At 55.0% G+C, this 57671-nt stretch carries 52 protein-coding genes, 1 other RNA gene and 3 pseudogenes (2 of these 56 only partly in view); 42 read left to right on the top strand and 14 right to left on the bottom strand.

Annotation, left to right across the window (positions count from 1 at the left end; all coding sequences use genetic code 11):
* The 9 genes from QEP12_RS00760 to QEP12_RS00800 all read left to right on the top strand — a co-directional run.
* A protein-coding gene (locus QEP12_RS00760; protein ID WP_174863465.1) for a GNAT family N-acetyltransferase crosses the window boundary here: on the top strand, positions 1–553 show its 3' portion. Its footprint begins 158 nt before the window's first position; the window shows 553 of its 711 coding nt (coding positions 159–711); the start codon falls outside the window, past its left edge; the stop codon is at positions 551–553.
* 105 nt (positions 554–658) lie between these two features.
* The gene (locus QEP12_RS00765; RefSeq protein WP_174863464.1) at positions 659–1543 is read left to right on the top strand and encodes a CorC family transporter; all 885 of its coding nucleotides are present in this window, start codon (positions 659–661) and stop codon (positions 1541–1543) included.
* Positions 1540–3114, top strand: a complete 1575-nt coding sequence (gene lnt / locus QEP12_RS00770; protein WP_284213058.1) for an apolipoprotein N-acyltransferase — start codon at positions 1540–1542, stop codon at positions 3112–3114. The genes QEP12_RS00765 and lnt overlap by 4 nt, the downstream gene beginning before the upstream one ends.
* Before the next feature lie 170 nt (positions 3115–3284).
* On the top strand, positions 3285–3809 hold the full coding sequence (gene fabA, locus QEP12_RS00775; RefSeq protein ID WP_219162843.1) for a bifunctional 3-hydroxydecanoyl-ACP dehydratase/trans-2-decenoyl-ACP isomerase: 525 nt from the start codon (positions 3285–3287) through the stop codon (positions 3807–3809).
* The gene (gene fabB, locus QEP12_RS00780; RefSeq protein ID WP_284213059.1) at positions 3806–5026 is read left to right on the top strand and encodes a beta-ketoacyl-ACP synthase I; all 1221 of its coding nucleotides are present in this window, start codon (positions 3806–3808) and stop codon (positions 5024–5026) included. The genes fabA and fabB overlap by 4 nt, the downstream gene beginning before the upstream one ends.
* Positions 5027–5131: 105 nt before the next feature.
* Complete coding sequence (locus tag QEP12_RS00785; protein WP_284213060.1) at positions 5132–5695, top strand: D-glycero-alpha-D-manno-heptose-1,7-bisphosphate 7-phosphatase; 564 nt, start codon at positions 5132–5134, stop codon at positions 5693–5695.
* Positions 5696–5746: 51 nt separating this feature from the next.
* Positions 5747–6520 carry a lysophospholipid acyltransferase family protein gene (locus QEP12_RS00790; RefSeq protein WP_174862429.1) on the top strand — a complete coding sequence of 258 codons (774 nt, stop codon included), beginning with the start codon at positions 5747–5749 and terminating at the stop codon, positions 6518–6520.
* A 5-nt stretch (positions 6521–6525) separates the two neighbouring features.
* Positions 6526–7269: a M48 family metallopeptidase gene (locus QEP12_RS00795; RefSeq protein ID WP_284213061.1), complete on the top strand. Its 744-nt coding sequence runs from the start codon at positions 6526–6528 to the stop codon at positions 7267–7269.
* Between the two features lie 169 nt (positions 7270–7438).
* Entirely contained in the window at positions 7439–7858 is a 420-nt protein-coding gene (locus QEP12_RS00800; RefSeq protein WP_284213062.1) for a rhodanese-like domain-containing protein, read from the top strand.
* 56 nt (positions 7859–7914) lie between these two features.
* Here the strand turns inward: QEP12_RS00800 and lysM are convergent, their stop codons facing one another.
* Complete coding sequence (gene lysM, locus QEP12_RS00805; protein ID WP_284213063.1) at positions 7915–8394, bottom strand: peptidoglycan-binding protein LysM; 480 nt, start codon at positions 8392–8394, stop codon at positions 7915–7917.
* Positions 8395–8575: 181 nt separating this feature from the next.
* Here lysM and QEP12_RS00810 point away from each other — a divergent pair, with 181 nt between their 5' ends.
* From QEP12_RS00810 to rfbC (QEP12_RS00830), 5 genes are read left to right on the top strand one after another with little or no spacing between them, the layout of a single operon-like run.
* Positions 8576–9385 (top strand): type III pantothenate kinase, encoded by an 810-nt coding sequence (locus QEP12_RS00810; RefSeq protein WP_284213064.1) that lies wholly within the window; start codon positions 8576–8578, stop codon positions 9383–9385.
* Between the two features lie 34 nt (positions 9386–9419).
* A complete protein-coding gene (gene rfbB, locus QEP12_RS00815) occupies positions 9420–10490 on the top strand; it encodes a dTDP-glucose 4,6-dehydratase (protein ID WP_174862431.1) in 1071 nt (356 codons plus the stop codon).
* The gene (rfbD, locus tag QEP12_RS00820; protein WP_174862432.1) at positions 10487–11377 is read left to right on the top strand and encodes a dTDP-4-dehydrorhamnose reductase; all 891 of its coding nucleotides are present in this window, start codon (positions 10487–10489) and stop codon (positions 11375–11377) included. Before rfbB ends, rfbD begins: the two co-directional genes overlap by 4 nt.
* 60 nt (positions 11378–11437) lie before the next feature.
* Positions 11438–12328, top strand: coding sequence for a glucose-1-phosphate thymidylyltransferase RfbA (rfbA, locus tag QEP12_RS00825; protein ID WP_284213065.1), 891 nt, complete (start codon positions 11438–11440; stop codon positions 12326–12328).
* Positions 12325–12879: a dTDP-4-dehydrorhamnose 3,5-epimerase gene (rfbC, locus tag QEP12_RS00830; RefSeq protein WP_174862433.1), complete on the top strand. Its 555-nt coding sequence runs from the start codon at positions 12325–12327 to the stop codon at positions 12877–12879. Before rfbA ends, rfbC (QEP12_RS00830) begins: the two co-directional genes overlap by 4 nt.
* Before the next feature lie 204 nt (positions 12880–13083).
* On the opposite strand, the gene QEP12_RS00835 is transcribed toward rfbC (QEP12_RS00830), so the two are convergent.
* Entirely contained in the window at positions 13084–14175 is a 1092-nt protein-coding gene (locus QEP12_RS00835; protein ID WP_174862448.1) for a zinc ribbon domain-containing protein, read from the bottom strand.
* A 155-nt stretch (positions 14176–14330) separates the two neighbouring features.
* Entirely contained in the window at positions 14331–15458 is a 1128-nt protein-coding gene (locus QEP12_RS00840) for an SPFH and helix-turn-helix domain-containing protein (RefSeq protein WP_284213066.1), read from the bottom strand.
* 359 nt (positions 15459–15817) lie between these two features.
* Between QEP12_RS00840 and glyQ the strand changes: the two genes are divergently transcribed.
* The 11 genes from glyQ to QEP12_RS00895 all read left to right on the top strand — a co-directional run bounded on the left by glyQ (position 15818) and on the right by QEP12_RS00895 (position 28793).
* A complete protein-coding gene (gene glyQ, locus QEP12_RS00845; RefSeq protein WP_284213067.1) occupies positions 15818–16756 on the top strand; it encodes a glycine--tRNA ligase subunit alpha in 939 nt (312 codons plus the stop codon).
* Between the two features lie 77 nt (positions 16757–16833).
* A complete protein-coding gene (gene glyS, locus QEP12_RS00850) occupies positions 16834–18948 on the top strand; it encodes a glycine--tRNA ligase subunit beta (protein WP_284213068.1) in 2115 nt (704 codons plus the stop codon).
* A gap of 119 nt (positions 18949–19067) precedes the next feature.
* Positions 19068–20282 carry a nucleotide sugar dehydrogenase gene (locus tag QEP12_RS00855; protein ID WP_284213148.1) on the top strand — a complete coding sequence of 405 codons (1215 nt, stop codon included), beginning with the start codon at positions 19068–19070 and terminating at the stop codon, positions 20280–20282.
* A gap of 229 nt (positions 20283–20511) precedes the next feature.
* Positions 20512–21498, top strand: a complete 987-nt coding sequence (locus QEP12_RS00860; RefSeq protein WP_174862434.1) for an FAD-binding oxidoreductase — start codon at positions 20512–20514, stop codon at positions 21496–21498.
* 18 nt (positions 21499–21516) lie between these two features.
* Complete coding sequence (rfbF, locus tag QEP12_RS00865; protein ID WP_174862435.1) at positions 21517–22290, top strand: glucose-1-phosphate cytidylyltransferase; 774 nt, start codon at positions 21517–21519, stop codon at positions 22288–22290.
* Between the two features lie 7 nt (positions 22291–22297).
* Positions 22298–23365, top strand: a complete 1068-nt coding sequence (gene rfbG, locus QEP12_RS00870) for a CDP-glucose 4,6-dehydratase (RefSeq protein WP_284213069.1) — start codon at positions 22298–22300, stop codon at positions 23363–23365.
* A 35-nt stretch (positions 23366–23400) separates the two neighbouring features.
* A complete protein-coding gene (rfbH, locus tag QEP12_RS00875) occupies positions 23401–24714 on the top strand; it encodes a lipopolysaccharide biosynthesis protein RfbH (protein ID WP_284213070.1) in 1314 nt (437 codons plus the stop codon).
* A gap of 121 nt (positions 24715–24835) precedes the next feature.
* A complete protein-coding gene (gene rfbC, locus QEP12_RS00880; protein WP_284213071.1) occupies positions 24836–25372 on the top strand; it encodes a dTDP-4-dehydrorhamnose 3,5-epimerase in 537 nt (178 codons plus the stop codon).
* The gene (locus QEP12_RS00885; protein ID WP_284213072.1) at positions 25373–26329 is read left to right on the top strand and encodes an NAD-dependent epimerase/dehydratase family protein; all 957 of its coding nucleotides are present in this window, start codon (positions 25373–25375) and stop codon (positions 26327–26329) included. It begins immediately after the preceding gene.
* A gap of 8 nt (positions 26330–26337) precedes the next feature.
* Positions 26338–27459 carry a glycosyltransferase gene (locus QEP12_RS00890; protein ID WP_284213073.1) on the top strand — a complete coding sequence of 374 codons (1122 nt, stop codon included), beginning with the start codon at positions 26338–26340 and terminating at the stop codon, positions 27457–27459.
* Positions 27460–27467: 8 nt separating this feature from the next.
* Entirely contained in the window at positions 27468–28793 is a 1326-nt protein-coding gene (locus QEP12_RS00895; protein ID WP_174862438.1) for a lipopolysaccharide biosynthesis protein, read from the top strand.
* 450 nt (positions 28794–29243) lie between these two features.
* On the opposite strand, the pseudogene QEP12_RS00900 reads toward QEP12_RS00895, so the two are convergent.
* The 8 genes and pseudogenes from QEP12_RS00900 to QEP12_RS00935 all read right to left on the bottom strand — a co-directional run bounded on the left by QEP12_RS00900 (position 29244) and on the right by QEP12_RS00935 (position 36251).
* A pseudogene (locus QEP12_RS00900) lies at positions 29244–30429 on the bottom strand (helix-turn-helix domain-containing protein).
* Between the two features lie 71 nt (positions 30430–30500).
* Positions 30501–30695 (bottom strand): annotated as a pseudogene (locus tag QEP12_RS00905) (transposase); the annotation flags it as partial.
* A 68-nt stretch (positions 30696–30763) separates the two neighbouring features.
* Positions 30764–31621 carry a glycosyltransferase family 2 protein gene (locus QEP12_RS00910; RefSeq protein WP_284213074.1) on the bottom strand — a complete coding sequence of 286 codons (858 nt, stop codon included), beginning with the start codon at positions 31619–31621 and terminating at the stop codon, positions 30764–30766.
* Positions 31622–31673: 52 nt separating this feature from the next.
* Positions 31674–32176 (bottom strand): annotated as a pseudogene (locus QEP12_RS00915) (IS3-like element ISAzo10 family transposase); the annotation flags it as partial.
* 92 nt (positions 32177–32268) lie between these two features.
* Entirely contained in the window at positions 32269–33579 is a 1311-nt protein-coding gene (locus QEP12_RS00920; RefSeq protein ID WP_284213075.1) for a hypothetical protein, read from the bottom strand.
* The gene (locus QEP12_RS00925) at positions 33570–34379 is read right to left on the bottom strand and encodes a glycosyltransferase family 2 protein (protein ID WP_284213076.1); all 810 of its coding nucleotides are present in this window, start codon (positions 34377–34379) and stop codon (positions 33570–33572) included. Before QEP12_RS00925 ends, QEP12_RS00920 begins: the two co-directional genes overlap by 10 nt.
* On the bottom strand, positions 34372–35265 hold the full coding sequence (locus tag QEP12_RS00930) for a glycosyltransferase (RefSeq protein ID WP_284213077.1): 894 nt from the start codon (positions 35263–35265) through the stop codon (positions 34372–34374). The genes QEP12_RS00925 and QEP12_RS00930 overlap by 8 nt, the downstream gene beginning before the upstream one ends.
* Complete coding sequence (locus tag QEP12_RS00935; protein ID WP_284213078.1) at positions 35262–36251, bottom strand: MraY family glycosyltransferase; 990 nt, start codon at positions 36249–36251, stop codon at positions 35262–35264. Before QEP12_RS00935 ends, QEP12_RS00930 begins: the two co-directional genes overlap by 4 nt.
* A gap of 217 nt (positions 36252–36468) precedes the next feature.
* On the opposite strand from QEP12_RS00935, the gene argB reads away from it, so the two are divergent.
* The 15 genes from argB (at position 36469) to QEP12_RS01010 (ending at position 51865) form a co-directional block, all read left to right on the top strand.
* On the top strand, positions 36469–37359 hold the full coding sequence (argB, locus tag QEP12_RS00940; protein WP_284213079.1) for an acetylglutamate kinase: 891 nt from the start codon (positions 36469–36471) through the stop codon (positions 37357–37359).
* Positions 37360–37691: 332 nt separating this feature from the next.
* Entirely contained in the window at positions 37692–38414 is a 723-nt protein-coding gene (locus tag QEP12_RS00945) for a response regulator transcription factor (protein WP_284213080.1), read from the top strand.
* 117 nt (positions 38415–38531) lie between these two features.
* Positions 38532–39605, top strand: a complete 1074-nt coding sequence (locus tag QEP12_RS00950; protein WP_246253972.1) for an ATP-binding protein — start codon at positions 38532–38534, stop codon at positions 39603–39605.
* Positions 39606–39695: 90 nt separating this feature from the next.
* Positions 39696–40385, top strand: a complete 690-nt coding sequence (gene slmA, locus QEP12_RS00955) for a nucleoid occlusion factor SlmA (RefSeq protein ID WP_219162808.1) — start codon at positions 39696–39698, stop codon at positions 40383–40385.
* A gap of 201 nt (positions 40386–40586) precedes the next feature.
* The gene (locus QEP12_RS00960; protein WP_284213081.1) at positions 40587–41288 is read left to right on the top strand and encodes a TetR/AcrR family transcriptional regulator; all 702 of its coding nucleotides are present in this window, start codon (positions 40587–40589) and stop codon (positions 41286–41288) included.
* 42 nt (positions 41289–41330) lie between these two features.
* A complete protein-coding gene (locus QEP12_RS00965; protein ID WP_284213082.1) occupies positions 41331–43127 on the top strand; it encodes an acyl-CoA dehydrogenase C-terminal domain-containing protein in 1797 nt (598 codons plus the stop codon).
* A 57-nt stretch (positions 43128–43184) separates the two neighbouring features.
* Entirely contained in the window at positions 43185–43619 is a 435-nt protein-coding gene (locus QEP12_RS00970; protein ID WP_174862441.1) for a DUF2147 domain-containing protein, read from the top strand.
* A gap of 211 nt (positions 43620–43830) precedes the next feature.
* Positions 43831–46233 (top strand): 3-hydroxyacyl-CoA dehydrogenase/enoyl-CoA hydratase family protein, encoded by a 2403-nt coding sequence (locus QEP12_RS00975; protein ID WP_284213083.1) that lies wholly within the window; start codon positions 43831–43833, stop codon positions 46231–46233.
* 51 nt (positions 46234–46284) lie between these two features.
* A non-coding RNA gene (locus QEP12_RS00980) (sX9 sRNA) lies at positions 46285–46359 on the top strand.
* Between the two features lie 43 nt (positions 46360–46402).
* Entirely contained in the window at positions 46403–47596 is a 1194-nt protein-coding gene (locus QEP12_RS00985) for an acetyl-CoA C-acyltransferase (protein ID WP_174862442.1), read from the top strand.
* A 3-nt stretch (positions 47597–47599) separates the two neighbouring features.
* Positions 47600–48628 carry an alpha/beta hydrolase family protein gene (locus QEP12_RS00990; protein WP_284213084.1) on the top strand — a complete coding sequence of 343 codons (1029 nt, stop codon included), beginning with the start codon at positions 47600–47602 and terminating at the stop codon, positions 48626–48628.
* A gap of 1 nt (position 48629) precedes the next feature.
* Positions 48630–49487, top strand: coding sequence for an acyl-CoA thioesterase (locus QEP12_RS00995; protein WP_174862444.1), 858 nt, complete (start codon positions 48630–48632; stop codon positions 49485–49487).
* A gap of 83 nt (positions 49488–49570) precedes the next feature.
* Positions 49571–50362 (top strand): enoyl-CoA hydratase, encoded by a 792-nt coding sequence (locus tag QEP12_RS01000; RefSeq protein ID WP_284213085.1) that lies wholly within the window; start codon positions 49571–49573, stop codon positions 50360–50362.
* Between the two features lie 270 nt (positions 50363–50632).
* Positions 50633–51124 (top strand): thioesterase family protein, encoded by a 492-nt coding sequence (locus QEP12_RS01005; protein WP_219162800.1) that lies wholly within the window; start codon positions 50633–50635, stop codon positions 51122–51124.
* A 177-nt stretch (positions 51125–51301) separates the two neighbouring features.
* Entirely contained in the window at positions 51302–51865 is a 564-nt protein-coding gene (locus tag QEP12_RS01010) for a bactofilin family protein (RefSeq protein WP_284213086.1), read from the top strand.
* 122 nt (positions 51866–51987) lie between these two features.
* Here QEP12_RS01010 and QEP12_RS01015 read toward each other — a convergent pair whose 3' ends face one another.
* On the bottom strand, positions 51988–52446 hold the full coding sequence (locus QEP12_RS01015; protein WP_219162798.1) for an acyl-CoA thioesterase: 459 nt from the start codon (positions 52444–52446) through the stop codon (positions 51988–51990).
* 46 nt (positions 52447–52492) lie between these two features.
* Between QEP12_RS01015 and QEP12_RS01020 the strand changes: the two genes are divergently transcribed.
* Together QEP12_RS01020 and QEP12_RS01025 are read left to right on the top strand one after the other, a co-directional pair.
* Positions 52493–54313, top strand: a complete 1821-nt coding sequence (locus QEP12_RS01020; RefSeq protein WP_284213087.1) for an ABCB family ABC transporter ATP-binding protein/permease — start codon at positions 52493–52495, stop codon at positions 54311–54313.
* Positions 54314–54785: 472 nt separating this feature from the next.
* The gene (locus QEP12_RS01025) at positions 54786–56615 is read left to right on the top strand and encodes a Na/Pi cotransporter family protein (protein ID WP_284213088.1); all 1830 of its coding nucleotides are present in this window, start codon (positions 54786–54788) and stop codon (positions 56613–56615) included.
* 159 nt (positions 56616–56774) lie between these two features.
* Here QEP12_RS01025 and QEP12_RS01030 read toward each other — a convergent pair whose 3' ends face one another.
* Both QEP12_RS01030 and QEP12_RS01035 read right to left on the bottom strand, forming a co-directional pair.
* Complete coding sequence (locus tag QEP12_RS01030) at positions 56775–57167, bottom strand: hypothetical protein (RefSeq protein WP_284213090.1); 393 nt, start codon at positions 57165–57167, stop codon at positions 56775–56777.
* Between the two features lie 419 nt (positions 57168–57586).
* Positions 57587–57671: the final stretch of a DctP family TRAP transporter solute-binding subunit gene (locus QEP12_RS01035; protein ID WP_284213091.1), read on the bottom strand. The gene runs 953 nt beyond the window's last position; only the last 85 of its 1038 coding nucleotides appear in the window; its start codon lies off the right edge, out of view; its stop codon occupies positions 57587–57589.

Consider the following 57671-nt stretch of genomic DNA (forward strand, 5'->3'; position numbering starts at 1 on the left):
CGAAGGCGATCGCTACCTGCGCTTTGGTTATGCCGCCAATGATGAGCAGGTGGTGCGCTATGCCGACAACCTGAACTTTGCGCGTGACGATATTTTTGGCATCTTCAATCGCCGCCTGGAGCTGATTGCCATGGCGCACCTTGCTTATGTGGACTTGGCCGAACACAGCAATTGCGCGGAATTTGGCGTGTCCGTGCTGAAAACTGCACGGGGGCTGGGCCTGGGCACCCGCTTGTTTGCACGGGCGATGCTGCACTCGCGCAACAAGGGTGTGGAGATGATGTTCATTCACGCGCTGAGTGAGAACACGCCCATGCTCAAGATTGCGCGCAATGCGGGCGCCCGCGTCAAGCGCGATGGCACCGAGTCCGAAGCCTATTTGCAGTTGCCCGCAGCAGGGCTGGACAGCCAAGTCTCAGAGCTGTGGGACAACCAAGTCGCCGAGGTGGACTACCAGTTCAAAAAACAGGCCAAGCAGTTTTGGAGCATCTTGGCGGATGTCCAAGAAATTCGCCAAGGGGTGCGCGAGGGGCGCCATAAGTCAGCGCCTTAAATGTGTGTGCCAGGCGCGGTTACCCGCAGGGGGGAATTGCTGGGGCACGGGAATCCGCTATCCTTGGGCCCCTATTCACTACCGCACGTCCTGCACTGAAAGACTGTGTCTGACCCGCATCCTGCGCGCCATGCTGAGCGCGAAGACAAGCGCACTTTCCTGCAAAAAATTGTCGAATTCATCCATCCGGGGCTCGACTCCAAGGATGAGTTGATCGAAACCCTGGCCGAAGCCGAAGACAACGAAGTCATTGGCACCGAAGCACGCGTCATGCTGGAAGGCGTGATTCGCATGGCAGACCGCACCGCCAGCGACATTATGGTGGCCGCTCCACGCATGGATCTGCTGGACATCGAAGCCCCCTACGCCGAGATGCTGGTGCAGGTGATCCGCACGGCCCACTCCCGTTTCCCGGTCTACGAAGGCGAGCGTGACAACATCATTGGCATTTTGATGGCCAAAGACTTGCTCAAGCTGCAGCGTTCTCCCTCCATGAATGTGCGGGCCTTGCTGCGGCCCGTAACGTTTGTGCCCGAGACCAAAGGCTTGTACGACCTGCTGCGCGAGTTTCGATCCAATCGCAACCACATGAGCATTTTGGTGGACGAGTTTGGCAGCGTCGCGGGCCTGGTCACGATGGAAGATGTGCTCGAAGAAATCGTGGGTGAAATCGAAGACGAGTTCGATGTGCCTGAAGAAGATGGCGACATCTTTGCCCTGGCTGACAACACCTACCGCGTGGCAGGACACACGCCACTCGAGCGGGTGGAAGAGGCGTTCAACGTCACTTTCCCCAGCGAAGACGGCGTTGATACATTCGAAACGATTGGTGGCTGGGTCAGCCATGAAATGGGGCGCTTGCCCAAGCGTGGTGAGTCGCTGCAGGCTGCGGGGTTGAAGTTGAAGGTGTTGCATGCCAAAGGCGGTGCGGTGCGGTGGTTCCAGGTCACCCGTGCTTCCGATGACTGGCCACAGGAGCGCACTGCATGAACGCAGTGGCCCCGGTGCCCGCGCAGCGCGCCCAGCTCTGGGGCTGGATGGTGGCCATGGTGGGGGCGGGTGCGCTGCAAGCGGCCTCACTGGCATGGCCTTCGAATGGGCAGCCGCTGTGGTGGCTGCAACTGCTGTCACTCAGTGTGCTGTGTGTCGGTGTGCAACGCGCGCGCAGCGCCAAGCAAGTGTCGTGGCTGGTGGGGCTGTTTGCCACCACCTGGTTGACCGCCACTTTCTGGTGGCTGTTTATTTCCATGCATACCTATGGTGGCTTGCCCGCGCCTTTGGCCGTGGTTGCTGTGCTGGCACTGGCGGCTTTTTTGGGTAGCTATTACGCAGTTGCGCTTTGGCTGTGGAAGCGCTGGGCACGACCGGGTTGGCACGCCGTCATGCTGTTTGCCGCGTGCTGGACGTTGGCGGAGTTGGCGCGCGGCACGCTGTGGACAGGCTTCCCTTGGGGCGCAGTGGGCTACGCCCATGTGGAGGGGCCTCTGTCGGTCTGGCCACGCTGGTTCGGTGTGTATGGCACTGGGTTGGTGGCTGCAGCCTTGGCTATGGGCGTGGCGCAGTTGCGGATTTTGTGGTCCCAAAAACTGCTGTTGGTGGGCGTCGGCTTGGTTGGCGGCTCGGTATGGTTAGGTGCAGGCTGGAGTCAGCAGCAGGCCCAAATGTCTGATTCCACCCAATCACCCGTACGCCCCGCTGTGACGGTGGCCTTGCTGCAGGGCAATATTGCACAGGATGAAAAATTCATACCCGGCAGCGGGGTCGAGCAGGCATTGCAGTGGTATGGCGAGCGTTTGCTGCATCCGCAGGCGGAACTGGTGGTAGCGCCGGAAACCGCGATTCCCTTGCTGCCGCAGCAGTTGCCTGCAGGGTATTGGGAAGCAATTTCTGCGCCGTATCGGCAGCCCCAAAGCGCATCGGCTGCATTGGTCGGCATCCCTTTGGGCAATGAAGTGCGGGGCTATAGCAATGCCGTCGTGGGCTGGATGCCCGGGGAAATGCCAGAATATAGGTACCACAAGCATCATTTGGTGCCCTTTGGCGAATTCATCCCCCCGATGTTTCAGTGGTTTGTTCGCATGATGAACATACCCTTGGGTGACTTTTCGCGCGGCAGCGTGGGGCAGGCACCTTTTGTCTGGCGGGGTGAGCGCTGGGCGCCCAATATTTGTTACGAAGACTTGTTCGGAGAAGAGTTAGGAGCACGCTTTGCTGATGTTTCTAAGGCTCCGACAGTATTTGTAAATGTCAGCAATATTGGATGGTTTGGCGACAGTATTGCGGTAGATCAGCACTTGCAGATCAGCCGCATGCGCGCTTTAGAGTTTGAACGCCCCATGCTGCGTGCTACCAATACAGGAGCTACGGCTGTGATTGACCACCGCGGCGCGGTGCAAGCGGCTTTGCAGCCCTACACCCGCGACGTGCTCTTGGCGCAGGTGAATGGGCGAGACGGCGTCACACCTTTTGCGCGCTGGGTATCGCACTGGGGGTTATGGCCGTTGTGGCTGTTTTGCGTGGTTGTCGTAGCTTGGTGCGCCAAGCAACGCAAGAAAATTTGAGCAAACAGGGTGTGATTGATACGTTGTGTGAAGATTGCGTGGGCTTTCGCCCGCCAAGCTGGCTGTGAACTTCCATAATGTGCGGCTGTGCGCAGCACGCGTTTAAACTGTCGCGATCACATACACGAGAAACCAAGTAGCGGCTCAGCCGCTGCGGAGCAAGTTAGAAAATGGCTGAATCTTTTTCCTATGAACAACTGATCGCTTCTGGTGAAGGCAAGTTGTTTAAGCCCGATAGCGGACGTTTGCCTCTGCCCCCTATGCTGATGTTTGATCGCATCACGCACATCTCTGAAGATGGTGGCGCGCATGGACTGGGCAAAATCGTAGCTGAATTGGATGTCAACCCCGATTTGTGGTTCTTCAAGTGCCACTTTCAAGGTGACCCCGTCATGCCCGGCTGCCTGGGTTTGGACGCCATGTGGCAGCTGATTGGCTTTTACCTCACTTGGCTGCAACTGCCCGGTCGCGGCCGTGCGCTGGGTGCTGGCGAAGTGAAGTTTACGGGTGAAGTTGGCCCCGACGTGAAGCTGGTCCGCTATGAAATTGACATCAAGCGCGTCATCAAGCGCAAGCTGAACATGGCGATTGGCGATGCGCGCCTGTTTGCGGATGGCAAGGAAATCTATGTAGCCAACGACCTGCGCGTAGGGTTGTTCCTGCGTGAAGGTGACGGTCAAGGGACTGCGGCATGACAAAACGCGTAGTGATCACGGGCGCGGGCATTGTCTCGTGCATTGGTAACGACTTGGCGACGGTGGAGACTTCGCTGCGCGAAGGTCGATCCGGTATCAAAGCCATGCCCAAGTTCACGGAACTGGGTATGCGCAGTCAAGTGGCTGGCATTCCCGAGATCGACGTGGAAGCGCGCATTGATCGCAAGCAGTTGCGTTTTATGGGCGATGCAGCGGCTTACGCGCAGATCGCGCTGGAAGACGCCATTGCACAAGCAGGTTTGCCTCCCGAGATGGTGAGCCACCCGCGCACCGGTTTGATCATGGGCTCGGGCGGTGGATCGCCTGCCAACCAGATCGAAGCGGCAGATACGCTGCGTGAGAAAGGCATTCGCCGCGTGGGACCTTATCAGGTCACACGTTGCATGAGCTCAACGGTATCGGCTTGTCTTGCGACCAATTTCAAGGTTAAGGGCATCAATTACTCCATCACATCGGCATGCTCGACATCGGCGCACTGCATTGGCGCTGCGGCCCAGCAAATCGCCTGGGGCATGCAGGACGTGATGTTTGCAGGCGGCGGCGAGGAGCTGTCGTGGGGGATGTCGTTGCTGTTTGATGGCATGGGTGCCATGTCCAGCAAATACAACGCAACACCCGAGAAGGCTTCGCGTGCTTACGATGCCCACCGTGACGGCTTTGTGATTGCCGGCGGTGGCGGCGCTGTGGTGCTGGAAAGCTTGGAGCATGCACTGGCACGCGGCGCCCACATCTTGGGCGAAGTGGTGGGCTTTGGCGCCACCTCCGACGGTGAAGACATGGTGGCTCCATCGGGCGACGGTGCTGTGGCGTGCATGAAGCAGGCCATGGAAACAGTGAACGCCCCCATCGACTACATCAACACCCACGGCACATCGACCCCGGTGGGTGATATGCAAGAAGTGCGTGCCATGCAGGCCTTGTTCGGTGACAAGGTACCGCCTTTCTCATCGACCAAGTCGTTGACGGGGCATTCGCTGGGAGCTACGGGTGTGCAGGAAGCGATTTACTGCCTGATCATGCTCAACAAGCAATTCATTGCGGGTTCCGTGAACGTTGAAACCCCCGATGAAGCTTTGGGTGCGATGCCTTTGGTGACCAAAACCCGCGATGCACAGCTGAACACGGTCTTGTCTAACAGCTTTGGCTTTGGTGGCACCAACGCATCGCTGGCACTGCGCCGTTGGACCGGCGCTTAACCCAAGCGCGGTAACCGACAAAAGCGGTGGTGCTTGGGTTTTTCATAACCCTGGCACCGCCGCTTTTATCATGTGCCGATTGCTTGCATTGACTGCTTATTGCCTATGAAGCTCGCTATCTTGGATCGCATTGGCACCCTCAATATGGAGGGCGAGGATTCCATTGTGGCGCTCAAGGACTGGACGCCCCAAGAAGGGGTGCTGGAAGCGGTGGCACAGCTCAACCGTGGCGGCTGGCATGTCGCGCTGGCCACCAACCAGCCTGGTTTGGGGCGTGGCAGTTTTGATGTGAATGACCTCAACGCCATTCATTTGCGCATGCAGCGGGAGCTGGCTGCTGCCGGCGCGCGCATCGAGGCGGTGTTTTTTTGTCCACACACGCCGGAAGAGCACTGCGCGTGCCGCAAGCCTGCGCCCGGCTTGTTGCAGCAAGTGGCTGCACGGTATGGTGCAGAGCCGCACGAAGTGTGGGTGGTTGGGCAAAACGCCAAGCATTTGCAGGCTGGTGAAGCAATGCATGCCCATGTGATTTGGCTGCAACTGGATGAGCAAGCGCCTGCCGCTGACATGGCGCCGCATATACCGCGCTACACCAGCTGGAAAGCGCTGGCCGATGCGCTGGCGCCCGATGTGCAGGTGCCGCCTCCTGCCCCCGTGGTTGCGGGTTAATTGGTGCACACTCTCTGTTTTTGACACTGGCCTATTGTTAGGACTGCCTTCATGTCGTTTATTCGCTCTGTGATCCACATGCTGTGGATGGGCATCACTGTCGTTCCTTATACCTTGCTGATTTTGATCGTGCGCCTGTTCGGTGGCTCTGCAGCGCTGCGCTGGAAGATTGCCCGCGCGTGGCTCAAGCTGAGTGTGGACAGCGCTGGCTGGTTTTGTGGCGTGAAATACCGTGTGCAAGGCATGGAAAACCTGCCTACGGATGCGCAGCAAGGCGTGGTGCTGCTGTGCAAGCACCAATCGACCTACGAAACCTTTTTGATGCCTGCGATCATGCCGCGCGCTTTGGCCTATGTGTTCAAGAAAGAGCTGCTGAGCATCCCCTTCTTTGGCTGGTCGATTGGCAGCCTGGACATGATCCACATTGACCGCAAGCACGGCTCTCGTGCGTTCCACAAGGTGGTGGAGCAAGGCAAACGCCTGCTGGCGCAAGGCATCTGGGTCATCATGTTTCCCGAAGGTACCCGCGTGGCCCGTGGCGAAGTGGGCGAATACAAAACCGGCGCAACCCGTTTGGCCATCATGACGGGCGTTCCCGTGGTGCCGATTGCCGTGACTTCTGCCAAATGCTGGCCCCGCAAATCGTTTGTGAAAACCCCCGGTGTGGTGGATGTATCGGTGGGCCCGATGATTGCCAGCGCAGGGCGCAAGCACGAAGAGCTGATGGCGGAAGTGCAAGCCTGGATCGAAGCCGAAATGCGCCGTCTGGACCCCGAGGCCTATCCGGCAGCTACCGCAGCCATCAGCAACGACGGTCAAGCTTGAATCCCTTGGAGTTTGCCCACCCGAAAGCCACGCACACCGCCCCCCTGGGCAGTGCCCGCGTGGCTTATTGGTTGGTGCGCAGCAGCCGATGCAGCATCGGGCTGGAGGTCAGTGACAGCGGCCTGACCGTACGCGCGCCCTTGCGTGCCAGTATGGCCAACATTGAAGCAGTATTGCAGGAGAAGGCGCGCTGGGTGCTTGCCAAGCTGGGTGAGCGCGAAACACGCAACCAGCAGGTGCCGCAGATAGCTTGGCAGCACGGCGCCTACTTGCCGTATCTGGGCGGCGTGCTGCAACTGCACTTGCACCCAGCAGCCCCAGGGGGCGGCGAGTTACTGGCCGTGGGAGAGCAGCGCTGGGCGTTGCATGTGAGCTTACCCACCGATGCAGCAGGTGCCAGCGTACGTGCGCAAGTCAATGCATGGTGGCTGCGCCATGCACGGGCCTTATTTACCGAACGCCTGCAGCGCTTTGCACCCGAGCTGGGCGTGCAGTGGCGCAGCCTGCGCTTGTCCAATGCACGCACCCGCTGGGGCAGCGCCAAGGTGGATGGCGGCATCATGCTCAACTGGCGGCTGCTGCACTTTCGCCTGCCAGTGCTGGATTACGTGGTGATTCACGAACTCTCGCACCTGCGCGTGATGGACCACAGCCCCAGGTTTTGGGCGGTCGTCGCATCGGCATGCCCAGACTACGCACGTCTGCGCGCAGAACTGCGCCAGCACCCAGCCCCAGACTGGGTGATATGAAAAGAATAGCGGTCAGCGCTTGGCTAGTAATGAATTGGTGTTGAAAGCTATCTAAGGCTGTTGTTTTGAAAGCGCTGACAGCTATGTTTTTTTAGTAAACATGATGTGGCGTACCCAGCGCCCGTGTGCGAAACTGCCCAGCAATCTAGCCATTCATAAGGACCGTGCGATGACCACTCCGCAAACGCTTCAAGTCATTCCCGCCGCAGCTTACGCGGGGGATATTCCTGCGCCTTTGGCTTGGCATTGGGTGCAGACGGGTGAAGCCGTGTTGATTGATGTGCGCACCGACGCCGAGCGCGCCTGGGTGGGGCAAGTTCCGGGCGCCGTGCCCGTGCAGTGGAAGCTGTGGCCCGGCATGGCCAACAACCCCGATTTCGATGCGCAACTCCAAGCCGCTGTGCCCGCTGGCGGCAAGGCCGTTTTGCTGTGCCGCAGCGGCGTGCGCTCGGTGGCTGCCGCAGCACGTGCCCAGCAACTGGGTATTGAGGCCTACAACATCCTCGAAGGTTTTGAAGGGGATGTGGATGCGAATGGCCACCGCGGCAATATTGGCGGCTGGCGCAAACAAGGGCTGCCTTGGCAATAAGGTGATGGCAATAAAAAAGGCTCCAGGTTCGGAGCCTTTTTTATTGCCGCTATAGCTTACAGCGCAGGAATGCGCAGCTTTTGGCCGGGGTAGATTTTGTCAGGGTGGCTCAACATGGGCTTGTTGGCTTCAAAGATCACTGGGTATTTGTTGGCATCGCCATAGTATTTTTTGGCAATCGCAGACAACGTATCACCGCGCACCACGTCGTGGTACTGGGCTTCGGGTTCAGGGGTGGTCACCGTCATCTGGTTATCCACCGAGGTGACGCTGGCCACGTTGCCGCAGCACAAGGTGACTTTTTCTTTGATGGCCTGGGTAGGGGCCTCGCCCGCCACCGTGACTTTGCCCTGGCTGGCGTCATAACTGACTTTGAGGTTGCTGACGCCCAGCTTTTGCACATGGATGTAATTCTCAATCGCTGCGGCTGCCTTGCTATTGAGTTCGCCTGGCGAGGCCGCCGGGGTTGCCGCTTGTGCATCTTTGCCGCCAAACAGCTTCTCGCCAGCTTCTTTGATAAAACTAAACAGGCCCATACATTCACTCCTGAAAAATAGTTGGGAAAGAGCAATCAATGTACCGGCAAACAATTTGTCTGCAAGGCCAGACACTTCCTACGCGCATTTTTTGACAATTTGCGCTGAAATGGTGCGTTGACCGGGTGGTCGTGTCGCAAAGCACACGTACGCAGGGCCAAAAATCTTGATAATGCCGCCCATGACTTTTTTGGCCATTGATATCGGCAACACCCGCTTGAAGTGGGCGATGTATGACGCCCCACGTCCCGGTGCAGCTTTGCTGGCTCATGGCGCGGAGTTTTTGGAACACATTGAGCGCTTGGCAGAAGGGCCTTGGAGCAAGCTGCCCGCGCCTACCCATATGCTGGGCTGCGTGGTGGCTGGGGAGACGGCGCGCCGCCGTGTGCACGATCAGATGGAGTTGATGCTCGGCTGGAACTTCGAGCCTCAATGGGTGGTGCCTTCTGTCCATGAAGCGGGGGTGAGCAATGGTTACGAACACCCATTGCGCCTAGGGGCCGATCGCTGGGTGGCCATGATTGGTGCACGCCATCATATCTTGCAGCGTGGCAACGAGCGCCCCTTGATTGTGGTGATGGTGGGTACGGCCGTTACGGTTGATGCTCTCGATGCGCAAGGCAACTTCTTGGGCGGCTTGATTTTGCCCGGGCATGGCATCATGCTGCGTGCGCTGGAAAGCGGTACCGCAGGGCTGCATGTGCCAACCGGCTCGGTCACCCCTTTTCCCAAGAATACGAGCGATGCTTTGACCAGCGGTGGTACCTATGCGATTGCCGGCGCGGTCGAGCGCATGTACCAGCATTTGTATCTGCACTGCAGCATGGAGCCCGCCTGTGTGATGGCCGGCGGTGCGGGCTGGAAGATGGTGCCCAGCATGACGCGTCCCTTTGAGTTGGTGGATAACCTGATCTTTGAGGGGCTGCTGGTGATGGCGCAGCAGCGGTGGGGCCAAGGCCGCGTGCCTCAAGGTGCTGTAGGTGTTCGATAATGGGCGCCATTCCTTGACGTACTGAGTATTCCCCATGATTCTTGTCACCGGCGGCGCAGGCTTTATTGGCGCTAATTTTGTTTTGGACTGGCTGGCTTCCAACGACGAGCCTGTAGTAAATGTTGATAAGTTGACCTATGCAGGTAACTTGGAAAACTTGGTCAGCCTGCAAGGCGATGCACGTCACGTGTTTGTGCAAGCCGACATTGGCGATAGCGCGGTCATCAGTGCCTTGCTGCAGCAGTACCAGCCCCGTGCGGTGATCAACTTTGCGGCGGAAAGCCACGTGGACCGTTCCATTCACGGCCCTGAAGATTTCATTCAAACGAATGTGGTGGGCACTTTCCGTTTGTTGGAAGCGGTACGTGCTTACTGGAATGAGCTAGAGCACGAAGCCAAGTCCAGCTTCCGTTTCTTGCATGTGTCCACCGATGAGGTGTATGGCACTTTATCGCCCACCGAGCCGGCTTTTGCCGAAGACCACAACTACGAGCCCAACAGCCCGTACTCAGCCAGCAAAGCGGCATCAGACCATTTGGTGCGTGCCTGGCACCACACCTATGGCCTGCCGGTGCTGACCACCAATTGCAGCAACAACTATGGCCCGCTGCATTTCCCGGAAAAGCTGATTCCGCTGATGATTGTGAATGCCTTGGCGGGCAAACCGCTGCCCATTTATGGCGATGGCATGCAAGTGCGCGACTGGCTGTATGTGCGCGACCACTGCTGTGCCATCCGTCGCGTGCTGGAGGCAGGCAAGCTGGGCGAAACCTACAACGTAGGTGGCTGGAACGAGAAGGCGAATATTGACATCGTCAAAACGGTGTGTGCGCTGCTTGATGAGCTGCGTCCGCGCGGAGATGGCCTGTCGTACGCAGAGCAGATCACCTACGTCACAGACCGCCCAGGCCATGACCGCCGCTATGCCATTGATGCCCGCAAGCTCGAGCGGGAACTGGGCTGGAAGCCGGCAGAGACCTTTGAAACCGGCATTCGCAAAACGGTGCAGTGGTACTTGGACAACCCGCAGTGGGTGCAGAACGTCCAGTCTGGCAGCTACCGCGACTGGCTGCAAAAGCAATACGCGCCAAAGGCATCGGCATGAAGATTCTGCTCTTGGGCTGCAATGGTCAAGTGGGTTGGGAGCTTCAGCGCAGTTTGGCTGTCTTGGGGAAAGTCACTGCACTGGGGCGTGATAGCACGGCACTGTGCGGAGATTTGGCGAACCCTGAAGGTATTGCGACTACGGTGCGGGCGGTGGCACCTGATGTGATCGTCAATGCTGCTGCCCATACCGCCGTGGATCAAGCCGAGCGGGACGTGGAGTTGGCACGGCTGCTCAATGCGATCACCCCTGGCGTATTGGCTCGCGAAGCCCATGCGTTGAATGCCTTGCTGGTGCACTACAGCACCGACTATGTGTTTGACGGGAGCGGCAATGCGCCGCGTGCAGAAGACGCTGCCACGGCCCCGCTGTCGGTGTACGGCCAAACCAAGCTGGAAGGGGAGCAACTCATCCAGGCCAGCGGCTGCAAACACCTGATCTTTCGCGCCAGCTGGGTCTACGCGGCGCGCGGTGACAACTTTGCCAAGACCATGCTGCGGCTGGCACAAGAGCGCGAACAACTGAACGTGATCAACGACCAGTTTGGCGCGCCGACAGGCGCGGATCTGCTGGCGGATGTCACGGCGCACGCGATTTGTCATGTTGTGCAGCACCCGGCGCATCTGGGGCTGTACCACTGCGTGGCGGGTGGGGAGGCCACATGGCATGCGTATGCCGAATTTGTGATCGCCACGGCACGGCAGTTGCGCCCTGAGTTGGCTTTCAAGGTACAAGCCATCCAAGCCGTGCCCACCAGCGCATTTCCTACATCGGCACAGCGCCCCTATAACTCACGCTTGAGCACCAGCAAACTGCAAACCGCCTTGGGGCTGCACCTGCCTGATTGGCAGCAAGGTGTACGGCGGATGTTGCAAGAGATTTTGTAAAGAAATTGGCCTCTGGCGCTTATCTATCAAGCGCTGGCAGCTATCAAACATAGGTTTTTTATGACAACACAAGCGCGCAAAGGCATCATCCTCGCAGGTGGCTCTGGCACACGCCTGCACCCGGCCACGCTGGCCATCAGCAAGCAACTGCTGCCCGTGTATGACAAGCCCATGATCTACTACCCGCTCAGCACCCTGATGCTGGCCGGGATTCGGGATATCCTGATCATCAGCACCCCGCAGGACACGCCGCGCTTTGAGCAATTGCTGGGCGACGGCAGCCAGTGGGGACTGAACCTGCAATATGCCGTGCAGCCCAGCCCCGATGGCTTGGCGCAGGCATTTTTGATTGGTGAAGCTTTCCTGAGCGGTGCTCCCAGTGCGTTGGTGTTGGGGGACAACATTTTTTATGGGCATGACTTTCAAAGTCTTTTGGAAGAGGCCCGCGCGCAACCGGATGGCTCCACGGTATTTGCCTACCACGTGCAAGACCCCGAACGCTATGGCGTCGCGGAGTTTGATGCCTCGGGCAAAGTGCTGTCGCTGGAGGAAAAGCCTGCAGTGCCCAAGTCCAACTATGCGGTCACCGGCCTGTATTTCTACGATAGCCAGGTGGTGGAACTGGCCAAGTCGCTCCAGCCTTCCCCGCGTGGCGAGCTAGAGATCACGGACTTGAACAAGTTGTACCTGGAAAAGGGGCAGTTGAACGTGCAATTGATGGGGCGTGGCTATGCATGGCTGGACACGGGTACGCATGACAGTTTGCTGGAGGCTGGGCAGTTCATCGCAACGTTAGAGCAGCGCCAGGGCTTGAAAGTGGCTTGCCCCGAAGAAATCGCTTACCGTGCGGGCTGGATTGATGCTGCGCAGGTCGAGAAACTGGCCCAGCCGCTGCTCAAGAATGGCTATGGCCAGTACCTGATGCAGGTGCTCAAAGGTGGCGTGCGATGAAAGCAACCCCCACCGCCATTCCAGAAGTGATGGTGATTGAGCCCAAGGTGTTTGGGGATGCACGAGGCTTTTTCTACGAAAGCTTCAACCAGGCAGCGTTCAATGCCGCTACCGGCACGGTGTTCGAGTTTGTGCAAGACAACCACAGCCGCTCCAGCAAAGGGGTGCTGCGTGGGCTGCACTACCAACTGCCTCCGCATGCCCAGGGCAAGCTGGTGCGTGTGGTGCGCGGTGCCGTATGGGATGTTGCGGTAGATATCCGCCAGAACTCGGCCACTTTTGGTCAGTGGGTGGGGCAGGAGCTGACCGAAGATAACCATAAGCAGTTCTGGATTCCCCCCGGCTTCGCCCATGGTTTTGTGGTGCTCAGCGACAGCGCAGATTTTTTGTATAAGACCACGAATTACTACGCACCGCAGTCAGACCGGGGGCTGCTCTGGAATGATCCAGACATTGGCATTGCCTGGCCCGATTTAGGTATGGAGTTTTTGCTGTCTGACAAAGACCAAAAGCAACCCCTGCTGCGCAGCGCCGAGGTATTTGGCGCATAAATTGTGGGCACACTGGGAATACGGATTGCGCTGTGTGTGGCTCTACCACGTACAAGGGCTGCGATGGCAGCCCTTTGTATTTACGTAAGCCTTGTTGAAAACATAGCTGATAGCGTGTGCTAGAAGCCAATTTTTAATACCAAACTATTGGAAGTGGCTATTTACAAAGCGCTGCCAGCTATTGTTTTTGGATGATGCGTGCGGTCATGCGTTTTGCATGATGCCCAGCACGATGGCCGCCACGATCAGCGTGCACACTATCGCAAGGCCAATCTTCACCCAGCTGTACGGCCGCTCGCCCGCAATCTGGCCGGTATAGCCATTGGCAATGATCTGGTAGTTTTTGCTGCCGTAGGTATAGCCCACGATCCACACAGGCACCAGTACGTGCTTGAAAGTGCGGCCCGCGTATTCCCGCTGTACGCGCAGGTTGCGGTAGGTGTCGCCGGGCACCTGGCGCGCGCACAGGGCTTCCACTTGGCTGTCCATGTCTTGCTCGTTGAGCTTGGCCGCCTTGCCCAGATCAACCTGGTAGCGCTCCACCGTCCAGCCGCGCACAAATTCGGGGGTGTAGGGCTTCAGATCTGTGGTGGTCGGGAAGGGCTCTACCTGTCGCAGCAGTTGGGGGTGTACCCCCACAGTGCCGGGCACGAGTTCATCATCAAAAAAGTGGCGCAGGCTGCCCGATGCAGGTTGCCAGCGTACATGGCGCACCTGTCGCGTCTGGGTGGTGCCATTCGCATCGCGGTAGGTTTCGGTGGTGTAGTAATAAAACCCTGCGTCGGCCTGCCATACCGCACTGACATGGGCGTCAAACGTCCAGTACGGCAGATACACGCCGTGCAGCGTGTCCGTCAGCGCGGCGTGCTTGAGCTTGTTGGGCGCAAACCAGCGGCTGCCGTACCATTGGCGGATACGGTCGCGGATCTGCCCATCACTCACTTTGAACGGCAGGATGCTCTGCGGCGTGATGGCGTCGCTGCGCTCTTCATGCGCCACGATGGCGGGCGAGCCGCAAAAATCGCAGCGCTGGGCCACGCGGCCATCCACAAAGACCGAAATTGCCTGGCAGTTCTGGCACTGCACCTCTTGGCGCTGGCCGCCCCAGCCACGCCCGCTGGCTGGGTTTTGCAGGGCTGCGTACAGGTCTTGCTCAACGATCTCCTGACCCAATTCCTCCCTCAGCTCGTCGCTCCACGGCACCAAAGTGCCGCAGTAGGGGCATTGGAGCGATTGCGCCTTGGCATTCCACTCCAGGTTGGCACCACACTCCGGACAGGGGTGCTTGCGCACCATGGAGGGTTGAGGGGGGCCGCTGGCCGCAGCGTAAGAAGAGGCAGGGGTATCAGTCACTGACAATGATCCAAAGAATCACGAGCGCTATGGGCAAGAAGCAAGGGCCTCCCCGCAGCGAATTGGGGGAAAGCCGCGCAGCGGCTCAGGGTGCGTGCTTAAGCTCCGCGCAGAAACTCATCCAGCGCGGCCTGCGCAATCCGCCAGTTCGCGCCGATCTTGCGGCCTTTGAGCTGACCGGTCTCCAGCTCGGCAAGCACGTCGGCCACGTCCACGCCCAGCAGCTGGGCGGTCTGCTCCGGCGTGTAGACCTGCAACGCAGGGGCAGCGCCGGCCGGAGTGGCCTGAGCAGCTTGGGTTGCGGCGGGTGAGAAGGCATCGTTCCCCGGAGGCACGCCCAGTCCAGGCTGGGCTCCCGGTGCGGTGCTCGGTTGCTGCATCTGCCGCATCATCTCCTGGGCCATGCCAAAGCCCATGGCCATGGTGGCGGGCAGGGTGGCTGCCGCCGCGCCTTCGCCGCCGTGTGCCATGGCCTGGCCCATCTGGTACTTCACATAATCGTTGAGGTTGCCGATGGCGCCCATGCTGGAGCGCTTGTCGATGGCCTGCTCCACCTCGGGCGGCACGGAGACGTTCTCCAGCACAAAGCTGGTCACCTCGATGCCGTACTTCTCCACCATCGCCGGGTTGATGATCTGCACCAGCGCCTGGCCCAGGTCGCCATAGCGCGTGGCCACGTCCAGCACCGGCACCTGGGCCTTGGCCAGGGCTTCGGTAAACACGCTGACGATGCGCGAGCGCATGGTGTCGGCAAACTCGTCGATGCGGAAGTTCTGGTCCGTGCCCGCCACTTCCCTGAGGAACAGCGCAGGCTGCACGATGCGGAAGTCGTAGGTGCCGAAGGCGCGGATGCGCACCACGCCAAAGTCCTTGTCGCGCATCAGCACGGGGTTGGAGGTGCCCCACTTGTTGCCCGTGAACAGGCGTGTGTTGATGTAGTAGACGTCGCACTTGAAGGGCGACTGGAAACCGTACTTCCAGCCCAGGATGGTGGACAGCACGGGCACGTTCTCGGTGCTCAGCGTGTGCTTGCCGGGGCCGAACAGGTCGGCGTACTGGCCGGCGGCCACGAACTGCACCTGCTGCGATTCGCGCACGATCAGCTGGGCGCCATTCTTGATTTCCTTGTCGTCGTCCGGCCAGCGGTAGGAGAGCGTGTCGCGCGAGTCATCGGTCCATTCGATGACCTCGATCAGTTGGTTCTTGATGATGTTGAACAGATTCATGCCACGCCTCGCTAGCCGGTCAGAAGAAAAAGGGTGGAGCCATTGTAGGGCGGGCTTTTGGGCCGTGTGGCACAGAGAAATTCAAAAAATATAGCTATTGGTGCTTATTGCATATATGTTTAAGCCATAAATAGTGTTGAAGTGACTGCGAGGAAAGCGTAAGGTGCTCCCTTATTGAAAGCGTCGCAGCCTTTGTTGACCATTGAAAGGCGCTGTAACTGCCGATAGGGTAGCGAGAGGCCTAGAATCACCCCTTTGCGCGCGCGAGCGGGGCCTTTGCTGTGCCCGCTGGTTGTGCGGTCTCTTATAACGATGGGGTTGGCGCTTGCGTGCCAGCCTTCTACCCTTTTTCAGACACCATGCTGACCTTCCAACAAATCATTCTGAAACTGCAGTCCTACTGGGCCGAACACGGCTGCGCACTGCTCCAGCCCTATGACATGGAAGTCGGCGCCGGCACGTCGCACACCGCCACCTTCCTGCGCGCCATCGGCCCCGAGCCCTGGAAGGCCGCCTACGTGCAGCCCAGCCGCCGCCCCAAGGACGGCCGCTACGGCGAGAACCCCAACCGCCTGCAGCACTACTACCAGTTCCAGGTGGTCCTCAAGCCCGCGCCCGACAACATCCTGGAGCTGTACCTGGGCTCGCTGGAAGCGCTGGGCTTTGATCTGAAGAAAAACGACATCCGCTTTGTGGAAGACGACTGGGAGAACCCCACGTTGGGCGCTTGGGGCCTGGGCTGGGAAGTTTGGCTCAACGGCATGGAAGTGACCCAGTTCACCTACTTCCAGCAGGTCGCCGGCATCGACTGCAAGCCTGCCACAGGCGAGATCACCTATGGTCTGGAGCGCTTGGCCATGTACCTGCAGGGCAAGGAATCGGTGTACGACCTGGTCTATACCGACGGCCTGACCTATGGCGACGTGTTCCACCAGAACGAGGTGGAGCAGTCCACCTACAACTTCGAGCATTCGAATGCCGAGTTCCTGTTCAGCGCCTTTGCGGCCCACGAAGACACCGCCAACCAGCTGATTGACGCGCAGTTGGCGCTGCCTGCCTATGAGCAAGTGCTCAAGGCCGCCCACACCTTCAACCTGCTGGATGCGCGCGGTGCCATCTCGGTGACCGAGCGTGCCGCTTATATTGGCCGCATCCGCAACCTGGCCCGTGCCGTGGGCAAGAGCTATCTGGACAGCCGCGCGCGCCTGGGCTTCCCCATGGCGCCCAAGGCACATGCCGATGAAGTGCTGGCCGAGCTGGCCAAAGCCGCAGAGCAACAAGCCAAGAAGGCTGCGTAAGCGGGCCCTGTCTGAATACTTAATCAAATTTGCCTCTGGCGCTTATCTGGTAAGCGCTAGCAGCTATCAAAAATACCATGAACGCACAGAATCTTCTTGTTGAACTGTTTGTTGAAGAATTGCCTCCCAAGGCCTTGCAAAAGCTGGGCGATGCCTTCGCCGGCGTGTTGTTTGAGCAACTGAAAGCGCAGGGTCTGCTGGCCTCCAGCGAGTCGCGCTTGACGGCTTACGCCTCGCCCCGCCGTTTGGCTGCGCACATCACCGAAGTACTGCCCCAGGCCGAAGACAAAGCAGTGTCGCAAAAGCTCATGCCCGTGTCGGTGGGACTGGACGCCGAAGGCAAAGCCACGCCCGCGCTGCTCAAGAAGCTGGCGGCACTGGGCGCTGACGCGTCCGCCGTCGCTGGCCTGCTGCGCGAAGGTGAAGGCAAGGCCGAAGCCCTGTTCTACGCTTCCACCGTCAAGGGTGTGGTGCTGGCCGATGGCGTGCAAAAAGCACTGGACGAAGCGATCGCCAAGCTGCCCATCCCCAAGGTCATGCGCTACCAGTTGCAAGACGGCTGGACCAGCGTGAACTTTGTGCGCCCCGCCCACGGCTTGGTCGTGCTGCACGGCACGCAAGTGCTGGTCGGTGTGAAGACGCTGGGCTTGACCGCAGGCAACGCCACGCACGGTCACCGCTTTGAAGCCAAGGTCGACCCCGTCGTGGTCCACAACGCGGACAGCTACGCGGAGCAGCTGCGCGAAGAAGGCGCCGTGATCGCCAGCTTTACCGAGCGCCGTGCCGATATTGCGCGCCAGCTGCAAGCTGCTGCCGAGCATGTGGGTGGCGGTGTGCGCCCGATTGACGATGCCGCGTTGCTGGACGAAGTGACCGCGCTGGTCGAGCGCCCCAACGTGCTGGTCTGTGAATTTGAAAAAGAATTCCTGGCCGTGCCCCAGGAATGCCTGATTCTGACCATGAAGGCCAACCAGAAGTACTTCCCGCTGCTGGATGCCCAAGGCAAGCTGACCCACCAGTTCCTTATCGTCAGCAACATCAGTCCCGCGGATGCCTCCGCCGTGATCGAAGGCAACGAGCGCGTGGTGCGCCCCCGCCTGGCCGACGCCAAGTTCTTCTTTGACCAGGACCGCAAGAAAACCCTGGAAAGCCGCGTCGAAGGCTTAGGCAAGGTCGTCTACCACAACAAGCTGGGCACCCAGGGCGAACGCGTGGACCGCGTACGTGCCATTGCCAAGGCGATTGCCCAACAATTGGGTGACGCGCAACTGGTGGCACAGGCTGATCTGGCCGCCAAGCTGGCCAAGACCGACCTGGTGACCGACATGGTGGGCGAATTCCCCGAGCTGCAAGGCATCATGGGCCGCTACTACGCGCTGAATGACGGTCTGGATGAAGCTGTTGCAGACGCTATTGAAGACCACTACAAGCCCCGCTTTGCCGGTGACGAACTGCCCCGTGGCGATGCAGGCGTGGTGGTGGCGCTGGCTGACAAGCTTGAAACCTTGGTCGGCATGTTCGGCATTGGCAACCTGCCCACGGGCGACCGCGACCCCTTCGCCCTACGCCGCCATGCGCTGGGCGTGATCCGCATGCTGGTGGAAAAGAACCTGCCGCTGGAACTGCACGCCCTGCTCCAAAGCGCCGTGCCCGCCTTTGGCGACAAGATCACAGACGCCACTGCCCAGCTGGAAGACTTCTTCTTTGACCGCCTGTCCGTCAGCCTGCGCGAGCAAGGCTATACCGCCCAGGAAGTGGAAGCCGTGCTGGCCCTGCGCCCACAGCGCCTGTCGGATGTGCAAAAGCGCCTGGAAGCTGTGCGTGCTTTTGCGGCACTGCCTGAAGCACAGGCACTGGCCGCCGCCAACAAGCGCGTGAGCAATATCCTGAAAAAGGCCGAAGACGAAGTTCAAGCCCAAGTCAACGAAGCGCTGCTGGTGGAGCAGGCAGAAAAAGACCTGTTTGCAGCGCTGCAAACCGTGGCACCCAAGGCACAGCAGCAGTTTGAATCAAGCGACTACACTGCCAGCCTGCAGACCCTGGCCGCCTTGCGTGCCCCAGTGGATGCGTTCTTTGAGCATGTGATGGTGAATGCGGAGGATGCCGCTTTAAAGGCCAATCGCTTGGGCTTGCTGGCTACGCTGCATGCAGCGATGAATCGGGTGGCGGATTTGGCGAAGTTGGCGGTTTGAGCTTCAGGCTAGGTGTTGAGGAAATGAAGTGTAAACAGCTAGTTTGGTAAAAAAAGATATGAACCAGTCTATTGATGAAGGTTTTCTTGTGGCAACCAATATTAGCTGCAAATAATTTTATGAATATTACTATTGTTGGCACCGGCTACGTTGGACTTGCTAATGCAGTTCTTCTGGCTCAACACAATCAGGTTACCGCTTTGGATGTGATTCCTGAAAAAGTGGAGAAGATTAATAATCGAATTTCTCCAATTGAAGATGCTGAAATTCAGTATTATCTATCTCATCAACAACTGCAGTTAACGGCTACACTGAATAAAAAGCAAGCCTACAAAAATGCTGATTTTGTGCTGATTGCCACGCCAACGAATTATGAAGCAAAAAGCAATTATTTCGATACATCCAGTGTCGAAAGCGTTGTAGATGATATTCAAAAAATCAATCCTAAGGCCACAATTGTTATTAAGTCAACAGTGCCGGTTGGTTATACTCTGAAGCTTCGTGAAAAATATCCTGATTTGACCATTATTTTTTCGCCGGAATTCTTACGAGAGGGGAAGGCGCTTTACGACAACCTGTATCCAAGCCGTATTGTTGTTGGGTCAAACTGTGAAAAAGCTGAAATCTTCGCCAAAATTTTACAGCAGGGTGCAATAAAGCAGGATATACCTGTGCTTTTTACAAAAAGCACAGAAGCTGAAGCCATTAAGCTTTTTTCTAACACTTATCTGGCTATGCGTGTTGCTTATTTTAATGAGCTTGACACTTATGCTGCTGTACATGGGCTTGATACAAGGCAAATCATTGAAGGGGTAGGGCTGGATCCCCGTATTGGTAATCACTACAACAATCCCAGCTTTGGCTATGGCGGGTATTGCTTGCCTAAAGATACAAAACAACTATTGGCTAACTATGACAAAGTGCCTAGTAATTTAATCAAGGCTATTGTTGATTCCAATCGAACCCGTAAAGATTTCATTGCACAGGATATTATTGAACGTGCATTAATGAGCGAGTTGCATAAAACTGAAGGTAATGGTTTTCATGCTCCTCCGACTGTCGGAATTTATCGTTTGGTGATGAAGGAAGGTTCAGATAATTTCCGTGCTTCGGCGATTCAGGGTATTATGAAACGAATCAAGGCTAAGGGTATTCAGGTTGTGGTTTATGAACCGGTGCTTAAGGAGAATCACTTTTATCATTCCCCTGTCATTAATGACTTGAAGGTTTTTAAGGAAAAGAGTTGCCTAATCGTGGCTAATCGAATGACAGATGATTTGATTGATGTGAAAGAAAAAATATACACTAGAGACTTATTTAATGAAGATCTATAGAGGATGGGTTCGGAGGCTTTTGTTTTTCGTAGCATGCTAGCACCTTCTCAGCATGCACTCATTAAATAATTTCTGAACACTCTATTAATTCATGTGAGAACGGAAAATTAGTTCACTTTGTGCAAAAAATACAGGTGCTTGCGATTCGAGCTCGGAACGATGTATTAACTTCGGCGGTAGCGGAGTTCACTATAAGCCCATGAGTAATAAAGGGGCTGATATATAAGTTATGCCAACTGTAAAACTCGTCAACAACAAAACTTTTGACTGCCAGTCCGGGCAAACACTGCTCGAGGCTGCGTATGCACATGGCATTGCGCTCGAACATAGTTGCCGTACAGGCCGCTGTGGTGTCTGTAAAGCACAGATGCTCGATGGCACTACAAAGGCTATCAAAGCTGAAGAATCGCTCTGTGCAGAAGAGCAGGCTGTTGGATTCATTCTTACCTGCTGCCGGACAGCAGTTACTGACGTTTCTCTTGACATCGAAGACTTGGGCGAATTCGGCAAAATTGCAACAAGGACGCTTCCCTGTCGTATCGATAGTCTTTCGCATCTCACGGACGACGTTATCGAGGTTACACTGCGCACCCCGCCGGCGAGCCGTCTCATCTATTTGCCTGGGCAGTACATTGACGTGATTGGCAAAGACGGGTTGCGTCGCAGCTACTCGATTGCCAACGCCCCTCGCGACGACGGCAAACTCACGCTCCAGATTCGAAAGGTTCCAGGGGGCATGATGAGTCGTTACTGGTTCGAAGAAGCGCAAGCGAACGACTTATTGCGTCTGGAAGGTCCGCTCGGCACCTTCTTTCTTCGTACTTCGGATGCCTCGCAACTGGTATTGCTCGCAACTGGCACAGGCATCGCCCCCATCAGGGCGATGCTTGAACAACTCGCCGCTAAACCTGCTATGAACACGTACCGCCGGATACACGTTTACTGGGGGGGGCGCACCGAGAAAGATCTTTATTGGACGCCGGACTATTCTGTACTCCCGCTGTGTTTCGTTCCGGTTCTCTCGCGTTCACCAGACAGCACTGGGGCCAAAGGCTATGTGCAGGATGCTGTACTGGCTGACGGCATTGACCTTGCAGATGCCATCATCTACGCCTGCGGCTCCGAATCCATGATTTCCAGTGCCATGAACAAGCTCATTGCAGCTGGCCTCCGACGCAAAAACTTCTATTTTGATGCTTTTGTAAGCTCTAACTAACTTGAACCTGTAGAAAAAATGAAAGCTGTCATTCTTGCCGGCGGCCTGGGCACCCGACTCAGTGAAGAAACCAGTACACGCCCTAAACCTATGGTCGAAATAGGTGGACACCCAATCCTGTGGCACATCATGAAGATGTATTCGTCCCACGGCATCAACGACTTCGTGATCTGTTGCGGTTATAAGGGCTACGTGATCAAGGAATACTTTGCCAACTACTTCCTGCACATGTCGGACATCACGTTCAACATGCGCGATAACAGCATGGAAGTTCACAACAAACGTGCCGAGCCTTGGACTGTCACCCTCGTGGACACTGGCGACAGCTCCATGACGGGTGGTCGCCTGCGTCGGGTGCGCGACTATGTCAAGAATGAAGAAGCCTTTTGCTTCACCTATGGGGATGGCGTTGGCAACATTGACATCACAGAAACCATTCGCTTTCACAAGAAGCATGGCAAAGCCGCTACCTTGACTGCTACCTACCCTCCCGGTCGTTTCGGTGCGCTTGACGTCCGCCAGGGGCAAGTCATGAGCTTCAAGGAAAAGCCCAAAGGCGACGGTGCCATGATCAATGGTGGCTTCTTTGTGCTTAGTCCGAAAGTGCTCGACTACATCACCGATGACAGCACGATTTGGGAGCAGGAGCCGCTCAACAACCTGGCTAAGGATGGGCAGTTGATGGCTTATGAGCACTACGGTTTCTGGCAGCCCATGGATACGTTGCGTGACAAAAACCACCTTGAAGACCTCTGGAAAAGCGGTAACGCTCCCTGGAAGACATGGGACTGAGTCTTTTATGAATGTAAACGTCAATCCAGCCTTCTGGTGTGGCAAAAAGGTTTTTCTCACCGGTCATACAGGCTTCAAGGGCAGTTGGCTTTCGCTATGGCTGCAGAGCATGGGGGCTCAGGTCAAGGGCTTTGCCCTTGATGCGCCGACCGTTCCTGCGCTCTTCACCGAGGCGAAGGTTGGAGACGGCATGGAATCCCAGATCGGTGACATTCGCGATCTTGTCACCATCACTGCCAGCATGAAGGGCTTCAATCCCGACATCCTCATCCACATGGCTGCGCAGCCACTCGTACGCCTGTCTTATCGCGAACCCGTCGAGACTTACGCCATCAATGTGATGGGGACAGTACACGTGCTGGAAGCTGCGCGCCAGTGCACAAACTTGCGTGCTATCGTGAATGTCACCACGGACAAATGCTATGAAAACCGCGAGTGGGAATGGGGCTATCGTGAAAACGAACCCATGGGAGGGCACGACCCCTACAGCAACAGCAAAGGCTGTTCCGAACTTGTTACTGCAGCTTACCGTAACTCTTTCTTCAACTCGGTGGATGCTCCAGCGCTAGCCACGGCGCGCGCCGGCAACGTGATTGGTGGTGGTGACTGGGCTGAGGACCGTCTTATCCCAGACATCTTGCGCGCTTTTGAGTGCAAGCAATCCGTTGTCATTCGCAACCCACACGCGACACGCCCATGGCAGCATGTGCTTGAACCACTGAGTGGCTATCTCTTACTGGCAGAAAAACTCTACACCGAAGGCGCAGCTTTCGCACAAGGGTGGAACTTTGGGCCACGTGATGACGATGTTCAGCCGGTTGAATGGATCCTCAATCATATGGTCGCCCGCTGGGGCCAAGGTGCCTGTTGGCAACTGGATACCAGTCCACAACCTCATGAAGCGCAATTGCTAAAGCTGGATATCTCCAAAGCCCGAGCCAAGCTTAAGTGGCATCCGCGCTGGTCACTCACGAAGGCGCTGGACAGCATCGTCGACTGGCACCAAGCGTGGCTTGGTGGAGCAAATATGCACGACAAGACGCTGGAACAGATCCAGCGCCATCAGAACCACTAAGGCGGCACTACCGCCACAGCGAACAAAAAAGACCCATGACCCCAGAAACCCTTCGTCAAGAAATCAGCAAGCTCGTCGAGCAATTCGCCAGCATTACTCACACCGCCAAGCCCTTCACACCAGGTACAACGGTCATTCCACCTTCCGGCAAGGTCATCGGTGCACGTGAATTGCACCTTATGGTCGAAGCTGCGCTGGATGGCTGGTTGACAACAGGCCGTTTCAATGCCGAATTTGAGCGCAAGTTGGCAGAATTTATTGGCGTGAAGCACCTAATCACCGTCAACTCGGGATCATCCGCCAACCTTGTCGCATTTAGCACGCTTACCTCACCCAAGTTGGGCGATCGCGCAATCAAAAAGGGGGATGAAGTTATTGGCGTGGCTGCCGGCTTTCCAACTACGGTCAATCCCATTGTGCAATTTGGCGCTATACCGGTCTTTGTCGACGTCGACATGGCGACGCACAACATCAATGCAGAACTGATAGAAGCTGCCATCACACCCAAAACCAAGGCCATCATGTTGGCTCACACGTTGGGCAACCCCTTTAACCTCACCAAGGTCAAGTCCTTGTGCGACAAGTATGGTCTGTGGTTGGTGGAAGACTGCTGTGACGCCCTTGGTGCCACTTACGATGGCAAGATGGTCGGCACCTGGGGTGACATTGCCACTCTCAGTTTCTACCCTGCTCACCATATCACCATGGGTGAAGGCGGTGCAGTATTCACCAATAACAGCCAACTCAAGACCATTGCCGAATCCTTCCGTGATTGGGGGCGTGACTGCTACTGTGCACCCGGCTGCGATGACACCTGTGGCAAGCGTTTCTGCCAGAAGTTTGGCAGCTTGCCCCAAGGCTATGACCACAAGTACGTCTATGCCCATCTTGGCTACAACTTGAAGATTACCGATATGCAGGCTGCGTGCGGCCTTGCTCAACTGGAGCGTGCACCGGAGTTCATCGCAGCCCGCAAGCGCAATTTCGCGTTGCTAAAAGAGCGTCTTGCATCTCTGGGCGAATTCTTGGAGTTCACAGAGCCTACCCCCAACAGCGATCCCTCTTGGTTTGGCTTTCCTGTCACCCTCAAGGAAGCAAGCGGCGTGCAGCGCGTGGATCTGCTGAAGTTCCTTGATCAACACAAGATTGGCACCCGACTGCTGTTTGCCGGCAACCTTATTCGTCAGCCTTACTTCAAGGAAATCGAGTATCGAGTCGTCGGCGCACTTGCCAACACTGACCGCACTATGAATCAGACTTTCTGGCTTGGCGTGCAGCCCTCATTGGGTCAGGAGCACTTCGACTTTGTCGGCGATAAGCTTGAAGAGTTTTTTGGTTTGAACTTCTAATCAGGCTAGAACATAGGGGAGTCTCTCATTTTTCTTGAAATTAAAAGATCTTCCGTTGAAACTCTTTAAGTTCATTAGATTAATATTGAATAATTAAGGTCTTCAGGGATGTTCATAAAAAATGCAAATTAATGAGCTTTCACTATCTGGATGCTATCTTTTTAAGCCAGGAGCTTTCGAAGATTCACGTGGTCGTTTTGTAAAATCTTTTGTGGCATCACAGTTGAAAATCAATGGCTTGCGAACAGATTTTGTTGAGCAGTATTATTCGACCTCAAAAGCGGGGGTTATTCGTGGCATGCACTTTCAAACTCCCCCTCACGATCATGCCAAATTAGTTTACTGTGCTGCTGGCGCGGTTACTGATGTGATACTCGATCTTCGGCGTAAATCTCCTACATTTGGTAATACCTATGCGATAAATTTAACTGCTAGTTCCGGTCACGCAATATATATTGCAGCTGGGATTGCACATGGTTTCATGGCTGTGGAAGAGGGGACTATTATGGTTTATAACGTTACTTCAGAATATGCGCCAGATTACGACAAAGGGATTCGCTGGGATAGTTTCGGTTTCGAATGGGGCATTGACGCACCAATTATTTCCGAACGGGACAAGAATTTTCCTAAACTTGAAGAGTTTAAGAGCCCATTTTAAGTGAAAAATTTAATGGAACGTAGAGCACTCGTAACTGGAGCAACTGGTTATATTGGAGCCAAACTTTGTCAGCGACTTTTGGATGACGGTTGGGTGGTTAGTGTGCTCGTCCGAAATTCGGGTCGCCCGTTAGCAACATCTCTCACGGGGAGGGTAACAATTGCTATATACGATGGAAGTATAGAAAGTGTGCTGACAGCCATCCGCGAATCGAAACCGACTATTGTATTTCACTTGGCATCACTTTTTATAGCGGAGCACCACAGTGAGCAGGTCACAAATTTGATAGCCAGTAATGTTCTATTCGGAACACAGTTGGCAGAAGCCTGCGTACGAGAAGAGATAAAAAATTTTATAAATACAGGAACTTCTTGGCAGCATTATCGTAGCAATGATTATGATCCAGTATGCTTATATGCTGCAACAAAACAAGCATTTGAGGATATCCTGGATTTCTACACTGATGCATTTCCATTAAGTGCAGTCACACTCAAGCTTTTTGATACCTACGGGTATGATGACCCCCGTCCCAAGCTTATAAATTTATTGATAAAAACAGCGCTTACAAAAGATCGTCTTGGCATTTCGCCAGGCGAACAACTTGTTGATCTTGTGTATATCGATGACGTTATAAGTGCCTTTACATGCTGTGCCAAGTTGCTAGTTGATGAACCAAAGAAAGGGGGGCATGAGCGCTATGCCATTTCATCCGGTCGTTTGGTTTCGGTGCGAAAATTAGTAAAATTACTGGAAAAAATCAGTGGTCAATCCTTGAATGTGATTTCAGGAGCAAGACCTTATCGAAAAAGGGAGGTAATGGTACCGTGGCGATCAGGAAAATTACCTCCTGGATGGTTGCCTCATATTGATCTTGAAACCGGTCTACGCATTCTTTTAAATTCAACAAACTCAAGTTTAAATCATATTTTGCAACCCGGCGATATTAAAAATAATTAAAAATACTCATGAGTCTAGCGATGCGAATTTATTTTAGCGGTGTAGTCAATGGAAGCTATAGAGCTCAAAACATTTTAAAAACAATCAGTGATGCTGGTATCGCTTTTACCTACAATCCAATGACGTATTTTTCATTGGAAATGAAAAATAAATACCTGAGGAAGATTTTAAAATTTTTTTGTTTTATTTTTTTTGTGCCATTTAGATTGATATTGATTGCATATTCAACACATGTCTTTGTTCTACCAATGAATACCAACATGATGTCCATTGTGGATATTTTTGTAGGTCGGATTTTAAATAAAATAATCATAGCGGATTACTATATTAGTCAATACGATACTATCGTAAAAGATCGAAAACTCGTTTCTGAAAATTCGTTACGCGGTAGATTTGCACTCTTTAAAGATCGATTTCTGCTGAAAGCTGCAGATATTGTTATTTTCCTTAACGAATCGGAGGCCGATTATTACCAAAAAGTAGTTGGTGTCAATATTCGAAGGGAAAAGATAAGGATTATTCCTTTATGCGTAGACTATAAACGGGAAATGTTCATCTCCAACCAAAAAGACTATGAATCGTTCAACGTTTGCTGGTGGGGTACATATATTCCTCTACATGGGCTAGAGAATTTGATAAGGGCCTTTTCACATATAGGAAATGATAGAATTAAGCTATATTTATTTGGCGACTCTAATGAAAAAGCAAAACCATATGTTTCATTGATAAAAAGTCTTGAGCTGACTGATAGGGTATTCATTAATAATGATTTCCATTTTTCAAATGGAAAGCTAGCTCCAATTTTGGCCGGTACTTGTGACTTGGCAGTAGGCAATTTCGGGTCAAGCGATAAGGCTAAAACGGTGCTTGTTAATAAGCTTGTTGATGCACTTTCTTTTGGGATCCCATGTTTAACAATAAAGACAAGTGCCACAACAGAACTGTTGCCAAACAATGAAGGATTAATTATCACGGAATCAAATCCAGAAAGTATTGCATTTAAAATTGAAGAGTGTTTTAATAAAAGGTCAACTTTGAATGAAATAGGAATGTCCGGTAAGAAAAAGTATTTTGATTTGTTTTCGCCTGATATTTTCAGAATTAAACTCCTAGCAATATTGCAAGAGTGATAGTAGAGTTGAAAAATAATACATCTAACAGCCTTTATCCAGCCATAGCGAAAAGCATGCTTGGGCGTTATGCTGTGTATGCTACCAATCTGGTCTCCATGATGGTGCTTGCTCGCATCTTCACTCCCCAGGATTTCGGCACTGTTGCGGCCATCACCGTATTTTGTGCTTTGTTTCAACTGATGGCTGAGGCTGGATTAGGTCCAGCCATCATTAACGTTGAAAATTTAAGTTGCTCAGACAGGAACGGGATTTTTGGTCTGACCTTATGCGCGGGTATAGCATTGGCGCTGATCTTTGCGGCACTAGCACCTGCTTTTCTACTTTTCTATGGCCTACCACGCGTGGATGAGGTGGTTCCATATATTGCATTAACTCTTTTCTTCTTTGCAGCCAGTACGGTCCCCAATGCCCTGTTGCTCCGTGATAAGGCCTTCTTTCGCATTGCCTACGCCGGACTCATCGCTGAGATTGTTAGCACGTCTGCGGTAATAGGGCTATCGCAACTCATCGAACCACTTCATGCCCTGGCTGCAAAGAGCGCTTTCAGTGCAGTGTGCATATTTCTTGCTACATGGTATTTTTCGGAGGGAACTGAATTTGGCCGTCCTATGCCAGGTAAGAAGTTCTCAGCCATCAAACCGATACTTGGATTTACCTCTTATCAGCTCGGTTTCAATTTCATCAATTTTTTTTCACGAAATCTTGACAATATTTTGGTTGGTAAATACATGGGAGCAACAGCCTTGGGGAATTACGATAAGGCGTACCAGTTAATGAAATACCCACTGATGCTGCTGACCTTTGCAATGACCCCAGCGATTCAGCCAGTCATTCGCAAGCATGCGGGGGATCGTGAAAAGGTAGAGGCTATTCACCGCGATTTCACGTTGAAGCTCTCGCTCGTTGGTGCCGCTGCCGGACTGGGCATGTTCTTCCTGTCAGATTGGATTATTCTTATCGCCCTCGGTGAACAGTGGTTGGACGTAGCACCCATCATCCGCATCCTTGCTATTGCAATTCCTGTGCAGGTCATACTCTCGACCAGTGGCAGCTTCTTTCAGGCAATGAATCGCGCAGATTTATTGTTCATAAGCGGCACGCTATCAGCAGTGGTCATGGTCTCTGCCATAATTTTCGGTATTACCGCTCAGGATATAAATTTACTTTGCTGGTGTTTAGTAGGTGCATTTCACATTAATTTCGTACAGGCATATTACTTTATGTACCGAAAAGTTTTCTTTGCACCGCTTAGTCGTTATTTGGTGCGCATGTTGCCTGCGACAGGGGTAGTGCTGGGTATGATTTGCTACTCATTTGTGGATGGGGTCTAGGGTACTTTCGCAGAAGCCGCTTTTTTGTAAATCTTGTTGCTAAAATTTATCAATTTTATTGGGTTGTTTTTTGAGGGTATTGAATTATGCAGACTTTCCCTTGTTGTGCATTTTGACATTTTGAAGTGATCAGTATCCATCTGAAACTAGTGTAAATTATGCAAGAAATAGGATTTCCCGTACAGCAAGCTTGAGTCTCCCTTGACTCAGAATCAGATGGTTTATCGAGTGCTATTCTCAGTATGACAGACACATCACCGTAGTACTCTGAAGGTCGAAATGTTTGCAAATGCTCGTCGCAAAAGCAAGCATGATAATTTGAGAGGGCTTTTTATGTCACAAATAGTGGCATTAATTTTTTTGTTGTTTATCAATTGCTCGCATTGGCAGATGTCTTGATGAAGTAAAACAGTGGACCACCGGTACATGCCAAGATAGTTGTCGCGTCATTTATGCCGCTAGACGTATTTTTTGCGTGATGCTTTCGATCCTTTCTGGGTTCAAGGCGACAGCTTCGATGGGCTGCCAATTTCTGGTGTGACGGCTCCATCAGGCAGGTCGGTTTTGCTTGGCTTGTTCATAGACCTGATGGTGATGAGCCAAGATAGCTTTGTCTTGACCCGTATGGCGCTGCTGCGGTGTCACAAACTGAATGCCGCTGTGGCGGTGCTCATGGTTGTACCAGTGCACAAACTCTGCCGCCCACTGCCGTGCGCTGGCTAAATCACAGAACCCTCGAGCTGGATATTCGGTACATGTCAAGATAGTTGTCGCGTCATTTATGCCGCTAGACGTATTTTTTGCGTGATGCTTTCGATCCGTTTGTCCGTGGGCACGCAGCACCCGTGCAAAGCTCGATTCGCTGGCGATATAACGCCCTTCATCGGCAAGCATGGGCACGATGCGCGATGGCGGCATATCCGCAAATCTCGGTTCATTGGCCACACGCAAGATTTCCTGGCGCTCTTCCTGCGTCAGTGCGTGTGCAGGCGTTGGTCGCTGGCAATGTTTACGCTGATCTTCCTGTAAGGCCAGCCCTGTGCTGCGCCAACGCTGCAGCGTGCGCACATCAATGCCAGCCACTTCACACGCAGGGCGCAACCTCGCTCCTTCACGGTGTGCCTGATCAATGTCCCGGACCAGTCGTTGGCGATGATCCAAGGGAATCATTCTTCCCCGTCCTCTCGCATCATCGCCTCGAGTTTTTTGACAGCACCAGCAGCGCTGCGGGTTCTGCCAAGGCCTTTTCTTTGCGCCGCAACTCTCGCTCCAGCGATTGAATCAGTTTGCGGTCTTGCTTGCGGGTGTTTTGCAGTGCGGCTGCACCATCACCTGACAGCCCTTGCTGAGCCTGGAGCTTCCACTGCTCCAGCTCCTGGGGATACACCCCATGGCTGCGGCACCATTCATTTTTGCTTTGTTCGTCCATCGCAGCGGTGATCAGCAATGCATCAAAGCGAGCAGCAGGCGTCCACTCCTGCGTTTTAGAAGGCTGGGCCAACGCTTCGCTGAGCCACCGCTCCAACGTTGATTCACTAACACCCGTTTGCAACGACACCTGCTGCAAGGAGGCACTTTCGGGAGGCAGTAACTTCGCCACCACGCTATCTTTGAAGGCTTGTCCGTATCGAGCCACTTGTTCCTCTGTTCGTTTCGCCCCTGATCATTCGATTTATATCGAGGCGACAACTATTCTGACTCAGGGGGCAAAGCTTGAGGCAAGTCCTCCCATGCAATGCCAGTTTGCAGAACAAACAAGATGCCATTGAGGGCGGACTCATCACTGATAGTGCGCTTGCGACGACCGCCTTTGCGTGATGGAACGAAGGGTGGAATGAGGGGTTCGAGTTGTTGCCACAACTCTTTACTGACGGGAGCCCGAGACATACGGCTGCGAAGCATAAATGCTTCGCAGCACTTCAACAGGAAGTTGTGTTAGCGGCTCTAAGTCTAGGGAGTACAGTAGCAAATTATGGATTAATTTTTTCACAAATTTTTTTATAAAAGAATTGAACTGTCAAAAAGATACCCCATTTTTTTCTAAAAATAAAATCAAGGCAAGACAATACATCTTTTTTTCTTTTAACAAAAAACAGATAGTTTAACAATATATTTTTTCTTTGTTTTTGGTTAAATAATTTTTTATTAATCAGATAAAGATTTCTATATGCCTGCAAAAAACTCTGGTTATTACTAACTCTTTCAATAGAATTGTCGTGATTCATTACATATGAAACATCTCCATCCCTAAAAAAATTACCATACCTACTACAAACCCGTTGCCACAAATCCCAATCCTGAAGTTTCTTTCTTTTTACATCAAAAAGGCCTGCTTCAAGCAGTCTAGTTTTATAAGTAAATATTTGATTAGATGCCGAATTGTAAAACATCAAATTTTCCAAATCCAATATTTTATTTCTCACCGGATACTGAATCAACGACCTAGAATCTGAATATTGATTTGAAAAATTAGCGCATAAAAATGAATATTTATCATCCCATTGAGCGACAAATTTTTCTATTCTATCTTCTTTGAAATAATCATCATCATCCAAACCCGTCACAAAAATTCCAGAGGCAGCAAATATACATCTGTTCCTAGAAAAGCAAGCACCTTTAGAAACTTCATTTCTGAAAAATTTAAAATTATCAAACTTTAATGAATATTCTTGAAGTAGTTTCTGCGTATCATCGGTTGAAGCATCATCACACACAATAATTTCTATATTAGAGTATGTTTGCTTGAGGCACGAATCAATTGCCACTCTTAATGATTTACATCTATTTTTAGTCGGTATGTATATAGTAACCAATGGAGAATTTTTCATATTTAACACACTTTGAATTGTCGGATTCAAGACCGAAGTGCAACACCCGGTCCCGGACCAGTTTCTGGCGGTGATCCAAGGGAATCATTCTTCCCCGTCCTCTCGCATCATCGCCTCGAGTTTTTTTGACAGCACCAGCAGCGCTGCCGTCTCCGCCAAGGCTTTCTCTTTACGCCGCAATTCACGCTCCAGCGCCTGTATGCGTTTGCGATCTTGCTTGCGTGTGCTGGCACTGCTATTAGATGCCTGAGCGCCTAAGCCTTGCTCTGCACTGAGCCGCCACTGCTCCTGCTCCTGCGGATAAATCCCATGGCTGCGACACCATTCGTTTTTGCTGTGCTCGTCCATGGCAGCTGTGGTCAGCAGCGCATTAAAGCGGGCAGCCGGTGTCCATTGCATCACTTGCGTCGGCTTGGTCAAGGCATCACTGAGCCAACGCTCCAACGTGGATTCACTCACCCCAGTTTGCAGCGAGACCTGCTGCAAACTGGCGCTTTCCGGTGGTAGCAACTTCGCCACCACGCTATCTTTGAAGGCTTGTCCGTATCGAGCCACTTGTTTCCTCTGCAGTCTTCGCCCCTGTCCATTCGATTTCTATCGAGGCGACAACTATTCTGACTCAGGGGGCCTGTGCAGAAACCGCTGGGTCAATACATGTCCGTATCGAGCCACTTGTTTCCTCTACTGTCTTCGCCCCTGTTCATTCGATTTCTATCGAGGCGACAACTATTCTGACTCAGGGGGGCAACTATATAATTATTGAACCTATCGTGCAGAGTATTTTTTTTCATTATTGAATCATTGAAAATATAATTGTATATAAAAACTATTGCAAATACTCCAGTACTGCTTAAGAGTAGTGGATTTGTTCCGATTACAAAAATAAATATTAGCCATGGAAAGAGGTAGATTGATTTTGTTTTTTTTAGTTTTAACAATGGGTATACTAATATTAATATTATTACTGATGCCCCTAATATACCGTATATTCTTAATAGTTCAAAATACGTTAGTTCAAAACTATATCCTATTTCATTAGTCCCTATAGAAAACATGCCAGATCCTGCTCCATATCCAAAAATAAGTAAAGGTAATGAGTTTTCAAAAAGGGATAAGTATGATAAAAAATGCCCGATTTTGATAGAGTTTGAAAGCTCATCTGGGGATAAGAATCTGTCGTAAATTATATTTATGTTATATATAACAAATGTCAATAAAAATAAAAATAAAAATGTAATAATAGCATATTTTGTAAGTCTACTTAAATTATCATTAATTTTGTAGTATAGAAAAACAATAATAAGAGAAATCGAGGCGAGCATATTTGCTCTGGTTCCGCTAATGAATATAGTGAAAACTGTAAGTATAAATAATATTAAAGATGGAAAGTTATTTGCTTTTAATAAGTGTCCGGCCAATATTATTAGTAAGACAGATGTTTTCCAGTAAATCATTGGTAATAAAATATCGCCAAATGTTCTGTAGCCAATCAAGGCGACTTGAGCATCATAGTTAAAATATTGTATAAATGGCGCGAAAAAATCCTGAAATAATAAGGTGAGAGTTATTATTGACAATAAAAAAAATAGTAGAATATAGGTTGAATTTAAGAATATCTTTGTGAAATTTATTTTTGCACCAACTACCATTGGTAGGAGAATGGTAGGTATGAATATGCTTGCATAATAGATTGCATACTCTTGAGAGTAGAATTGATCTACGAAAACTCCTTGAAAAAAAGCAAGCGAAGAAACTAATAGAAGTAAAAATGGTACTAATAGGTGTTTTTTATGGATTTTTATTTTTTTGGTAATTATTCCTAGGGTTAGTGTTATTATGCTGCATAAGAAGCTTGCTTTTTTTATTCCAAATAAATTGTCAGTTGGATCGATGGTTATAGATAAAAGAGTCAATGAAATAAAAAAAACGGATATTTTTGAATATATATTTATTGGCATATAATGCTAATTTTTTTGTAAATAAAAAATAGAAATCCTTTGCCAGTGGATAAATTAAATTGTTTAAAGGATGAGGCTATGTTTTTATATAAGATTTTTGGTTTTTTTATTTTTAGAAGGATGGATGATAGGTTGTGCTTTTTGGCGCCGATAGTATTATTGTCATGTTGACGATAGAGTATGGTAGGGGCGTCTAAAAAAACAACGCGCCCATTATTTTTGAAAGTTTCTATACAGAGCCACCAATCATGCATTAATGCTTCTGATGGAAATGTTAATTTTTTTAGCAAGGCATTATTGAACATCACGGTACAACCTGTCACTGCATTGTGAGCTGCTGCATCATAAATCGTTTTTGGAACTTTAAGTCTCTGATAGGTAATCATAGATTCCGATATGACTTTCAAATTCTTGTCGACTACTTTTAAATCTGTGAATAATAAAATTGCTTGATCTTGATTATTGATCGAAAGAATTTTTTCTAATGATAATTCTATCTTATTGGGGAGCCAGATATCATCTTGGTCCGAGAACATTAAATATTTAGCAGTTGCATGTTTTAGCAGATGAAAGAAATTGTTTTTGGCTCCGCCTGTTCTTATGTCATCATGAATTATTTTTATTTTTTCTGGAAATTTATTGCAGTATCTATTTAATATTTCTAGAGTTCCGTCTGATGAGCCGTCATCATGAATAATTAGTTGCCAATTATTATAACTTTGACTTAGGATGGATTCAATTTGTGCCTCTAAGTATTTTTCTCCATTATAAGTGGCCATTAAAATTTCAATTTTATGCATTTTTTTGGATTTTAAATAAATAAAGGAGGGCTAGTATTATTGCTTCTTTATGATTTCTTCGATATGCAAAAGGATTTTTTAGTACCAATATATTTAGTTTTCTAATTTGTTTTTCGTCTATGTTGATGGATTTTAATATTTCAAGGAGTTCTTTATTGAAGCTTCCAGATTTGATTTTTTTAAACCTTTTGATATATTGCTGGAGGCCAATATTGGCTCCAATTTGATTTTTTTGGTGTTGTCTGTAGTATATGTTGGGTTGATTATCAATGTGCCATTTGAAGTTATTTGCTCTAGCAAATGCATAGATATACCAATCGTGATGGTATGGTGGATTTATTAAATTGTATAATTCTCTTTGGATTGAGAGTGTTAGTTTTTTTGTCAATATATAAGTGCATCCAGGACCGGCAGGCTCGAAGTAGTAATCATATTTCTTTTGTGGATAAGATTTTTTGATAATTTTATTTTTGCGATCTCCAGCGTCCCAAAAACACTCAACATCACTAGAATATCCGAAAGCTCGCTCCTCCTCTAGGAGCTGAATGCCACGAATAATTTTTGCTGGCTTCCATATATCATCTTGGTCAGATAAGGCAATAAAATCAAATTCTTCAAAATCTACATTTTTAATAAGATAGTAAAAATTCTTCCCTGCAGAACCAAAGCGTTCTTTGCTTTCATTAATAATGAAAATGTTCTTGTATATTTTTTGAAGTTTCTCGCAAATTTCTAAGGTTCTATCTGTTGATGCGTCGATGCTGATGTATATATAAATATCTACATCAACTTGGTTGACGATAGATTCAATTTGCTCTTGAATATATTTTTCGCCGTTATAGGCAGCAAGCAAAACGGCTACTTTGGGTAATTGTTTGGTTTTCATTTCTTTGGCACCCACCTAAAAAAAGCCAACTTACTATACATAGTCAGATAAACCAGAGTGCTGACCAGTAGCAGCACAGCACACAACCATGTGTACTGATAGCTAAAAACCGCTGCCATACAGGGAATGGCTGCATACAGCCACAGAAAAGGCGAGGTAAAACCGTTTTGCAGTGTTTTGGAAAAGTTGCCAAATAAGTGGCGTGCCCAGCGCTTGTTGGTCAGGCTATGCAGGTGAAAGGCATCTGGCTGTGTGGCATCACAGTTAGTGCGTAAAAACTTGCGGCGATAAATACTGAACAGCACTTCAATAATGGGGTACGAACAAATCAGCAAACTGGCCCAAGGCGACACCTGTGCATTGCGTGCTGGTAGCAAAATGGCAAGCCAGGCCAACGTAAAGCCCAGAAAATACGCGCCACCATCACCCAGAAAAATTTTGCCAAAGGGCCAGTTCACCAGAAAAAAGCCCAGCACTGCGCTCGCAATAATCAGACAGGTAAAGGCCAGGGGGATGTCGCCTACCCCACGTGCAATCAGGCCAAAGGCGGTGAGCATGATGAGTGCAACACCCGCTGTCAGGCCATTAAAGCCGTCAATGATATTGATGGCATTGGCTACGCCCCCAACGGCAAAGGCAGTAAAGAGTACGGATATGGCAGTAAAGCCCAGCAGCCAGTCCACGCCCCAGATATCTACGCTGGTAAGCGAAACACCCGTAATGCCCCAGCCCAGCAGGCCAGAGGCCATGGTGGCCAGCAGGCGGGTTTTGACGGAGACTTTTTTGGTGATGTCTTCCAGCAGGCCAAAGATAAAGGCGGGCATGCCTGCCATCAAAATAGCACTAAGGATTTGACGTTTTTCTGCTGCGGCTGGGTCGTGGCTGGAAGCGGCATAGCCTGCCAGCACACCCACGACCAGCGCAATGCCTGCAATGCGCGGGGTGGGCGCGGTATGGAACTTTTGCACGCCGGTGCTGGAATCCATAGAGAAGGCTCCGTGCCACTTCTTGGTACCGACGAGTAATAGACAGGTGAGGAAAGAGGCGATGGCGGCAATGAGGGCATCAAAGCGTGCCAACTCTAGCGGAGAGAAGTGACTGAAGAACATGTGGGGGCGTAGCTATGTGTGCCACCAGCGTGGACTGGGGCACAATGCAAAGTTTGTTTGACTTTATTGTCCCATGTACTGCTGGTAGATGACCATGACAACCCTTTCCCACATCACCCCCCGCGACAAAGCAGAGATTCTGGCGCAGGCGCTGCCTTACATCCGCAAGTTCCATGGCAAGACCATGGTGATCAAGTATGGCGGCAATGCCATGACCGACCCTGCGCTGCAGGCGGACTTTGCCGAAGATGTGGTGCTTTTGAAGTTGGTGGGGATCAACCCGGTGGTGGTGCATGGCGGGGGCCCGCAGATTGAAACCGCACTGAACCGATTGGGCAAGAAGGGCGAATTCATCCAGGGCATGCGCGTGACCGACGCGGAGACCATGGAAGTGGTGGAGTGGGTGCTGGCCGGTGAGGTGCAGCAGGACATCGTGGGCCTGATTCACCAGGCAGGCGGTAAGGCTGTGGGCTTGACGGGGCGTGATGGCGGGCTGATTCGCGCCAAGAAGCTGAAGATGGTGGATAACAGAGATCCATCCATCGAACACGACGTGGGTCAGGTGGGCGATATTGTGGCGATTGACCCCAGCGTGGTGCAGGCGCTACAAGATGATGCCTTCATTCCGGTGATTAGCCCCATCGGCTTTGGCGAAGAGAACGAGAGCTACAACATCAATGCCGACGTGGTGGCCAGCAAGCTGGCGACGGTGCTGCAGGCTGAAAAACTGGTGCTGCTGACCAATACCCCCGGCGTTTTGGACAAGGGCGGCAATTTGTTGACCGATCTGACTGCGCGTGAAATTGATGGTCTGTTTGCGGATGGCACCATCTCTGGCGGCATGTTGCCCAAGATCAGCGGTGCGCTCGATGCTGCCAAGGCGGGCGTGAATGCCGTGCATATCATTGATGGCCGCGTGCCGCATTCGATGCTGCTGGAGATCCTGACCGATCAGGCTTACGGCACCATGATCCGCAGCCACTGATTGACTTAATGCATTCTTAAAAACGCTGAGCGCCCCAAGCCTCAGCGTTTTTTCATGGGCGGCTCAAATTCCAAATAGTCACGGCAGTGACAAAAACTCACTAATATGGCTGCTGAAAACGGGAAAGCAGTTCCGCGTGCGGATTGCAGCATCGAAGACCCGCACATACCACCCTGGATGCGTCGTGACTTTGCCTGGACGTACTTTGGTACTGAAGGCGGCTTCGCGTTTCGTCTCCATCGCAAATCCAAGATTTGCTGGGTGGGGTATGAGCGGCTCAAAAGCAAGTGCAGAGCCTGATAGAGAAAAAGGCGCGCATAAGGGGGCTTGGAATGCGGCTTTTGCTGGTTGAAGACGATTTGATGGTGGCCAGCGGCATGAAGCTCGGGCTGACCGACGCGGGCTACGCGGTGGACTGGGTCAGTAGTGCGGAACGTGCCTTGGAGGTGCTGGCGCAAGAGTCATTTGATATTGCGATTTTGGATATTGGCCTGTCTGGCATGGATGGGCTGGAGCTGCTGCACCGCATGCGCAGCAAAGGCATGGCTTGCGCCAGCATGCCGGTCTTGATGCTCACGGCGCGCGATGGGTTGCACGACCGCGTGCGAGGGCTGGATTTGGGGGCGGACGACTACATGGTCAAGCCCTATGAGTTGCCCGAGCTGCTGGCGCGCTTGCGTGCACTCCTGCGCCGTTCGCAGGCCGCTAATAGTGCGGTGCTCAGTTTTGGACCTTTGGCGCTGGATACTGCCGCGCACAGCGTGGGCGTGTGGACGGGCGGCGAAGAAGGCGCTGGTGAATTGCAAAGCATTGACCTGGGGCCGCGTGAATGGACGGTGCTGGAGTATTTGCTGATCCACGCGCCCAAACCCGCCAGCAAAGACAAGTTGCTGCAGGCGCTGACCGGCTGGGACAAAGAGATCACGCCTAACGCTGTGGAAGTGTATGTCTCGCGCCTGCGCGCCAAGCTGGAGCCCCACGGCGTGGCGCTGCGGTCCATCCGGGGTTTTGGCTACCGCCTCGATTTGCTGCAGGCAGAAACTGCAGCCAGTTAGTTTTTTTACAACTTTTATAGCTGCTAGTGCTCATTAATCAAGGATTTCAAATAGAAAAGTATCTGAAGTCTCCGTGAATCAAGCGCTGACAGCTCTCTTGTTTGATTGATGAAGCCCATGCATCTGCTGGTTCGCAAGCGTTTGGTGGCGTTGCTGCTGCCTATGTTGCTGCCCGTCTTGGGGCTGCTGGCTGCCGCGGTGTGGCTGGGTTACAGCGTGGCGGCACAGATTGCGGCATACCCGGGGCAGCCGCCGCGCTGGGGCGATGTGCTGGTGGCCGCCTTGCCAGCGCTGGTCATGTTGCTGCTGCTGGCCGCCATGGCACATCTGGCCGCCCGCAATGCCTTGGCGCCTTGGATTACCTTGGCACAGTCCGTGCAGGCGCGCTCACCCAAAGATTTGGGGCAAATTGCGATTGCACCCGAAGACCCGATGGAGGTGCGCACCATGGCCGAGGCGCTCAACCGCCTGTTTGCGCGTGCCCATGCAGAGCGCAACGCCCAGCAGCGCTTTATTGCCGATGCGGCGCACCAGCTGCGCACACCGTTGGCTGCCTTGCAGTCGCAGGTGGAGGCCTGGGCCTTGATGGCGCATGCCGCGCCGGAGAAAACCATCCATTTGCCTGCACAGCAGGTAGACCAGCTGCGCCAGGCTTCGCGCCGTACCACACAGCTGGCCAACCAGCTGCTGGCGCTGTCGCGCGTGGACAGCCGACTGGGGCAAGGCGAAGCCGCCCAGCGAGTGGATTTGAAAAGCCTGTGCGAAACGCTGCTGGAATCGTTTCTGGACAGCGCGCTTGAAAAAGGTTTGGATTTAGGGCTGGAGGCCGAATCTGCGCACGTAAGCGGCCACGAATGGCTGCTTCGCGAATTAATCAGCAATCTTTTGGACAATGCCATCAAATACACGCCCTCCGGCGGCCAGGTCACCTTGCGCTGTGGTAAACACGTTGGCGATGAGCGGCAGGTGCGCGCTTATGTCGAAGTCGAAGATGATGGCCCCGGCGTGCCTGTGGGTGAGTACACACGCTTGACGCAGCGCTTTTATCGTGTGCCTGGTGCGCAAGCGGAAGGCACGGGCCTGGGGCTGGCTATTGCAGAAGAAATAGCACAAGAACACGGCGCCGCCTTGTATTTCGGTAAAGGCGCCAACGAGGCCGGAATGAAAGTTCAGCTGTTATTTGGGGAGTGACAACTTCCGATTCGGTTGATCTGACAAACGGTTACTTCCACAATTCTCTGTGAGAGAATGAATCGATTTATCTGTTGATTTGCTTGCCTTATGTCCGTATCTGAAGTTCTGAGCCCTCTGACCAAAACAGCCGAGACTGTAGTTGCTAACGCCACGTTGGAGGAGCAACCCCGCACGCGCAAGCGCCCTAAACCTGGTGAGCGTCGTGAGCAGATTCTTCAGGCACTGGCTGCCATGCTGGAAAAGCCCGGCAGCGACCGCATCACCACGGCCGCATTGGCCGCCAGCCTCTCGGTCAGCGAGGCCGCGCTGTACCGCCATTTCGCCAGCAAAGCCCAAATGTTTGAAGGCTTGATCGACTTCATCGAGCAATCGGTGTTCTCGCTCGTGCAGCAAGTGGCGGGCCGCGACGGCGAAGCGCTGGAATACACCCCCGAAGATGGAGCCCGCCGTGCGGCGCGCATCGTCGCTTTGGTGCTGCAGTTTGGTGAGCGCAACCCTGGCATGGTGCGTGTGCTGGTGGGCGATGCCCTGCTGCTGGAGCACGACCGCCTGCAAGCGCGCATGAACCAGTTCTTTGACCGGATTGAGTCCACGCTGCGCCAGTGCCTGCGCCCTGCCGCAGGCGCTCTGGGCTCTGCCATGCCCACGGTGGATGCCCAAGTGGCCGCCAGCGTGCTCATGTCGTTCGTGCAGGGCCGCTTACAGCGCTTTGTCCGCACCGGCTTTCGCCGTCAACCGACCGAGCACCTGGACGCCAGCCTGGCGATGATGATCTGAGTGGTGCCCCACTGATCCACTGCATCTACTGATGCACCAAGGGTGACAGCCATGCTGTCACCCTTTTTTTATGGCGCTATGAATGGTTTGTTCAAGGGGAGGTGAAAAATCTCACCAAGCCAAGGGTTAGCACCAATGCTCAAAGCGAGGGGATGTTTTTACGATTAAAAAAGAACGAACGTTCGTTTTTATTGGTGATGCATGTCTTCGACCCCACACATTTTCCCTACGGTTCCCACTTCTTCCTCGCTGGTGCCTAAGCAACGCGGCGCGTCGACGGGGCACCGCGTCTCTGCCAAAGGGCTGCAAACCAAGGCACACATTATTGATGCTGCCTTGCAGCTGGCCATGCACAACGGCTTGGAAAGCCTCTCGATCGGCGGTCTGGCTGAAGTGACGCAAATGAGCAAGTCGGGCGTTTTTGCCCATTTTGGCTCGCGCGAAGAACTCCAGATTTCTGTGATTCGCGAATACCACCAGCGTTTTGAGCAGGAGGTGTTCTACCCCGCCATGCAGGTCGCACGGGGTTTGCCGCGCCTGCGCGCATTGTTTGACAACTGGATGAAGCGCACCACGATCGAGCTCGATTCCGGCTGTATCTATATCAGCGGCGCGATCGAGTTCCAAGACAACATCGGCCCAGTGCGTGAGGCGCTGGTCAACTCGGTCGGTACCTGGCATGCCGCGCTGCGCCGCACGATTGAGCAGTGCAAAGAGCTGGGCGACCTGCCCGTGGATGCCGATGCGGACCAAATTCTTTCTGAAATTCACGGCCTGATTTTGGTGCTGCATTACGAAGCGCGCTTTTTGCGCAGCGCTGGCGCCTTGCAGCGTGCCTTGACTGGCTTTGAACATATTTTGCAGCGCTGCGGTGACCGTGCTGCGGCCACCCCCAAGGCTTGAATTTTTCACGACTTTATTACTGATTAGACCAGGAGACACACCATGCCCAGCTACAACCCGCCTTTGCGCGATATGCAATTTTTGATGCACGAAGTCTTCCATCTGGAAGACGAGTACAAGGCATTGCCCAAGCACGCAGAGGTGGATGCCGACACCATCAATGCCGTGCTGGAAGAGGCGGGCAAGTTCGCGGCCAACGTCACTTTCCCGCTGAACATCAGTGGTGACGAAGAGGGCTGCCAGCTGGACAAAACCACGCACGAAGTGACCACGCCAAAGGGCTACAAAGAGGCCTACCAGCAATTTGTGGAAGGCGGCTGGCCTGCGCTGTCGTGCGACCCGGAGTACGGTGGCCAAGGCCTGCCGTTTGCGATCAACTCGGCCTTGTACGAAATGCTCAACAGCGCCAACCAGGCCTGGACCATGTACCCCGGCTTGTCGCACGGTGCCTATGAAGCCCTGCACGCCCACGGCTCCGATGCGCTCAAGGCCAAGTACCTGCCCAAGCTGACCAGTGGCGAGTGGACCGGCACCATGTGCCTGACCGAACCCCACTGCGGCACCGACCTGGGCCTGCTGCGCACCAAGGCCGAACCGCAGGCCGATGGCACCTACAAGATTACCGGCAACAAGATCTTCATCTCGGCCGGTGAGCACGACTTCACCTCCAACATCGTGCACCTGGTGCTGGCGCGCCTGCCGGACGCACCTGCAGGCTCCAAGGGCATCAGCCTGTTTGTGGTGCCCAAGTACCACGTGAATGCGGATGGCAGCCTGGGCAGCCGCAACGGCATTTACTGCGGTGGCCTGGAGCACAAGATGGGCATCAAGTCCAACGCGACCGCGCAGATCGTGATGGAAGACGCCGTAGGTGAGATGGTGGGCCAGCCCAACAAGGGCTTGCAGGCCATGTTCGTGATGATGAATGCAGCGCGCCTGGGCGTGGGCAACCAGTCGCTGGGTCTGACCGAAGTGGCCTACCAAAACGCGCTGGCCTACGCCAAAGACCGCCTGCAGATGCGCAGCCTCTCGGGCACCAAGGCTAAAGACAAGCCTGCTGACCCCATCATCGTGCACCCCGATGTGCGCCGCATGCTGCTGACGGCCAAGGCCTATGCCGAAGGTGGCCGTGCGCTGTCCACGTTCTGCGCTTTGTTGATCGACAAAGAGCTGAACCACCCCGATGAAAAAGTACGCAAAGACAGTGGTGAGTTGGTCGCGTTGCTAACGCCCATCGTCAAAGCCTTCCTGACCGACAACGGCTGGATCTCCACCACCGCCTGCCAGCAGGTGTTTGGCGGCCACGGCTTTATCAAAGAGTGGGGTATGGAGCAGTATGTGCGCGACAACCGCATCAACATGATCTACGAGGGCACCAACGGCGTGCAGGCGCTGGACTTGCTGGGCCGCAAGGTGTTGGGCAACCAGGGCGCTACGTTGAAGAAATTTGGCAAGCTGGTGGCGCAGCTGGTGGAAGAAGAAGGCGTCAATGAAAAGATGGCGGAATTTATCAACCCCATCGCCATGCTGGGCGACCAGATGACCAAGTTCACCACCGAAATCGGCTTCAAGGGCATGCAAAACCCCGACGAAGTGGGCGCTGCATCGGTGGACTACCTGCGCGTGGCCGGTCACCTGGTGTTTGGCTACCTGTTTGCCCGCATGGCGCAGGTGGCGCTGCGTGCCATTGCCGCAGGCAACACCGATCCATTCTACGTGGGCAAGCTGCAGACCGCACGCTTTTACTTTGCCAAGTTGTTCCCTGAGACCGTCACCTTGATGCGCACTGCCCGTGCGGGCAGCAAGGTGTTGATGGATACCGATGCTGCTCTGAATTAAGTAGCTGCAGGCGCACGTATTTCCTTCAATGTGAAATTCTTTGATACGGAGGTTTTGATGAATAAAGCGCTAGCAGCTCTGATGTTTGTAGCGTTCTCTGTGCCTGCCATGGCGCAGATGACCCCCGTGGGTCTGTGGAAGAGCTTGGATGAAAAAACCGGTGCGCCCAAGTCGGAGGTGCGCATCTCTGACCAGGGGGGTGTGCTGACCGGCAAGGTGGAGCGCTTGTTGCGCGAAGGTGCCGATCCGCATGCGGTGTGTGACAAGTGCACGGATGACCGCAAAAACGCCCCCATGGTCGGGCTGGAAATCATCCGTGGCGCCAAGCAGGCCGAAGGCAAAACCGTGTGGGAAGACGGCAAGATCCTCGACCCTGAAAACGGCAAGACCTACACCTTGCGCCTGACCCCAGTGGAAGGCGGCAAGAAGCTGGAAGTACGTGGCTCTATCGGCCCCTTTGGGCGCACCCAAACCTGGGTGCGCGTGCAGTAAGAGTCGATAACACCACCCAGCAAATCGAAGATTTGCCTTGGAGACGGGGCGCGAAGCCGCAGGCCGTACCAGCGTACGACTAGGCAAAGCAACGACGTATCCAGGGTGGTGTTGGCGGTCTAAAGAAGAACAACGCTGACCCAGCCTGCACGGCGCCATCCTGGTGGGGCGCCGTGCAGGCCTGACGGGTCTGCATTCCATGGAACATCTCATGTCCCGATTCAATGTAAAAAAAGTCGCCGTACTGGGCGCAGGCGTGATGGGTGCGCAAATTGCCGCGCACCTGGTCAACGTCAAGGTGCCGGTCATTCTGTTTGACCTGCCGGCCAAGGAAGGCCCCAAGAGCGGTATTGCTGAAAAGGCGATTGCCAACTTGAAAAAGCTCAAGCCCTCACCGATTGGGGTGGCCGAAGATGCCGATCTGATTCAGCCCGCCAACTACGAAGAACACCTGAAGCTGCTCAAGGGCTGCGACCTCATCATTGAGGCGATTGCCGAGCGCATGGACTGGAAGCTCGATCTGTACACCAAGGTCGCGCCTTTCATTGCCAAGCACGCGCTGGTGGCCTCCAACACCTCGGGCCTGAGCATCACCAAGCTGTCCGAGGCGCTGCCTGAAGCCATCAAGCCGCGTTTTTGCGGGATTCACTTCTTCAACCCACCGCGTTACATGCCGTTGGTGGAGCTGATCAACACCCCCACCACCAACCCTGAAGTGCTGGACCAGCTGGAAGCCTTTGTCACCAGCGGTCTGGGCAAGGGTGTGGTGCGCGCCAAAGACACGCCCAACTTCATCGCCAACCGCATCGGTATTGCCGGCATGCTGTCGACCATGAAGGAGGTCGAGAACTTCGGCCTGACCTATGACGTGGTGGACGATTTGACCGGCAAGAAGCTGGGCCGGGCCTCCTCGGGCACCTTCCGCACCGCCGACGTGGTGGGCCTGGATACCATGGCCCACGTCATCAAGACGCTGCAAGACACCTTGAGCCTGGAGACCGATCCGTTCTACGGCAGCTTTGGCACGCCCCCCGTGCTGGCCAAGCTGATTGAGCTGGGCCATCTGGGCCAAAAGACCAAGGCCGGTTTCTACAAGAAGGTGGGCCGCGACATTCTGCAGTTTGAGCTGGACAGCGAGGACTACATCCCCGCCGGTGGCAAGGCCGATGAGGTGTATGCGCGCATGCTCAAAAAGCCTGCGGCCGAGCGCCTGAAACTGCTGCGCAACGCCGAGGGCGCGCCCGGCCAGTTCCTGTGGGCCATTCTGCGCAACAGCTTTCACTACGCGGCCATCCATCTGGAAACCATTGCCGAATCGGCGCGCGATGTGGACCAGGCCATGCGCTGGGGCTTCGGCATGAAGCAGGGCCCGTTTGAGCTGTGGCAAGAAGCGGGCTGGCTGCAAGTCGCCCAGATGATTCAGGAAGACATCGACGCAGGCAAGGCGCTGTGCAAGGCGCCGCTGCCGAAGTGGGTGTTTGAAGGCCCGGTGGCGCAGGCTGGTGGTGTGCACACCGCCGAAGGCTCGTGGAGCCCCGCGCACAACAAATTTGTAGCGCGCCGCATACTGCCTGTCTACGAAAGACAGCTTTTCCCTGAAAAACTGCTGGGTGAAGATAACTTGCCCGATTGGAAGACCGCCGGTACTACCCTGTTCGAATCCAAGGCGCTGCGCACCTGGACGCTGGATGGCGAGATTCTGATCGCCAGCATCAAGAACAAGATGCACGCCATCAGCCCCGAAGTCATGGAAGGCTTGATGGAAGCCGTGGATATGGCCGAGCAGGACTTCCAGGGCATGGTGATCTGGTCCGGTGATGCACCGTTCAGCGTGGGTGCAGACCTGGAAGCCACCATGCCTGCCTTCTTGATTGGTGGCGCCGATGCCATCGACAGCATCGAGGGCGAGTTGCAAAACCTGATGCTGCGTATTCGTTATGCGCAGGTGCCAGTGGTGGCGGCCATACACGGCATGGCGCTGGGCGGCGGTTGCGAGCTGGCTGTGTACTCGGCCCGCCGCGTGGCCCACATGGAAAGCTACATCGGCCTGGTGGAAGTGGGCGTGGGCCTGATCCCCGGTGCCGGTGGTCTGACTTACATCGCCCGCCGCGCTGCAGAAAATGCCAAGAGCAGCACCAGCAAAGACATCCTGCCTTTCCTGACCGAAGGCTTTACGGCTGCGGCCATGGCCAAGGTGGGCACCAGCGCCATCGAGTCGCGCAAGCTGGGTTACCTGCTGGATTCCGACATCATCGTGCCGCACAAAGATGAAGTGCTGTTCACTGCCATCAATGAAGCCAAGAGCATGGCCGCAGGCGGCTGGCGCCCACCGCTCAAGCGCCTGTTCCCCGTGGCGGGCCGCAGTGGCATTGCCACCATCAAGGCCCAGTTGGTGAACATGCGTGACGGCGGTTTTATCAGCGCGTACGACTTCAAGATCGCCACGCTGATTGCCGAGATTGTGTGCGGCGGCGAGGTGGAAGCCAACTCAATGGTGACCGAGGAATACCTGCTGGCGCTGGAGCGCAAGGCGTTCTGCCATTTGATTGGCCAGCCCAAGACGCACGAGCGCATTCTCGGCATGCTCAACACCGGCAAGCCCGTTCGCAACTGATGAAGCTACTGCGCGTCCTTCATGCCGCATTGGGCGGTGCTCACCATCCTCACGTACCGCAAGTACGTTGCGGTGGTTGCGCTCCGTCCGCCTTGCCTGAAGGCCGCTCGCGACGCTTCCTCAGCCGCGAACGCAGTGTCTTTCAAATAAATTCCTGAAAGATCAAAAAATGAAACAAGTACAAGACGCGTACATCGTTGCCGCCACACGCACGCCCATCGGTCGTTCGGGCCGCGGTTATTTCAAAAATACCCGACCTGACGATTTGCTGGTGGCCGCGATCAAGTCGGCCATGCTGCAAGTGCCCACGCTGGACCCCAAGGCGATTGAAGACTCCATCATTGGTTGCTCCTTCCCCGAAGGCGAGCAGGGCATGAACATGGCTCGCATCGCCATGGGGTTGGCGTTCAACCACCCTGTGGGCGGTATCACCGTGAACCGCTTTTGCGCCTCTGGCATCTCGGCCATCCAGATGGCGGCCGACCGCATTCGCATCGGTGAAGCCGATGTGCTGATCGCGGGCGGGGCCGAGTCCATGAGCATGGTGCCCATGGGCGGCAACAAGCCCTCGTTCAACCCTGCGGTGTTTGCGCGGGACGAAGATGTGGGCATTGCCTACGGCATGGGCTTGACCGCCGAGAAGGTGGCGCAGCAGTGGAAGGTGAGCCGCGAGCAGCAAGACGCGTTTGCGCTGGAGTCGCACCTGCGCGCTGTGAAGGCGCAGCAGGCGGGGGAGTTCACCGATGAAATCACGCCCTTCGAGATCGTCGAGCGTTTCCCGAATCTGGCCAACGGTGAGGTCATCACCAAGACCCGAACCGTGAACCTGGATGAAGGCCCCCGCCCGGACACCACGCTGGAAGCGCTGGGCAAGCTCAAGCCGGTGTTTGCGGCGCGCGGTTCGGTCACGGCGGGCAACTCGTCGCAGACCAGTGACGGCGCCGGTGCTTTGATTTTGGCCAGCGAGAAAGCCGTCAAGCAGTTTGGCCTGACCCCGCTGGCGCGCTTTGTGAGCTTTGCAGCCCGTGGCGTACCGCCGGAAATCATGGGCATTGGCCCGATTGAGGCGATTCCTGCTGCGCTGCGCTACGCAGGCATTAATTCGCAAGACATCGACTGGTACGAGTTGAACGAAGCGTTCGCGGCCCAGTCGTTGGCGGTGATGAACACGCTGGGATTGAATCCCGCCAAGGTCAACCCCATGGGCGGCGCGATTGCGTTGGGTCACCCCTTGGGTGCAACCGGTGCGATCCGTGCCGCCACGGTGGTGCATGCGCTGCGCCGCCACAAGCTGAAGTACGGCATGGTGACCATGTGTGTGGGTACGGGGCAGGGCGCTGCCGGTATCTTCGAGCGCGTGTAAACCATGGCAGACGCACGCACAGCCAGCCAGGGTGTCGAGGTGCGCTGGCAAGCGTCTGCGTTGCAGGTGGCAGGGGCTGCGGGGCCATTGGCCTTGCGCCACTGCCAGCCTGTTGATCAGCAAGTGCTCGGGCAGGTCATCATCGCTGCGGCGGTGGGTGTGCCGCAGCGGTTTTACACACCGCTGGCACAATGGTTGGCGGCCCACGGCTATGCCGTCACCACTTTTGATTACCGTGGCCATGCAGAGTCTTTGCAGCGGCCGTTGAAACAAGCGCAAGCAAATTTGCTCGACTGGGCCGCCGACTGTGCAGCCGTCGCAAAGCACCGGCGCCAGCACATGCCCGGGGTGCCGCTGTACTGGATAGGGCATAGCGTGGGTGCGCAATTACCGGGCATTCATGGCAGCCATATGCCGATTGACGGCATGCTGGCGATTGCCAGTGGCAGCGGTTACTGGCGCGACAATGCGCCGCCCACACGCCGCAAAGTGCTGCTGTGGTGGCATGTGATTGCCCCCGTGGTGACGACGTTGTGCGGCTGCTTTCCCGGTAAGAAATGGGGGCTGGTGGGGGACTTGCCTGCGGGCGTGGTGTGGCAGTGGCGGGCGTGGTGCATGCACCCCAACTACGGCATCGGCGTAGAAGGAGAAGTGCTGCGCACAGCGTACGCCGCTGCACGCTACCCCTTGCATGCGTTTTCGGTAGAAGACGATGAAATGATGTCCTGGCGCTCGACCGCATCGCTGGTCAGCTGGTACCGCAACTGCCCCCAAAGCATGGAGCGCCTGCGCATGCTGGAGGTGCCGGGCCGCCGTATCGGCCATTTTGGGTTTTTCCGTGCTGAGATGGCGTCTTGCCTGTGGCCACGTGCTTTGGCGGTGCTAGAGCGCTGGCGTTGCGGGGAAAGCCAGCTGACGCCTAAGGGTCAGCCATCTGCAGGCACAAGCTCTACATTCTCTAAGATGGCACGGAGCACCGGGGCTGTGGACAACCAGCCCGGGCAAGGTGAGCTTTTCTCGGAGAACCCATGATATGAGCGCCCCTCAAGATTCTCACAAGGATGCAGTGACTGGCCTTCACCCCCTGGATGTCGCGTTGTGCATGACGCCGCTGCCAGACGGCAGCGTGCAAGCCCAGGCGCCTGCCGCGTACTGGAACATGGTGGGCCCCTACGGGGGCATCACCGCCGCGCAGATGCTGCAAGCCGTGCTGCAGCATCCCGCTTTGCTGGGTGAGCCCATCTCCCTCACCGTCAACTTCGCAGGCCCGGTAGAAGCTGGTGATCTGCGCATTGAAGCCGTACCGGTGCGCACCAACCGCTCGACCCAGCACTGGACAGTGGTCATGGGCCAGACCAATGTGCAAGGTGAGTTTCTGGTGTCCACCACCGCCACCGTGATTACGGCCGTGCGCCGCGCGACCTTCAGCCAAGATGATGTGCCCCATCCGGCCATGCCGGCCCCCGAACGCTGTGAGCGGTTTGACACGCGCGGTGCGATGGAGTGGCTGCAGCGCTATGACATGCGGGTGGTGCAAGGTGCCATTCCCAAAACATGGGATGACAGTGAGCACGAAACCTTGTCCCAGCTGTGGGTGCGCGATGAACCTGCGCGCGCGCTGGACTTTGCGGCTCTGGCAGCACTGTGTGATGTGTTTTTCCCCCGCGTGTGGCTGCGCCGTGCACGCCGGGTTCCGGCGGGGACGGTCGGGATGACCGTATATTTCCACGCTGACGCCGCGCAATTGGCGCGCCAAGGTGATCGCCACCTGCTGGCGCAGGCCAGTGCCCAGGCTTTTCGCAATGGCTACTTCGACCAGACCGCTCAGCTGTGGGATGCCGAAGGCAGCTTGCTGGCCACCAGCCACCAAATTGTTTATTACAAAGAGTAAGGCCGTGTGCCAAAGCCGGTAGCGGTGCCTTGCACCGCCGCTGGCTGAGCGCGCGCATGCGCTTTTTTTTTTCAGGAAAACCCATGACAGACACCACCCAGCAAGACATCCTGGTGCATACCGAAGCCGGTGTGCGCACCATCACGCTCAACCGTGTGGAGAAAAAAAATTCCATCACCCAAGCCATGTATGCCGCGATGGCTGCCGCACTGACCAGCGCCGTCGATGATGCTGACGTGCGCGTGGTGGTGCTGCAAGGCGATGCCACCGTGTTCAGCGCCGGCAACGACATTGGCGACTTCCTGGCGCGCCAAGGCGGCAATGATGGCCTGCCCCAGCAAAGTCCGGTGTTCCAGTTTTTGCATGCCTTGGCGGATTTTCCCAAGCCGCTGATTGCCGCCGTGGCCGGCCCCGCCGTGGGGATCGGCACTACCATGCTGCTGCACTGCGACCTGGTGTATGCGGGCGACAACGCAGCGTTTTCCATGCCATTTGTGAACCTGGGGCTGTGCCCTGAGGCGGCATCCAGCCTGCTGCTGCCCCGCCTGATGGGCTACCAGCGCGCAGCAGAAGCGCTGCTGCTGGGAGAGCCTTTCATGGCGGAAGCCGCCTTGGAAGTGGGCTTGGTCAACCGCGTGGTGCCGCCCACCGAAGTGAACGGTGTGGCCCAGGCGCAAGCCGCCAAGCTGGCCGCCAAACCCTTGTCGGCCTTGGTGGAAACCAAGCGTTTGATGAAGGGCGGCCAGCGCGAGGAAATCAAGGCCAAGATGGCCGAAGAAGGCCAAAGTTTTGGCAGCATGCTGACCCAGCCCGCCGCCCGCGAAGCCTTCACTGCGTTCATGGAAAAGCGCAAGCCCAACTTCAGCAACTGCTGAAGTTGGTAGGTCTGCGTGTGCAGACCGTTAGCGCGAAGCGCGCGAGCAGTTTCGTTCAAAGAGAAAGCCTGATTTCAGCAAGTGCTGAAGTCGGTAGGCCTGCAGTAGCAGGCCGTTGGCGCGCAGCGGGAGCGCGTTTTTGTTCAAAGAGAAAATATTTTTCTTAAAAACTAGAGCTGCTAGTGCTTGATTTACTTGGATTTCCGATGCTTTTGTGCTGGAAATCAAGCAAATAAAAGCGCTGGTAGCTCACTTTTTTGTTGATTGCCTATGTCCCACCAACGATCGGTGCCTGCAGCGGACTTTCAGTTTGAGCCCGAATTCATGGCGGTGCTCAAGCATGTGACCGAAGAATTCATTCCTTTCAACAAGGTGCTGGGGCTCAAGCTGGAAAGCGCCAACGCCACGGTGGCCACGGCCACGCTGGAGATGAAGCCTGAGTTGGTGGGGCACGCGACCTATCAGCGCATTCATGGCGGCGTGATCAGTGCGGCGCTGGATGCGATGGCGGGCATTGCGGTGATGAGTGCCATCAGTGCCAAACACATGGACGAGCCCCCGATGAAACGTGCCGAGCGCTTTGCCAAACTGGGGACGATTGATTTGCGCGTGGACTATATGCGCCCCGGCATTGGTGAGCGCTTCAGCGTGCGCGCCGAAGTGCTGCGGCTGGGCTCGCGCGTGGCCACCACGCGCATGGAATTTTTGAGCGAACAAGGGGAAGTGCTGGCAGCGGGCATGGCGGCCTACATCACGTCTTGATACGTTTTTTGTAGCTAGTGCGGTTGGCAGGGCGCTGCATGCGGCGCTGGTTGTATGTGCAGGCAACAGGCGTAAGCAGACGCCACAATCGAAGTCTTTGCTTACGCTTGTTGCGAAACGAGGGTGGGGCGATGGGCCCTGGCTTTCTAAGCTCAAGGCTTTCTATCTGGAGGATGCATGGCCGTGAACAGCCCCTTTTTTACCAAGCGTGAGCCGCAAACATTTTCGACCCGTCCCGGCAGTTCGTTGGGAGGCCTATCCAGCAGCGCCACGGCCGCCAGCAGTGAACCCGCTGCCAGCGCGCGCACCGTAGAAAACAGTGCCAGCACAGCCAGCACGGCCCCCGCTACAACGACCGAACAGGGCGGCAGCAAGCTGACGGTGGGCCCCAACATCAAGCTCAAAGGCGTGGAGATCACCGATTGCGACACCTTGGTGGTGGAGGGCACGGTCGAGGCCACGATGGACTCGCGCGTGATCCAGATTGCGCAGCAGGGGGCATTCCACGGCTCGGCCGAGATTGACATTGCCGAGATTCACGGTGAGTTTGCCGGATCGCTCACCGTGCGCCAGAAGCTGGTGATTCACAGCACCGGCAAGGTCAGCGGCAAGATTCGCTACGGCAAGATTGTGATTGAAGAGGGCGGCCAGCTCTCTGGGGAAATTGAAGTGGGTGTGGGCCCGCGCAGCAGCAAAACTGCCCCAGCCAGCAGCGCTGCCGTAGCCATCGCGGCTGCGTGAGGGCGGCGGCGCGCAAGCGCCGTTGCATGCGCATCAAAAAAAAGCCCAGCGCCACTGCGTCTGGGCTTTGGCTTTTTTGAAAGGCTGAAACCGGGGTGCAGCGCGCTTTCAGCCTGAAGTCTTCAGTCTTCTTGCTGGGGCAAGATGGAGGTAGGGCCTTCTTCCGCAGGCGCGGGGGTGTTCATGGGGCGGGGGTTACCTTCGGCGTCAATCGCCACATAGGTCAGCACGGCTTCGGTCACCTTGACGTATTCACCCTGGCGGCTCATGCGCTCGGCAAACACCTCGATATCGACGGTGACCGAGGTGCGCCCCACGCGGGTTACGCAGCCGTACAGCGACACAACATCACCCACGCGGATCGGGTGCTTGAAGACAAACTCTTTGACCGCGACGGTCGCCATGCGGCCACCTGCTAAACGCATGGCCAAGGTGCAGCCCGCCAAGTCAACCTGCGACATCACCCAGCCACCAAAAATATCGCCATTGGCGTTGCAATCTCCGGGCATGGGCACGACCTTGAGGATCAACTGCTTATCGGTAGGCAATGCAACGCTGGGCAAATCAGAAGGACGGGGCATGGGTGACAATCTGGCAACAAAAACGAACAACGCGGAATTGTCTCTTATGCGACGTGGTGGCGAACCAGCTTCTTCAGAACCCTCAGCTTCCAATGTGGCTAATGCGGCCGAATGGTCGGCCCTGCGCCGGTTGCTGCCCTATCTGTGGCAATACAAATGGCGCGTGCTGGCGGCACTGCTGTTCATGGTGGGGGCCAAGCTGGCCAATGTGGGCGTGCCGCTGCTGCTCAAGCAACTGGTCGATGCCTTGAATGTGCAACCCGGCGATAGCGCCGCCCTGCTGGTGGTGCCCGTGGGCTTGCTGCTGGCGTATGGCGCGCTGCGCTTTTCCACTTCGCTGTTGACGGAACTGCGCGACCTGGTGTTTGCCAAGGCCACGCAAGGGGCGTCGCGTTCAATTGCGCTGGAGACGTTTCGCCATTTGCATGCGTTGAGCCTGCGTTTTCACCTGGAGCGGCAAACCGGGGGCATGACGCGTGACATTGAACGCGGCGTGCGCAGCACCGAATCGCTGGTCTCGTATACGCTCTACAGCATCTTGCCCACGCTGATTGAAATGCTGCTGGTGCTGGGTATTTTGGCGTTCACCTTTGATGCCGGTTTTGCCGCCATCGCGGCGGTGGCGCTGGTGTGCTACATCACGTTCACCGTGAAAGTCACCGAGTGGCGCACCCAGTTTCGCCGTGCGGCCAATGTGCAGGATTCGGCCGCCCACACCAAGGCGGTGGATGCACTGCTGAACTACGAAACCGTCAAATACTTCAACAACGAAGACTTTGAAGCGCGCCGCTACGACGAGAACCTGCAGGAGTTGCGCCGCGTGCGCCTCAAAAGCCAGCGTAGCTTAAGCCTGCTCAATGGCGGCCAGCAACTCATTATTGCCACGGCCCTGGTAGCCATGCTGTGGCGTGCCACGCAAGGCGTGGTCGCGGGTGAGCTGTCGCTGGGGGACTTTGTCATGGTCAACGCCTTCATGATTCAGCTGTACGTTCCGCTGAACTTTCTGGGCACGCTCTACCGCGAAATCAAGCAGAGCATGGCCGACCTCTCGCGCATGTTCGCCCTCATGGACAAAGAGCGCGAGGTGGCCGACCCCCCTGGCGCCCAGCCCTTGCAGCTGCAGGGCCAGCCCACGGTGCGTTTTGAGAATGTGCAGTTTGCCTACGACCCCGAACGCCCCATTTTGCAGGGCGTGAGTTTTGAGATTCCCGCAGGCAAAACCGTGGCCGTGGTGGGCGCTTCGGGTGCCGGCAAAAGCACGCTGGCGCGATTGCTGTACCGGTTTTATGACGTGCAAAGCGGCAAGATTTCCATTGCCGGGCAGGACATCCGCACGGTCACGCAGGCCAGTGTGCGCAAAGCGATTGGCATCGTGCCGCAAGACACGGTGCTGTTCAACGACACCGTGGCCTACAACATTGCCTATGGCCGCCCCGGCGCCACCCAGGCGCAGATTGAAGCCGTGGCCCGGGCTGCGCGCATTCATGGCTTTATTGCGGCCACGCCCCAGGGTTATGCCACCAAGGTGGGCGAGCGCGGCTTGAAGCTCTCGGGTGGCGAAAAACAGCGCGTGGCGATTGCGCGCACCTTGCTCAAAGACCCGCCCGTGCTGATTTTTGATGAAGCCACTTCTGCGTTGGACAGCCAGACGGAGCGTGCCATCCAGCACGAGCTGGCCAGCGCTGCCCAAGGCAAAACCACGCTGGTGATTGCGCACCGCCTGTCGACGGTGGTGGATGCGCATGAGATTTTGGTGATGGAGGCAGGGCGCATCATCGAACGCGGCACCCACGCGGACTTGCTGGCCCAAGGCGGGCGTTATGCCCAGATGTGGGCCTTGCAGCAAAGTGCCGATGTGGTGGAATAGGCCGTGTATTCATCTTTTTGATAGCTGTAAGCGATTGCCATACTTGCGCTAAAGCCTGGTTGGATGGTTTTTTGCGGTGTTCTGTCACGCACTTGGCACCGCGGGATGGGTATTGGTCGGCGCACTCCGCACCTACGGCGAGGCCGTGCGTGTGGGGAGGCGGAAAGTGGTGGATAGCGTTGGGCGCTGCCGCCGCGGACGTGGATTGGCGCAGGGGCAATCGGCGGTTACATTTCAGAGGATCGCCCTTGGTTACCCCGGTTGGAACAACTGGGCTGTCCTACACTGCACGGTTTTGTGACGCTGTGCACGCTAGCGACCGCGCGCAGTCACATGGCCCGAGTGAGCGCCAGCGACAGGCCGTGAGGCTGCAGGGGGCCCACTCAAAAGGCCCCAGCGGTTCGTTCTGTACGCGCAGCGTGGTGCTGCGGCGTCGCTCTATCACCCCACCCCAAAATTGCAAAGGTGCGACGTGCTCAGCCCCGTCTATTCCAAACATTCCCTCATCGTGCTGGCCTTTGCGGCTTTGGCATGGTCGTTCTGGTACAGCGCTGGCTGGCTGGTGCTGTGCGCGGGCTTGGCCTTGTTTCTGTTTGGCATGCAGAGCCTGGAGCAAGGCCTCAAAAGTCTGGCCGGTGGCAAGCTGGAGCAGTGGCTTTCCAAAAGCACGGCCACCCCTTTCAAGGGGCTGCTGTTTGGGACGGCGGCAACCTTTGTGCTGCAGTCCAGCACCCTGGTGTCGCTGCTGACCATTGCGTTCTTGAGCACGGGCTTGATCTCCTTGGCAGGCAGCATTGCCGTGCTGTTTGGTGCCAATTTGGGGGCCACCAGCGGCATTTGGCTGCTGGCCTTGGCGGGGCAGAACATCAGCATGGCCAAGCTGGCCATGCCGTTGCTGGTGTTTGGTGTGCTGCTGGGCTTTTCGGGCGACAAAGGCAAAGCCATTGGCCGCTTTTTGCTGGGCATTTCACTGATTTTTTTTGGCATTGACCAAATCAAGGAAGGTTTTTCCAGCTTTGGTGATTTGCGCCTGGATCGCTACAGCGCGCAGGGCATGCAAGGGGCTTTGCTCTTTGTGGGGGTAGGCACCTTGATTACCGTGGTGCTGCAATCGAGCCATGCCACGTTGATGCTGACGCTGGCCGCGTTGGCCAGCCAGCAACTGGAGCTGTCGCAGGCGCTGTCGATTGCGATTGGCTCAAACGTCGGCTCTGCCGTGTCGACCGGTGTGATGGGCATGATTGGCAGTGCCCGCAGCGGCCAGCGTTTGGCGGTGGCACACGTGGTGTTCAACTGCACCACGGCGGTGCTGGCGTTTTTCTTGCTGTCACCCATGGCATGGGTGGTCATGCAGGGGGCAGGGCTGATGGGCATGGGAGGCAACAAGCTGATCCAGCTGGCCATGTTCCACACCTTGTTCAACGTGATGGGCGTGGGCGTTTTTTGGCCGCTGCAGCAGCAACTGGCCAAGGCGCTGGAGCGCTGGCTGCCCGATGCGCAAGAACCCTCGGTGCTGATTGCGGCGGACGCCACGCAGGTGGTGCAGACCACACGTGCGCGCTATTTGCGGCCTGCGTCGCTGCAAACGGTGGAAAGCGCGTGCAGTGCCGTCTCCAAAGAGCTGCAGCATATGGGGCGCCTGGGGCTGGAAGTTGTGGCGTATGCCCTGTATGCCCCGCCCCTGCTGCGCACTGCGCTGGAGCGTGAAGACCCCGACCTGCGCAGCCGTTTGCAGCAGCAGGCGATCAATGCCGATGTGCTCTACAAAACCCACATCAAGGGCGTGTATGCCGATTTGCTGGAGTTCATGGGCAGCATGGTGCAGCCGATGGACAGCGCCCAGCAAGAATTCTGGCAGCACAGCCAGGTGGCGGCGTTTCAGTTGGTAGAGGCCGTGAAGGATGCGCACCGCTTGCAGCGCAATATGTACAAATACCTGCAAGAGCCCGATGACTGCGCCGCGCGCAGCAGCTATCTGGAGCTGCGCCTGTACATGCTGCAAACCTTGAAAGACATCCGGGTGCTGAGCGTGTCGGAGCTGCCTGAATCGCAATGGGTGCAGGAGCTGCAGGCGCTGGATGCCTCGGTGGCCGCTTTTGATGCACAGTTTCGCAAGCACCTGTTTGCTTCGATCCGCGGAGGCTTGCTCGATGGCTTGACGGTCAGCTCCTTGATGAACGACTTGGGTTTTGCCCAAACCATCATCCATGGGCTGCGCCAGGTGCTGCTGCTGGGCGAGGGCCATGAAGCGGCGCGCCAGCAACAGTTGTTGATGGGCGATGCGCCGTTGATTCAGGCATAGGGTGTGTGCATACCCCGCATGCAATCCCAGGTGTGAACGTTTGTTCTGGGCGTGCTGTGTGAACCCCATGTGGGGTGAACACGCCTTCGCCATGCCCATCAAAAAGAGCTGCCAACGCTGATGTATCCAGCGCGGGCAGCTCTTTTTTTGTGCGGGTGTTTATTGGTGCATGCCAAACAGCGACACTGGCCGCTGTTGCCGTGGCAGTCTGGCGGACGCCGTAGTGTGCTGAGGGCAGGGGGCCACCGGCTGCAGCGCAGATGTACCCGCGTGGCGGTGGCTGGCCTGGCGTTTGCGCTGGTGCTGGTGTAGGAGCCAGGCACCCCAGCCCCACCACAGCAGCATGGCTGCCGCACAGGCATACGCCAGCATGGACAGGGTGGTGGGCAGCGGGCGCGTGGCAGCCATCCACAGCCCCATGATGCTGAGCATGGCCAGGGCACAGCCCACCATCAGGTACACAGTCACCAGCACCGAGGCGGCGAAATGCTGGTCCAAGACGGGATCCCGGGGGGAATGGATGGGCGCGAAAGCAGAGGAAGCGGCAGACATGAAAACTCTCCAGCGGACACAACACGCAGCGCGCACCGAGGGGGCGCGTTGCCATACCAAAGCCAGGAGAGCTGCCGCTACAAGTACCAGAGTCATTCCAGCAAGACGCGTGACTGTAGCGGATATCAGTGAATACCCTTGTTGGTGCAGCGATGGAATCTGATGCTGGGGTTTTATGGGTTTTTAATCAAAACTGCTCCTATCGCTTATGGGTGCTGCGCGGGTAGCTACTATTTTTTTTGAATGACTGTGCCCAATCCGCAACGTGTTGCAGCGCGGGTTGGCTTGTCGTGCGGGCCGCGGGGCTGCAGCGTGAAGGGTGCAGCGCAGCGCGCTCGAATCCATGGGCTGAAAAAAAGGAGCCTGAAGGCTCCTTGGTGCAGATGGCCCCTTGGTGAAGGGGCAAATCGGCATGCTGATTACTTCTTGCGCTCCGCGATGGCTTTTTCAGCCATGTCCACCAGGTTGGTGCCGATCTGGGGCTTCCACTTGGTGTAGACGCTC

This window comes from Comamonas jiangduensis (genome assembly GCF_030162955.1).
Taxonomy (GTDB): domain Bacteria; phylum Pseudomonadota; class Gammaproteobacteria; order Burkholderiales; family Burkholderiaceae_C; genus Comamonas; species Comamonas jiangduensis.

Bases quoted from the DNA above. Each gene is read 5' to 3' on its own strand.
- lnt (WP_284213058.1), top strand. From the start codon at position 1,540: ATGAACGCAGTGGCCCCGGTGCCCGCGCAGCGCGCCCAGCTCTGGGGC.
- fabA (WP_219162843.1), top strand. From the start codon at position 3,285: ATGGCTGAATCTTTTTCCTATGAACAACTGATCGCTTCTGGTGAAGGC.
- fabB (WP_284213059.1), top strand. From the start codon at position 3,806: ATGACAAAACGCGTAGTGATCACGGGCGCGGGCATTGTCTCGTGCATT.
- QEP12_RS00785 (WP_284213060.1), top strand. From the start codon at position 5,132: ATGAAGCTCGCTATCTTGGATCGCATTGGCACCCTCAATATGGAGGGC.
- QEP12_RS00790 (WP_174862429.1), top strand. From the start codon at position 5,747: ATGTCGTTTATTCGCTCTGTGATCCACATGCTGTGGATGGGCATCACT.
- QEP12_RS00800 (WP_284213062.1), top strand. From the start codon at position 7,439: ATGACCACTCCGCAAACGCTTCAAGTCATTCCCGCCGCAGCTTACGCG.
- lysM (WP_284213063.1), bottom strand. From the start codon at position 8,394: ATGGGCCTGTTTAGTTTTATCAAAGAAGCTGGCGAGAAGCTGTTTGGC.
- QEP12_RS00810 (WP_284213064.1), top strand. From the start codon at position 8,576: ATGACTTTTTTGGCCATTGATATCGGCAACACCCGCTTGAAGTGGGCG.
- rfbB (WP_174862431.1), top strand. From the start codon at position 9,420: ATGATTCTTGTCACCGGCGGCGCAGGCTTTATTGGCGCTAATTTTGTT.
- rfbD (WP_174862432.1), top strand. From the start codon at position 10,487: ATGAAGATTCTGCTCTTGGGCTGCAATGGTCAAGTGGGTTGGGAGCTT.
- rfbA (WP_284213065.1), top strand. From the start codon at position 11,438: ATGACAACACAAGCGCGCAAAGGCATCATCCTCGCAGGTGGCTCTGGC.
- rfbC (WP_174862433.1), top strand. From the start codon at position 12,325: ATGAAAGCAACCCCCACCGCCATTCCAGAAGTGATGGTGATTGAGCCC.
- QEP12_RS00835 (WP_174862448.1), bottom strand. From the start codon at position 14,175: ATGGTGCGCAAGCACCCCTGTCCGGAGTGTGGTGCCAACCTGGAGTGG.
- QEP12_RS00840 (WP_284213066.1), bottom strand. From the start codon at position 15,458: ATGAATCTGTTCAACATCATCAAGAACCAACTGATCGAGGTCATCGAA.
- glyQ (WP_284213067.1), top strand. From the start codon at position 15,818: ATGCTGACCTTCCAACAAATCATTCTGAAACTGCAGTCCTACTGGGCC.
- glyS (WP_284213068.1), top strand. From the start codon at position 16,834: ATGAACGCACAGAATCTTCTTGTTGAACTGTTTGTTGAAGAATTGCCT.
- QEP12_RS00855 (WP_284213148.1), top strand. From the start codon at position 19,068: ATGAATATTACTATTGTTGGCACCGGCTACGTTGGACTTGCTAATGCA.
- QEP12_RS00860 (WP_174862434.1), top strand. From the start codon at position 20,512: ATGCCAACTGTAAAACTCGTCAACAACAAAACTTTTGACTGCCAGTCC.
- rfbF (WP_174862435.1), top strand. From the start codon at position 21,517: ATGAAAGCTGTCATTCTTGCCGGCGGCCTGGGCACCCGACTCAGTGAA.
- rfbG (WP_284213069.1), top strand. From the start codon at position 22,298: ATGAATGTAAACGTCAATCCAGCCTTCTGGTGTGGCAAAAAGGTTTTT.
- rfbH (WP_284213070.1), top strand. From the start codon at position 23,401: ATGACCCCAGAAACCCTTCGTCAAGAAATCAGCAAGCTCGTCGAGCAA.
- rfbC (WP_284213071.1), top strand. From the start codon at position 24,836: ATGCAAATTAATGAGCTTTCACTATCTGGATGCTATCTTTTTAAGCCA.
- QEP12_RS00890 (WP_284213073.1), top strand. From the start codon at position 26,338: ATGAGTCTAGCGATGCGAATTTATTTTAGCGGTGTAGTCAATGGAAGC.
- QEP12_RS00910 (WP_284213074.1), bottom strand. From the start codon at position 31,621: ATGAAAAATTCTCCATTGGTTACTATATACATACCGACTAAAAATAGA.
- QEP12_RS00920 (WP_284213075.1), bottom strand. From the start codon at position 33,579: ATGCCAATAAATATATATTCAAAAATATCCGTTTTTTTTATTTCATTG.
- QEP12_RS00925 (WP_284213076.1), bottom strand. From the start codon at position 34,379: ATGCATAAAATTGAAATTTTAATGGCCACTTATAATGGAGAAAAATAC.
- QEP12_RS00930 (WP_284213077.1), bottom strand. From the start codon at position 35,265: ATGAAAACCAAACAATTACCCAAAGTAGCCGTTTTGCTTGCTGCCTAT.
- QEP12_RS00935 (WP_284213078.1), bottom strand. From the start codon at position 36,251: ATGGATTCCAGCACCGGCGTGCAAAAGTTCCATACCGCGCCCACCCCG.
- argB (WP_284213079.1), top strand. From the start codon at position 36,469: ATGACAACCCTTTCCCACATCACCCCCCGCGACAAAGCAGAGATTCTG.
- QEP12_RS00945 (WP_284213080.1), top strand. From the start codon at position 37,692: ATGCGGCTTTTGCTGGTTGAAGACGATTTGATGGTGGCCAGCGGCATG.
- QEP12_RS00950 (WP_246253972.1), top strand. From the start codon at position 38,532: ATGCATCTGCTGGTTCGCAAGCGTTTGGTGGCGTTGCTGCTGCCTATG.
- slmA (WP_219162808.1), top strand. From the start codon at position 39,696: ATGTCCGTATCTGAAGTTCTGAGCCCTCTGACCAAAACAGCCGAGACT.
- QEP12_RS00960 (WP_284213081.1), top strand. From the start codon at position 40,587: ATGTCTTCGACCCCACACATTTTCCCTACGGTTCCCACTTCTTCCTCG.
- QEP12_RS00965 (WP_284213082.1), top strand. From the start codon at position 41,331: ATGCCCAGCTACAACCCGCCTTTGCGCGATATGCAATTTTTGATGCAC.
- QEP12_RS00970 (WP_174862441.1), top strand. From the start codon at position 43,185: ATGAATAAAGCGCTAGCAGCTCTGATGTTTGTAGCGTTCTCTGTGCCT.
- QEP12_RS00975 (WP_284213083.1), top strand. From the start codon at position 43,831: ATGTCCCGATTCAATGTAAAAAAAGTCGCCGTACTGGGCGCAGGCGTG.
- QEP12_RS00985 (WP_174862442.1), top strand. From the start codon at position 46,403: ATGAAACAAGTACAAGACGCGTACATCGTTGCCGCCACACGCACGCCC.
- QEP12_RS00990 (WP_284213084.1), top strand. From the start codon at position 47,600: ATGGCAGACGCACGCACAGCCAGCCAGGGTGTCGAGGTGCGCTGGCAA.
- QEP12_RS00995 (WP_174862444.1), top strand. From the start codon at position 48,630: ATGAGCGCCCCTCAAGATTCTCACAAGGATGCAGTGACTGGCCTTCAC.
- QEP12_RS01000 (WP_284213085.1), top strand. From the start codon at position 49,571: ATGACAGACACCACCCAGCAAGACATCCTGGTGCATACCGAAGCCGGT.
- QEP12_RS01005 (WP_219162800.1), top strand. From the start codon at position 50,633: ATGTCCCACCAACGATCGGTGCCTGCAGCGGACTTTCAGTTTGAGCCC.
- QEP12_RS01010 (WP_284213086.1), top strand. From the start codon at position 51,302: ATGGCCGTGAACAGCCCCTTTTTTACCAAGCGTGAGCCGCAAACATTT.
- QEP12_RS01015 (WP_219162798.1), bottom strand. From the start codon at position 52,446: ATGCCCCGTCCTTCTGATTTGCCCAGCGTTGCATTGCCTACCGATAAG.
- QEP12_RS01020 (WP_284213087.1), top strand. From the start codon at position 52,493: ATGCGACGTGGTGGCGAACCAGCTTCTTCAGAACCCTCAGCTTCCAAT.
- QEP12_RS01030 (WP_284213090.1), bottom strand. From the start codon at position 57,167: ATGTCTGCCGCTTCCTCTGCTTTCGCGCCCATCCATTCCCCCCGGGAT.